Source organism: Flavobacterium sp. LC2016-12, assembly GCF_015351595.1.
Lineage (GTDB): Bacteria > Bacteroidota > Bacteroidia > Flavobacteriales > Flavobacteriaceae > Flavobacterium.
On the sequence record NZ_JADKPT010000017.1, the window covers coordinates 1 to 57671 of the forward strand.

Below are 57671 nucleotides of genomic sequence, written 5' to 3' on the forward strand. Positions count from 1 at the left end.
CTGTAGTTATAACATCCGCAGGTTTACTTCCAACAGTCAGGTTCAATACCTGATCTGCGGTACATCCGTCATTGCTGATTCTGATTCCGTTTTGCGATGCAGAATATGAAATGCCGTTTGCAGGCCATGTATAATTCTGTTCAGAACAGATTGTTTGAGTTGTGATAATATCAGCCGGTTTAGGAGCTACATTCAGATTCAAAACCTGATCCGCAGTGCATCCATCATTGCTGATTCTGAGTCCATTTTGCGATGTTGTATAAGTAACATTATCAATCCATTTATAAGATTCTCCTGCACAGATTGATTTTGTTGTTATAACATCAGCTGGTTTAGGAGTTACAGTCAGATTCAAAACCAGATCTGCGGTGCATCCGTCATTGTTGATTCTAAGTCCTGTCTGTGATGTAGTATATACAATTCCGTTTGCTGGCCATGTGTAAGTCTGTCCTGAACATATTGTTTGCGTTGTGATACTATCAGCCGGTTTAGGAGTTACAGTCAGATTCAAAACCTGATCTGCCATACATCCGTTATTGCTAATTCTAAGTCCTGTCTGTGATGTAGTGTATACAATTCCGTTTGCCGGCCATGTGTAATTCTGACCGGAACATATTGATGATGTTGTGATTATATCATTGGCCTTTGTTATCACGGTTATTTTTCCTGTCGCGACATTATTTCCACATTCACCAATTATAGGAATGCTGTAGTTAAAAGTACCTGATTGAGTTGGTATTCCACTAATTGTAATTAAATTCGATGCCCAAGTCGGGGTTACTCCAGAAGGTAAACCTGTTGGTATCCCTATGCCTGTTGAATTTGCAGTATTGTGTGTAATAGAAACTAAGTCGGTATTGATACAGGCAGTTGGTGATGACGAGGCTGGTCCAGCATTGGCGTATTCTTCTATAGTAAAAGACACAGGAAATCTTGGTGCGTTTGTTTCATCGCCAACATAATAAATAGTAGTACCTGGGGTATTTGTATTTGCTAAACCCGAGTTCGTTACTCCAACTGGATTAAAAGTTGGCCCCCAGCCAATAGGCGTACCACCAGAAGCTGATGTATACCAATAATTTAAAGGAGTCAGTAAAAACTGACCTCCCGGTGGCGGAGTAACTGTCCAGGAATAGTCTCCAGAATAAACCCCTATATCATTATAAGCCCAAAGTGTTGAAATCAGTGTGTATTTAACTCCACTTTGTAAGTAAACGGTTAATCTCGGTTCTGTAAAACGACCGTCAAAATCATCATCTCCTATTATCCATGTACCCCCCGCATTACATTTTCCAGGTACAAAATTACCAGAATAAATGTATGCCATGCCATCATAATCATTACTGTCGGTCATTTTAAGTACATAGATCCCAGATCGAGTGACAGAAAATTCAGTTGCTGTATAATTTCTTGAAGCATTTGTAGAGAAAGAACAGTTTGCGGTATTAACTAAAAAACCATTAACTAAATCATTAGGGATAAAAGCTTTAGGATCTGTTTGAGAATTCCAATGGCCAGAAAAGGCAGTTGTCGTTCTTGGGATGGAAGGCTCTATTACTAGCGAACCAGTACCTCCAGGACATATATCAACTCCTGTAATTTTAATGGAATTATATATGATAGTGGCAACAGTTGATGTTTTACCGAAAGTATCATTAAAAGTGTAATTTATTTGTACAGGTCCTTCAATTGTATTATTTAAAGGAATAAATGTGACTTTTCCTGTCACTGAATCATAGGTAAGTGTTCCTTTTCCTACAACTGTGATAGAATTTTGTATACCTATTGAATCTAAGTCCAGGTCTACTGATGTTTTATCTAAAGTCGCAGGTGCGTTTATTGTTCCATTGTCATTAGCAGTTATGTCTCCAGAAGTTGCTGGCACGCCCACAATTCCTGAAAAAGAATCGGGATTTGCAATGGGTTGATATAAAGAGGAAACATTTAAATTACGTATTTCATGAAAATTGGTATATAATCCCGTTGAAGCTGTAATGGCAAATCTTAAATTGGCTGGAGCTACTGTTGTATAAGCATAATTATCAATTATTAAACTTTTAGTATTCCCGTGAGTTAGATAAACTGACACAAAAAAACCTCCTCCAGGTCGCGGTTTTAAAAGTATATCAATTTTTCTGAAGCCTGCTTTACTAGGGTCAGTGGCTGTTCTGTCATTTCCGGCTATATCAAAATAAAAAGGTGATGATTGTGTTTTTGCACCTGTTAAATAGGGATACCCTAAAGTTCCATTACCTTTACCTCTTAAAACAATAGCACTTTCCATGCTTCCTGGGCCTCCTGTTCTGCCTTCAGCATTAGATGAAAAATTACCATATTCATCAATTCCAATACCTAAATATCCATTTGTAAAACCATTTTGTCCATTGGCTTGTGCATATCCTAAAGAACCGCCAAATTCTCCCGGTAAAGGCGTAGGTGTATTTTCATCAAATAAAATAAAAGCGATTCCATCACCGCCATTTCCGCTGTGTATATAATATTCAAATGATGCACTAATTTCTTTTGCTGAAGAAAAAGGTATTGTTGACCATAAAATTGCTTTTTGAGTTGTATTTGTATTGGTTAATCTTAGATAGCCGTTTGCATTTAAATCGTTGTACCCATCTCTTGTTCCAAAACCTCCAGTTAAAAAAGCTGAGGGGGCTCCGTCCATATGAAGTGAAGACGGAATACTGTTGTATTTAAAACTTTCAATAAAATTTTGAGCATTTATCTTTGTGAATGGAAAAAATAAAAAGGAAAGGGAAATAAGATAATAAGAAATAAATTTCTTGAAAGTAAAATTTGGCATAGACATTTAATTTATTGGCAGTGAAATTTTAATTGCAACGAAAACATATTGAGTTGATCAAAATGTTAATTTGTTTATATGATAAATCTGTGAGTGGAAAGTTTTCAATTAAGAATGATTGATTCGCAAAAGTCAGCTGTAATTCAACTTTTGGGCGGACATATAAGACGAAATGATAATAGAATAAGACAAATTTGAAGGAACCAGAAAAAGCTTTTGTTTAAAAAACAACCTCAATGTTTATTTAACAAGCATTTAGTTTTAATGGATAAAAAGCAAACTAAAAAAAATACTATCTTTACCGATTAAACGTTTATGAACTTAAGTTGCTTTTTGCAACACTACATATATAATTATGGCATGTACAAGTTGTTCAACCTCAGATGGTGGCGCACCAAAAGGTTGTAAAAATAATGGGACTTGCGGCACCGATAGCTGCAATAAATTGACGGTTTTTGATTGGCTTTCGAATATGAGCCCATCTAACGGAGAGGCAATTTTTGATTGTGTTGAGGTTCGTTTCAAAAACGGCCGCAAGGAATTTTTTAGAAATTCAGAGAAATTAATTTTAAGTATTGGTGATATTGTAGCGACTGTTGCATCGCCAGGACATGATATTGGAATTGTAACTTTGACAGGAGAATTGGTAAAAATTCAAATGAAGAAGAAGGGTGTAAACCACGAAAGCAATGAAGTTCCAAAAATTTACAGAAAAGCATCTCAAAAAGACATTGATATTTGGTCTGTAGCGCGTGATCGTGAAGAACCAATGAAAGTTCGTGCGCGTGAATTAGCAATTCAGCATAAATTGGAAATGAAAATTTCTGATATTGAATTTCAGGGAGACGGATCGAAAGCGACTTTTTATTATACCGCAAACGACAGAGTCGATTTTAGACTTTTGATTAAAGATTTTGCTAAAGAATTTAGTACAAGAGTCGAAATGAAGCAAGTTGGTTTCCGTCAGGAAGCAGCTCGTTTAGGCGGAATTGGTTCTTGCGGACGTGAACTTTGCTGTTCAACCTGGTTGACTGATTTTAGAAGTGTCAATACATCAGCAGCACGTTATCAGCAGCTTTCTTTGAATCCTCAAAAATTAGCCGGACAATGCGGAAAATTAAAGTGTTGCTTAAATTATGAGCTTGACACTTACATGGATGCATTAAAAGATTTTCCGGATTACGACACTAAATTAGTAACCGAAAAAGGAGATGCAATCTGTCAAAAACAAGATATCTTTAAAGGATTAATGTGGTTTGCTTACACCAATAATTTCGCAAACTGGCACGTTTTGAAAATTGATCAGGTAAAAGAAATTATTGCTGAAAATAAACAAAAAAACAAAGTTTCTTCATTGGAAGATTTTGCTATTGAAGTGGTTTCAGAACCTGAAAAAGACTTTAATAACGCTATGGGTCAAGAGAGTTTGACTCGTTTTGATCAGCCGAAGAAAAAGAAAAAACCAAATCGCAAACGCAAACCAAATGCTGAAGGTGAAACTGTTGCAGCTCCTACACCAAATAAACCTCAACAAGGAAATAATAATAACAATAATAATAAACCAGCTGGTGGTAATCCAAATAAATCGAATAAACCGCACAACAAGCAAAATCAGTCGAACAAGCCAAATAATTCGAATGACAATAAGCCAGCTGAGCCAAGAAAACCTATAATTATTACTAAAAATGAGAATAAAAAGTAGCGGAATTCTTCTTTTGGTAGCAATTCTTCTTTTTTCTTGTGATAAGAAAAGAGTATTTGATGAGTACAAATCTGTTGGAAGTGCCTGGCACAAAGACAGCGTTGTAACTTTTGATTTGCCCGTTTTAGATTCCACCAAAAAATACAATTTATTTGTAAATTTGAGAGACAATAACAATTATCCATTCAATAATTTGTTTTTAATTGTATCTCTTGAAATGCCAAATGGTTTTACAAAAGTTGATACGTTAGAATATCAAATGGCAAATCCTGACGGAACTTTATTAGGAAACGGTTTTACAGATATTAAAGAAAGTAAACTGTATTATAGAGAGGGCGTTAAGTTTAGAGGAAAATACAAAGTACACATCAAACAAGCGGTGAGACAATCTGGAAAAATTCCGGGCGTTCAGGAGTTAGATGGTATTACAGACGTAGGTTTTAGAATAGAACAAAAAGATTAGAAAAATAGTTATGGCTGCTAAAAAAAACAATCAATCAAATAGCGTTAAAGATATTAATTACTATAAAAAGAAGTTCTGGCGGGTTTTTGCTTACACTTTGCTTGGAATTTTAGCTTTCTTTTTATTTGCCTCGTGGGGATTATTCGGTTCAATGCCTTCTTTTGAAGATTTGGAAAATCCGGATTCTAATTTGGCCACCGAAATTATCTCGTCAGATGGGGTAGTTCTTGGTAAGTACTTTAAAACCAACAGATCTCAGCTTAAATATTCTGATTTGCCAAAAAATTTGGTAGAAGCATTAGTCGCTACTGAAGATGCACGTTTTTATGAACATTCAGGAATTGACGGGCGCGGTACTTTAAGAGCTGTTTTTACTTTAGGAACCAACGGTGGAGCGAGTACATTAACGCAGCAGTTAGCAAAACAATTGTTCCACGGAGAAGGATCCAAATTCCTTCCTTTCAGAATTGTGCAAAAAATAAAGGAATGGATTATTGCCATTCGTCTGGAAAGACAATATACTAAAAACGAAATCCTCGCAATGTATTGCAATGTTTATGATTTCGGAAATTATTCGGTTGGAGTTAGTTCTGCAGCGCAGACCTATTTTTCTAAAGAACCAAAAGATTTAACAGTGGACGAATCGGCTATTTTAGTCGGAATGTTCAAGAATTCAGGTTTGTATAATCCAGTTCGTAACCCACAAGGCGTAAAAAATCGTCGTAATGTAGTATTAGGGCAAATGGAAAAAGCCAAAATGATCACTACTGCTGAGAAGGAGAGATTACAGGCCTTACCAATTACCTTAAAATTCAAATTAGAAAGTCACCGTGAAGGAACGGCTACTTATTTCAGAGAATACCTTCGTGATTACATGAAAAAATGGGTTGCTGAAAACAAAAAGCCAGACGGATCTGATTACGACATCTATAAAGATGGATTGAAAATCTATACCACAATCGATTCGAGAATGCAGTCTTATGCTGAAGAAGCGGTTACTGAACACATGAAAAATTTACAACAACAATTTTTCATCGATCAGAAAGACAATAAAAATGCACCTTTCGTAAATATCACTCAGGCAGAAACAGATAAGCTTATGATGCAGGCGATGAAAAATTCTACGCGTTGGGCTATCATGAAAGATATGGATAAAAGCGAAGATGAAATCATCGCTTCCTTCAAGGTAAAAACACAAATGCGTATTTTCACATGGAAAGGGGAACGCGATACCATTATGACACCAACGGATTCTATTCGTTATTACAAACACTTTTTGCAATCTGGTTTAATGGCAATGGAGCCTCAAACCGGAAACATCAAAGCATGGGTTGGAGGTATTAATTATAAATACTTTCAATACGATCACGTTGGGCAGGGAGCAAGACAAGTTGGTTCTACTTTTAAACCATTTGTTTATGCAACTGCGATCGAACAATTAAATATGTCCCCTTGTGATTCAATTTTAGACGGACCATTTGTGATTCGCAAAGGGCGTCATCACGTAACAGAAGATTGGGAGCCAAGAAACTCAAACCATACCTACCGCGGGATGGTAACTTTAAAACAAGCTTTAGCCGGCTCCATCAATACCGTTTCAGCAAAATTAATTGACAGAACTGGTCCTGAAGCTGTTGTAGAATTGACACAAAAATTAGGAGTAAAAACAGAAATTCCGGTGCAGCCTTCAATTGCGTTAGGAGCTGTTGATATTACAGTTGAAGACATGGTTGCGGCTTACAGTACATTTGCAAACCAGGGAGTTTATGTAAAACCTCAGTTTTTAAGCCGAATTGAGAATAAAAGCGGAGAGGTTATTTACGAACCAATTCCGGAATCGCATGATGTTTTAAATAAAGATATTGCCTTTGCAGTAATCAAATTATTGGAGGGAGTTACTGAAACTGGTTCTGGGGCGCGTTTGCGTACAGAAGGCGGAGGAAGCGGAGACAACCGTTGGACAGGATATCCATATATGTTTAGAAACCCAATTGCGGGTAAAACAGGAACAACACAAAATCAGTCAGACGGTTGGTTTATGGGTATGGTTCCGAATTTAGTAACCGGAGTTTGGGTTGGATGTGAAGATCGTTCAGCACGTTTCAAAAGTTTAACTTATGGTCAGGGAGCTACAGCGGCATTGCCGGTTTGGGCTTATTTTATGAAACTTTGTTATAAAGATGAAGCCCTTCAGATTTCTAAATCCGAATTTGAGCGTCCGGCAAATCTTTCTATAAAAGTCGATTGTTACAGCAGACCAGCAGTTGTGAAAGATACTACTGCTACAGAACAAAATACAGACGAATTCGAATTGTAAATTCAGTCTCTTTAAATAAAAAAAATATCCTTTTGTAGCTTCTGAAATTCAGAAGAATACAAAGGGATATTTTTTTTGGATTCAGTTGACTTTATTTTTTACGAAATCGTTATAAATTAATCGAAAAATCTTATTTTTATCAAAAATATTACGGTAATAAAGACAGTTTGTTATGATAACAAAAAAAGTAAATAATGTTCAGGAGGCGATAGAAGGAATTGAAAGCAGTATGACCATCATGTTTGGAGGCTTCGGATTATGTGGAATTCCTGAAAACACAATTGCTGCCTTAGTAAATACTACTATTTCAGATTTAACTTGTATCTCTAATAACGCAGGTGTTGATGATTTTGGTTTAGGATTGCTTTTGCAAAAGAAACAGATCAAAAAAATGATTTCATCCTATGTTGGTGAAAATGCAGAGTTTGAACGCCAGATGCTTTCGGGAGAATTGGAAGTTGAATTAACGCCGCAAGGAACTTTGGCAGAGCGTTGTCGTGCGGCACAAGCCGGAATTCCAGCTTTCTTCACCCCGGCAGGTTACGGAACCGAAGTTGCAGAAGGAAAAGAAGTACGCGAATTCAACGGAAAAATGCATATCATGGAACAAGCTTTCAAAGCTGACTTTGCGATTGTAAAAGCATGGAAAGGTGATGAAGCCGGAAATCTTATTTTTAAAGGAACCGCCAGAAACTTCAATGCGTGTATGGCCGGAGCAGGAAAAATTACCATTGCTGAGGTGGAAGAATTAGTTCCCGTAGGGACTTTAGATCCAAATCAAATTCATATTCCAGGGATCATGGTACAACGTATTTTCCAGGGAGAAAAATTTGAAAAGAGAATTGAGCAGCGAACCGTTAGACAGAGAGCATAATTAGATAATTGAGATAATTAGTCAATTAGATAATGAACTAGATTGCGTAAAGAGAAGCATTATCTAATTATCAAATTTTCTAATTGGCACATTAACAAAAGGCCTTATAAAAAATAAAATAATGAATCGAATTTCTGTACTTCTAATTTCCTTTCTCTCGTTTCAGGCTTTTTCACAAACGACATTAGATCTTAGACAACAATTAAATCAGATTATTGCAACTAAGAATGCTACAGTTGGGATTTCTATTAAAAGTATTGAAGATAAAGATACTTTGAGTATTAATGGAAATTTGAAAGCACCCATGATGAGTGTTTTTAAATTCCATATTGCTTTAACTGTTTTGAACCAGGTTGATCAAGGAAAGCTTTCATTGGATCAAAAGATCTTTATTAAGAAGAAGGATTTACACGAAAATACTTGGAGTCCAATGAGGGAAGATTATCCGGAAGGAAATATAGATTTAACATTGGACAAATTGTTACGATATACGGTTTCACATAGTGACAATAACGGTTGTGACATATTGATCGATTTAGTTGGAGGTACAAAAGTCGTTCAGAAGTTTATAAACAAACAAGGAATTAAAGATTTCGTGATCAAGGTCAATGAAAAGCAAATGGAAAGCTGGAAAAACCTTTATGTAAATACAACAACTCCATTGGCAACAACGGAATTATTGGAGAAATTCTATAAAGGCGAAGTTCTAAAAGAAAATACAACCCAGTATTTATATCAGATAATGGTAGAAACTTCAAGAGGACTTACCTGGATGAAAGCCGGTCTTCCGGAAGGAACAGAACTGGCACACAGAACTGGAATTTCGGGAACAAACGATAATAATTTGAGAGTTGCAATGAATGATATCGGAATTGTAAAACTTCCAAATGGAAAACATTTTATTCTTTCAGTTTATTTAAAAGAGATTACAGAAAGCCAACAAGATACAGAGAAAATAATTGCAGACATTGCAAGAACAACCTGGGATTATTTTACAAGAAAAAATTAGATAATTAGATAATTAGATAATTAGAAAATGTGATAATTAGATAATTATTTAGATTCCGTACAGTATGGTATTATCTAATTATCTAATTTCCAATTGGCACATTTAATAAAAGACACATTGAATTTATGTTAACAAAAGAAGATATTGCAAAACGTATTGCAAAAGAAGTAAAAGACCGGTATTTCGTTAATCTTGGAATTGGAATTCCGACTTTGGTTGCGAATTATGTGCGTGAAGATATCGCGGTTGAATTTCAAAGTGAAAACGGAGTTCTTGGTATGGGACCTTTTCCGTTTGCCGGAGAAGAAGATGCTGATATTATCAACGCTGGAAAACAAACAATTACAACACTTCCGGGAGCGAGTTTCTTTGATTCGGCCTTTAGTTTCGGAATGATTCGAAGCCAAAAAGTAGATTTAACGATTTTGGGAGCTATGGAAGTTTCAGAAAACGGAGATATCGCCAACTGGAAAATTCCGGGGAAAATGGTAAAAGGAATGGGAGGAGCAATGGATTTGGTGGCTTCCGCCGAAAATATAATCGTGGCGATGATGCACGTTAATAAGGCAGGAGAATCAAAAATACTTAAAAAATGTACTTTGCCATTAACAGGTGTAGGTTGCGTTAAAAAGGTTGTGACTGAACTTGCAGTTCTCGAAGTAACAGAAAAAGGTTTTAAGCTCTTAGAAAGAGCACCAGGAGTATCTGTCGAACATATCATTGCCTCAACTGAAGCAGATTTAATTATTGAAGGTGAAATTCCGGAAATGGCAATTTAAAATTAGCCAAAACGCAAAGAAAGTATAATCAAGCAATAACCAAAAAAAACCGTCCTATTGGACGGTTTTTTTTATATGAACTTTGTGTCCTTGCGACTTTGTGGTAGTAGTTTATTGCAAATTAAAAGAAGCACCTAAGCTAAAAGTTGCCTGATTATTTAAATGACCAAAAATACCATCTCTAGCATATTTTGCAATTGGAAAACCAATTTCCGTATAGACACCAAATCCATCAGTAAAGAAATAGCGACCACCTACATGTCCTCCAAAATTATGTGTTCCTATACTTAATCCAGGATAGATATCTAATTGCTCTACTCCAATCACACTGCTTAAGTTAGCATTAATTCTTGCTTTTGCGTCAAAACGATGAGCAAAATCAGGTTTTTGTTCATAATATTGATTACCATTATACTGTCCATATCCATCTACACTCAATAGATAATTCGCAACAAAACCAAAAGAGAAATTTTCTCCTAAACCAAAATCAACAGAACCCTGAATTCCTGAACCACCATCTTGTAGATTGGCACCAACGTTAACTCTAACATCACCTTTTCCTGTAAAAGCTTGTTGCGCTTGCGTTAAACCGAATGATACTAAAAACAAAAATGTAATAACTTTTTTCATAAACTTAAATATTAATTATTTCGGATTGCAAATTTAATTTTTTATAGATTAATTCCTACCTTTTTCATTAGAATACAATTCATTTAAGGGATCACTTTGCCAGAATTCTTTAGTGTCAACATTCATAATAGTTAATGGGCCTTTAAAAGCTGCTCCTGTATCAACATTCCAGACACATGCCTTGTTAACCGGAATTGTTTGTCCAATTCGGGTTACCGGAGTGTGCCCAATAAATATTTCTTTGTAAACAGTAAAGCGTTTAGGGTAATAAGGATCTTCCGGTTTCAGGTTTGGGTCTAACGAAAGTGCCGTCTCCCAAAGGGTTCTGTCCCAATAAAATAATTTTGGGAAATATTCCCAGACAACACCATTCAAATTGGTAAAACCTGCATGAACAAATAATCGATTTTGGTCATCATGGTAATAATCCTGTAAAGATTCTAAGAAAACAATATGTTCTTTTTTTCTTTCTTCTGAGAGTTTAGCATAGCCTTCAACAGTGGCTTTACCGCCATGTTTGTACCACATTTCTTCATCAAATTCTTCATGCCTGTTCTCAAGCCAATCCAATGCCAGCTGATCATGATTTCCTCTGATGCAAATGCAGTTTTGCTTGCTTTTCAGGTCAATCAAATATTCAATAACTTCTGCTGATTGACTCCATCCATCAACATAATCGCCTAAAAAAATTAGAGTATCTTCAGTAGTAACTTCGGCTTTTTTCAACACTTGCTCAAGTGCGAGTAATCCTCCGTGTATGTCGCCTATAACAAATGTTCGCATTTTATTTTATTTCGAGTAGTATACAAAAATAAAGAAAATGATTTGTTTGCGATCATTTAGTTGTTAATCTTTAAATGAGTTTATTTTTATGATTTTTTGCATCTCATTTTCAAGCTTTCCTGTTTAAATTTGTAATATGTCTGAAACACCTACATATCGTAAAATTATTCATATTGATATGGATGCTTTTTATGCTTCTGTAGAGCAAATGGACAATCCTGGTTTAAGAGGAAAACCTGTTGCTGTAGGCGGTTCAGAGAATAGAGGAGTAGTTTCGGCGGCAAGTTATGAGGCGCGCAAATTTGGCGTTCGAAGTGCTATAAGCGGCGTTTTAGCTAAAAAATATTGTCCTGAAATAATTTTTGTACGTCCGAGATTTGATCGATACAGAGAAATTTCAAGTAAAATCCATAAAATTTTTCACGAATATACAGATTTGGTCGAGCCGCTTTCGCTAGACGAGGCTTATCTTGATGTAACTCAGAATAAAAAAGGAAACCCAAGTGCGAGTTTGTTAGCGCAGGAAATTCGGTTGAGAATTCTAAATGAAGTTGGATTAACAGCTTCGGCTGGAATTTCTGTTAATAAATTCGTAGCGAAAATTGCCAGCGATATCAACAAACCAAACGGGCAGAAAACTGTAAATCCAGAAGAGATTTTATCTTTTCTGGAAGAATTGCCTATTCGGAAGTTTTATGGCGTTGGAAAAGTAACTACCGAGAAAATGTACCAATTAGGAATTTTTACCGGAGCCGATTTAAAAACAAAGTCAGAAGATTTCCTTGAAAAACACTTCGGGAAATCAGGTGCTTTTTATTACAAAGTGGTTCGCGGAATCCATAATAGTGAAGTAAAATCATATCGGGTTACAAAATCGGTAGCCGCAGAACATACTTTTGATGTCAATTTATCTTCAGAGATTTTTATGTTGGAGCAACTGGAAAGAATTGCCACTTCACTGGAAAAACGATTAAAAAAACACAATATTTCAGGGAAAACAGTTACGCTGAAAATCAAATACAGTGATTTTACACAGCAAACACGTAGCAAAACATTACCTTATTTTATTTCTGATAAAAGTTTGATCCTTGAAACAGTTGAAGAACTATTGTATCAGGAAAAAATGAAAGATTCTGTTCGGTTGCTCGGAATCTCTTTAAACAATTTAAATACGGAAGAGAAGAAAGCAGTTGTTGTTCAGCTAAAGTTTACTTTTTGATGAACAAATTAACGTTAAAAACTTAAAAACGTATCTTTTATGATGAATTTTCTCTCTATCTTTACTATAGAAAATTTTTCTATACCGTTTCGAAAATGAAAAATACTAAAGAAGAAATCACGCATCGGAATAGTGTTCCCATTTTATCCTGGGATTTTCACTATGAATATCTAAATGAATTACGGGCAATTTTTGCTGATTTGAAAAAAGTAGATAAAATTTCAAATCGCTTTAAATGGAATGCTAAAAATCTGGAAATTAAAGACCGAATTTTAGATGAAGTGATTTTGGTTACGGATGCGAATTTAAAAATCGTTTTTGCTTCCAACGGAATAAAAAAAATGACGGGCTATACAGAAAGCGAAATCATCGGTAAATCCCCAAAGATGTTTCAGGGGCCAAAAACGTCTGAAATTGTCTTAAATGAGATAAAAATAGCTATTCAATCACAAGTTCCGTTTGAAAAAACTTTAGAGAATTATAAAAAAGATGGAGAAATCTATAAATGCAAAATAAATAGCGTACCTATTTTTAATTTAAAAGGAGAGCTTTCTCACTTTATAGCTTTTGAAAGTGTAGATAAAAGTGCTTGATACTTAACCGCAAAGAACGCTAAGGTCTACGCAAGGTTCGCAAAGTTTTTGTAAAGATGAACACGTCAGGAATATAAGCAAAACCGCCTGATTAAGGCGGTTTTTTTATCTTAGAACCTTAGCATCTTAGTGCCTCAGTACCTTAGCTTATAGATTTTCAAAGAAATCATTTCCTTTATCATCCGTAATAATAAACGCAGGGAAATCTTTAACAGTGATTTTACGAACAGCTTCCATTCCTAATTCTTCAAAGTCAACAACTTCAACTTTTAAAATATTATCCTGAGCTAAAATAGCCGCCGGACCTCCAATAGAACCCAAATAGAATCCACCATATTTGTTACAGGCATCTGTAACTTGTTTGGTACGGTTACCTTTTGCCAACATAATCATACTTCCACCATGTTTTTGGAATTCATCTACATAAACATCCATACGTCCTGCCGTTGTTGGTCCAAAACTTCCTGAAGCCATTCCTTCCGGAGTTTTTGCCGGGCCAGCGTAATAAACTGGGTGATTTTTAAAGTATTCTGGCATAGGTTGACCCGCTTCCAGCATTTCCATAATTTTTGCGTGAGCGATGTCACGGGCAACAATTACGGTTCCGCTTAGTTTTAAACGGGTTTTTATTGGGTACTGAGATAGTTTTGCCAACATATCTTTCATCGGCATATTTAAGTCAATTTCAACCGGAGCTTCTAAATGCGGAGCTGTTTCCGGTAAAAATTGTTTTGGATTTACTTCTAATTGCTCAACGTAAATTCCATCTTTTGTGATTTTTCCTTTGATATTCCTATCTGCAGAACAAGAAACTCCCAATCCAACTGGACAAGAAGCAGCGTGACGCGGCAAACGGATTACACGAACATCATGCGTGAAATATTTTCCTCCAAACTGTGCACCAATCGCGCTTTCCTGGCAAATTTGCTGTACTTTTTGTTCCCACTCATGATCACGAAAAGCCTGACCAGCCATGTTTCCTGTAGTTGGTAAATTGTCGTAATATCCAGCAGATGCCTTTTTAACGGCGCTTAAGTTCGCTTCCGCAGAAGTTCCGCCAATTACCAAAGCCAAATGGTATGGAGGACAAGCCGAAGTTCCTAAATCTTTGATTTTTGCACGAACAAAAGCGTCCATAGCTTTTTCATTCAATAAGGATTTAGTCTGCTGATATAAATACGTTTTATTAGCAGATCCGCCACCTTTTGCCATAAATAAAAATTCATATGCATTTCCTTTTTTAGCATAAATATCAATTTGCGCCGGAAGATTCGAACCTGAATTCTTCTCTTCAAACATCGAAATCGGAACAATTTGAGAATAACGTAAATTTCTTTTTTGATAGGTATTGAAGATTCCTCTGCTCAACCATTCTGCATCATCAACACCCGTAAAAATGCTTTCGCCTTTTTTGGCCATTACGATTGCAGTTCCGGTATCCTGGCAGCTTGGCAACTGACCTTCAGCCGCAACCGTAGCATTTTGAAGTAAATTGTAAGCCACAAAACGATCGTTATCTGTAGCTTCCGGATCATCCAGAATGTTTCTTAGTTTTTGCAAATGACTCGTTCTCAACATGAACGAAACATCTGTTAAAGCTTCTTCAGCTAATAATTCTAATCCTTTTGGGTCAACAGTAAGAACTTCACGTTCTCCAAATTTTTCAACTTTTACAAAATCAGAAGTAATTTTGCGATATTGTGTATCATCCTTTAAAATTGGATAAGGGTCTTGGTATATAAAATCAATCATTTCTTTGTTTTTGACAAAGTTAAAAATTATTTCTCTAAGAAAGAATTTGAATTAGGGGTGTTTTGTGTGCATTAATTTATAACGAAAAATTAAAAACGTATTACATCTAAACTGGACTGAAGTCCAGCTCTACAAAATAGATGATTCCTCTGGAATTTTTAGGAAGAGCCATCGGCTCTAAATATATTGTAGGGCTGGACTTCAGTCCAGTTTAAATTAAGATTGGTTTGCTTTAAAATTTGTAGGATAATTAGTATTTTGGTCCTAATTTTTAATTTTATAAAAACATACACAATAATGGCCAATACCTATCACCAAGTTTATATTCAGGCAGTTTTTGCAGTGAAGAATAGAGGAGCATTAATTACTGATGACTGTAAAACTCAAATATTAAGCGTAATTGGAAATTCTATAAATGAAACAGGTTGTAAAACAATAATAGTAAACGGTACGGAAGACCATGTTCATTGTCTTTTGGCCCTCAAACCAACAATTTCTATTTCGGACTTAATGAGAATAGTTAAAGGAAAATCGTCAAGATTTATCAATGACCATCAATTGACAAGAAATAAATTTGAATGGCAGGAAGGATACGGTGTTTTTTCATACAGTAAATCACACATTGATGTTGTATATAAATACATTGTCAATCAAGAAGAACACCATAAAAAACAAAATTTTAGAAATGAATATTTATCTCTTTTAGATAAATACAATGTTAAATATGACGAAAGATATGTTTTTGAAAATTTAATATAATACCATTTTAAACTGGACTGAAGTCCAGCTCTACAAAATAGATGATTCCTCTGGAATTTTTAGGAAGAGCCATCGGCTCTAAATATATTGTAGGGCTGGACTTCAGTCCAGTTATTTTATATGCGAAAAATTAAAAAAACCAGCTAGCCACAAAAATTGCTGTAATTACACAAATGACATCAACCAAAAGCATTGTTCCTAAAGCATAGCGGGTATTTTTGATATTTACAGAGCCAAAGTAAACTGCAATCACATAAAAAGTACTTTCAGCACTGCATTGAAAAATACTACTCAATCTTCCTGTTAAAGAATCAGCGCCAAAAGTATTCATCGAGTCAATCAAAAATCCTCTTGATCCTGCTGAGCTAAAAGGTCTAAGCATGGCAACTGGCAAAGCATCGGTAATTTGTTTGTTGACACCCATATTCGAGAAAACAAATGCAATTCCATCACTGATAATTTCAAATAAACCGCTGTTTCTAAATAATGAAATTGCCACTAACATCCCTAAAACATATGGGAAAATGGTAACTCCTGTTTTAACACCATTATTTGCTCCTACTACGAATGAGTCAAAAACCGTGGTGTTTGCATCGGTGAATTTCTTTTCATGTATGAAGGAGAAAATCAAAGTAGCAACAACTATAAACATTAAGATTAGTGCAGAAAGATTAGTGGTAAAGTAGTTTTTACCAATCAGGTCTAAATGGTTTACATACATTAACAAACCAATAATCGCGGCAATTAATACCATCAAACCAATAACAAGAGAAGCACTTTTGAAATTAATCTTTTGTTTGATTCCGACAATTAAAAAAGCAGCAATTGTACCAATAAACGAAGTAATAATGCACGGAAGCATAACATCTGCCGGATTACTTGCACCAGCTGCGGCGCGATAACCGATAATTGAAGTTGCAATTAAGGTTAAACCTGAAGCATGCAGACACATAAACATAATCTGCGCGTCACTTGCTTTGTCTTTGTCGGGGTTTATTTCTTGTAAACTTTCCATTGCTTTAAGACCAAACGGAGTTGCAGCCGAATCTAATCCTAAGAAATTCGCGGCAAAGTTTAACGTCATATACGAGATAGAAGGGTGGTTTTTTGGGATACTCGGAAACACTTTTACAAAAACCGGACTCAATACTTTGGCTAATTTTCCGGAAACTCCTGAAATGATTAAAAGTTCCATTAATCCACAGAAAAAGGCTAAATAAGCCATTAAGGGTAAAATTAAATCGAGTAAAGTAGTTTTACAGGTTGGTAATAAACCATCAGATTTTTGAACACCGCTGAAAATTTTTACGGTTTTGTTTTTATAAACGTAAGTGGTGTCAGCATTTAGCGTATCACGATTAATAATCATGGTTTGATCCGGCGCTTTTTTGATACTGTCCTTGATGAAAGCAGGAAGTTGTTCAGCGTATTTTTCGGAAATAAGAATTGGATCGTCTTTTTTGCCATTCAGAACATAATCAATGGTATACGTGTTGGCAGTAAATAAACTGAATATAACAAAGATAATCGACGAAATAAAAATAGTTAACCAAAATCTACTTAATACCATAGCACTGTTTTTTTTGTAAATGTAATTATTTAGCAATAAAATGCACAAAGATTTTAATTTTGAAACAGGAAGAATTTAAGGGGAATTGTAATCTTTTCGTCTGTTAGTTTGATTTACATTTGTATTTTGATCAAGAAGCTGTTACTTCTAAGAAGCTAAAGTCTTGGTAATATTGAGTTTTTATAAATATTGCACTCCTATTTCGAGATTTTCCCACCCTCACATGGTGAAATATTTATAGTAAGCGATGTTTTGATTTGTAATAGGGTTTCCGTAGTGCTTTAAAGTATTTTATTCTATAATAATTTTGGTCTCCAAATAGTTTTCAAAAGCCTTAATACCTTCAAACAGAACTGCTTTTTTATGATTTTCGGTTTCATTAAAAAATTGTGTTTCTATTTTGGCGTGGTCTTTTGCGATGGTTCTTTTCCAGGTCCCAATGACTTTACTGTTTTCTAGAATTACAGGCTTAAAAATGCCGTTGTTGGTAAATGCTTTCGATTGATGTTCTAGTAAAATGGAAGCTTCTCTGGTTTTATACGAAATCAGAATTTCATCAAATGCCGGGAGAAAATGTACGCTTTCGCGGAAGCTGTTTTCATCAGAAGTATCAGTTCTAAACCAATAAATCTGACCATTAATTTCAACAGAACTCAATTGCAACCTAATTGCGTTAATGATATTTTGACAAATTGTTGGAGGAAAACCAGACCACCACGAAAAGTCAAGAAGTGAGGCAGGGCCGTGACTTACGAAATATTTGAGGGCTAGTTTTGCAAGACCTTCTTCTTTGGTTAATTTTGTTTTTGGTTTAGAAACGCGTTCTTCAAGTAGAGCATAAGTGATTTGTTTTCCTTTCATTCTTCCGTTGCACACCAAACCATCCAACTCTGCATTCATCATTATTGCCGCACTTAAAAAATCGGCAGAAGAAGTTTTTTTAACGCCGAGTTCCTGCATGATTTCATCACGAGTCAAATGATTGTTTCCGGAAAGCAGTTTTTCGATTTTAGAATTGGTTTGATTGAGTTTTTTGACATCATAGTCATATTTTTTAGCGGCAGAAGCGGTAAATCTTTTGACCTGAGGAGCCGATAGATCCAACATCCAATAAATATCATCAGCAGAAACAAAATGCCAGGTTGGTCGAAGAATGTGAGTTCGGATAATTTGAGCAGAATTTATAGCTTCTTCAATGGCTGCCTCAGTAGCATCACATCGCGAACCAATCGCCCATTTGGCCATCGAATAGTCCTGAGCCTGCATTGCACCCAAATGCTTTACAATTTCCTGAGGAGTAATTGAACTTGTTTTGTACAATTTTTGTGAAACAAGACGATGATGTGAAATTTCCTGATAAGTCATTTTCTATACCTTTTAGCTAATAGTCGAAAACCTTTGTAACTCTGTGTCTTTGCAACTTTGAACCTTCAAAAAAATCATACGTGAATAATCTCCTCCTCAATCAATAAATCTTCACGTCTCAAACGAAGAAAAATCTGTGCAACCGCAATTGTATCCTTTTCGCAATACGTTACAATTCGGTCAATATCCTTCTCGACATAAAAAACATGGGCAACCTGACTTCCGTCTATATCGCCTTTTGGAGAAGGAACTCCCAAAATTTTAGTCAGTAATTTTAAAGAAGTGAAATGTTTGTAATCGCCAAATTTCCATAATTCTAAAGTATCTAAATGCGGAATCTCCCAAGGTTTTTTCCCGAATAAATTCAGTTTGTCCGGAATGGCAATTTGGTTTATAATCATTCTTCTGGCAATAAACGGAATATCGAATTCCTTTGCATTATGTCCGCATAAAAGATGATAAGGCTGATTAAAATGATTGTTCAGCAGATTATTAAAGTCTTTCAGAATCTTCTTTTCATCTCCAAAAAAGGAAGTAACTCTAAAATTCCGAATATCACCTTTGATTGTAAAATACCCAACCGAAATACAAACAATTTTTCCGAATTCTGCCCAAATTCCAGCGCGATCGTAAAATTCTTCCGGAGTAAAATCATCTTTGCGTTGATATTGCGTTTTATGATCCCAAAGCGCTTGCATTTCCGCGTCAAGCGAATTGAAATTCTCTTCTTCCGGAACGGTTTCTATATCGAGAAATAAGATGTTGTTGAGGTTTACTTTTTCAATCATTATTTTTGGGACTTCTTAGCTATTAGATTATAAGACTTCTTAGATTTATAAAAGTACAAAAAACGACCTTAATATAAGAATTAACTTATGTTTTTTAAAACAAACTCTGCTGTGTACTTGGGTTTTCATGCTCAAGCAACCATTTTTTTCGTGACAAACCTCCAGCGTAACCAGTTAAAGATCCGTTTGTACCAATAACACGATGACAGGGAACAACAATCCAGAGTGGATTTTTTCCATTTGCCGATGCAACTGCACGAATCGCTTTTATATCGCCCAGTTTTTTGGTTTGGTCCATGTAGCTTATGGTTTTTCCGTATGGAATTTCTAATAAAGCTTTCCACACTTTTTGCTGAAACTCGGTTCCTTTTGGATTTAGTTTGAGATCAAAATCGGTTCTTTTTCCTTCAAAATATTCTACAAGTTGTGAAGCAGCCTCTTTTAAAACCTCCGGAATTTCTGGGGAAACTTCATTTGACCCAGGATCTGAAACGGAGATTACAGCAATACCGTTTTCATCTCCAATGATTTTGGTGATTCCTAAAGGCGAGTTGATATAAGCTGTTTCCATGATTTTTACCGCAAAGGCGCTAAGGTTTTACGCAAAGTTCGCAAAGTTTTTTTGTTTCACCATATAAGTTATGTAAGTAAATTTAAGCTTCTCTGATATTGGAAGTTCATAAAAGCTTTAGGAGAAGTTTCTAAGTTTATTTAAATGAACTTATATTGCTTATATGGTTTAATATTCGTCCAATTTGAATTGGTAATTTAGAATGTTTTCAATTTTTTCACTTGAAATAATCTTTTTAATGTTCGATTTCTCCGAGCTGAATTTCGGTAAAATTAGGTTCTGTTCTTTTGCTTTTTGAGTATAATAATTTTCTCTTGATGGATGAAAAGGCGCTACGGCATTGAAAACTTCATTCCATTTTGATTGAAGAATTATTTCTTCGATGATATTGATACAATCATTTTGATGAATTAAATTAATTGGCGCATCAGGATTTTCAAGGTTTTCTTTTCCGGCAAGAAACTTTACAGGATGACGATCTTCGCCAATTAATCCTCCAAAACGCAGAATGGTAGTTTCGAAGTTTTGATTTTTCTGCAAAATGGATTCTGATAAAGCCAATTGTTTACCGCTTTCAGTTTCTGGATTTGGGATTGTTTCTTCCGTGATCAAATCGTTTTGATCTCCATAAACAGAAGTTGAACTCACAAAAAGCACTTTTTTGATAGTTGATTTCGCTATAAACGGAATCAGATTTTCGATTTTCTCTACAAAAAACTTTCTTGTAGAATCTGGAGCATCAGCATTATTTCCTCTTAATTTGGGCGGAATATCAATAATTAGAATTTCGCTTTCGGCTAAAAAATCATTTATACCTTTTGAAATACTTTCGCTTTCAAGTGTTTCTTCGACTCCGCTCAGAATGACAAGAAATGGATTTATTCCGTTGTCTTTCAAAATAGAAAGTTTATGTTCAGAAGTTGTAGATCCGTTAACCAAATTTCCTTTTTCTATTAATTTTTTTGCTAGAGGCAAACCCAGCCAGCCACAGCCTAAAATACTTATTTTCTTCATTTTCTTTAAAGGTGCAAAGGTTCGGAGTTGCAAAGGTACAAAGGTTTGTCAATGCCAAAATCTTAAAAAACTTAATAAAGCCTTTTTCTTTGCGACTCTGCGACTTTGCGAGACTAAATTAAGCGTGCAGCATTACAAATCCAGAAAAAAGCAAATTTTGTCTTTTCCTTTAGCACCAATTCGGTTGTAGAATTTTATGGCTCTTTCGTTGAATTGAGGTGTTCGCCACTGCATGTTGACGCAGTTTTTGGCTTTTCCGATTTCTTTTAATTGGTTGATTAAAACTTCTCCAATGCCATAATTTCTGGCTTCTTCTTCCAAAAACAAACAATCCATATAAATAAAATCGCCGGCACTCCAGGTGGAGTAATTGAAATTATAAGAAGCGTAACCTACAATGTCATTTTCAGTGGCAACAACCAAACAAAATAATTTCGGATTTTCACTGAATAAGGCGTCTTTTAAACCTTCTTCTTTTCCCGTCTGATCATAATCGGATTTTTCAAATTCGGTATGTTTTTGGCATAAAATGACCAATTTTGGTAAATCGGCTATTTCGCAATTTCTTATTGTATATTCCATTGCAGGTTCATTTCGGTTTGTAAAAAGGTTATAAAATGATGGAAATAGGCTGGATATTCCTGATTGTCTCTTATGGCGATAAAATGCTTTCGTTTTAAGCCATTTTTTCCAATTTTGATGGCTTTGATTGGGTTGTTCTTTAAATGTGGTAATAAAGCCCATTTTGCCATCGACATGACGCCCATATCAGCCTTTACCATTTCAAGGGATGCTTCTGTCAATGGCAATGCGGTAATCTTCTTCGGAGTTACTTTGGCTGGAGCCAAAATAAACTGATGAATCGTAACGGTTTCCATCGGAAGGGAATGAATCAAAAGATGTTCGCTGACAAAATCTTCGGCAACAACGTATTTTTTATTCGCCCAGGCATGGTTTTCAGAAACCGCCATGACAACTTCATCCTGAAAAAGTTCCAGATACTTAATGTTATTGTCATTGATCTGATCACTGATGATAGCGATATCAATTATGTTTTCTAATAATTTTTGTAACGGAATATGTGTGGCTTCGGTCACAATTTTCAAATCTACATTCGGATACAACAAATGAAATTGTTTCATTACCGACGGAAGCCAGTGATAACTTGAGAAACACTCTGTGCTAATTCGGATTTCGCCATATTCTCCAAAAACCATTTGTTTGATCTGAGTTTGGGTTTGCGAAAGTTTGTCGAGAATTTCGTTGGCCAATTCGTAGATTTTCTCTCCGGCTTTTGTCAAAACCAATTTTTTATTTGTTCTCAGGAAAATGGCAGTTCCCAATTGATATTCAGCTTCTTTAAGCTGATGACTCAAGGCCGATTGTGTCAAATGCAATTTGTCTATCGCTTTGGTAATGCTTCCTTCTTCGACAATTGCTTTTATCAATCTTAAGTGACGTATTTCCATTTTTTTGAGAATTTATACAAAGAAACAAAATTTTAGAACGGGTTTTTCATGAAAAAAAGTAATCCAAGTGATGAATTCTTTTCGTTTTTATAGTGTGTGATGTTGGTCTACTTTTGAAAAAACTAAATTATAAAAACTAAAAGAAATGGAAGCACAAATTAAACATTATGAAAACAAATTGGCCTTTGAAATGGATCCTTCCGATTTGTTTGATGCTTTGAATAAAGGTGAAAAAGTTGTTGTTGTCGACGCACGAAAAGCATTTGGATTTGAAGTGGAACATATTCCGACAGCGATTAATATTCCGCATCGCGAAATGACAACTGAAAGTATGCAACATTTAGATAAAGAACTTTTGTATGTGACGTATTGTGATGGAATTGGATGCAACGCTTCTACAAGAGGTGCATTGAATATGGCAAAGCTGGGCTTTAAAGTAAAAGAATTAATTGGTGGAATAGAGTGGTGGAAGTTTGACGGATATGCAACCGAAGGTACCAACGGGGTTAAGGCAGGATTGAAAATTGAATGCGCTTGTTAAAAAACAAAGGCCAACTTTACTACTAAAGTTGGCCTTCCTTTTATTTCATTTACTCTGGTTTAACCACCGCTGGGGCTAAACTGTCTTTTACAACCGCCAAGCTATCTTTGACCGGAGCAGTTTCGATTGCCGGCAATGGAGCAGTATATCTTTTTATTTTTTGCTGAATTAAAACGGCATCATTCAAAACAAAAGGCGTCGGCATCATCCAGTCAGCCCTTGGTTTTACTTTGAACAAAGGATTCGTCATCAAATCAAAAGAACTTTCAATCAAATCCATATCAAAAAGAGACGATTTATTGATATAGAATTCCATTACAAGTGGTTCATTGCCTACAACATAATAACATAAAATCTTCATTCCATCTCTTTCCAGACGATTTCCTTTTTGATCTGAAGTTGAAACTCCATTAGCCTTAAAATTGAAGAAAGTCATTTTAGGATGAGCGAAAATATCATAACGATTTACCTTTCGGTTCGGTGTGATTTGAATTTTCATATAGCGGTTGTTGCCCACAACACTATCTTTCAGGAATGAAATTGTTGGTTTTGGAACATCAACAACTGGAGCAATAGCGCTATAAGTAAAACCAGAATTGTATTTACTGGCAAGTGGCAATGCATTTAATCCAACTGCTTTTTGATTTTTTTCTCCTAAATACGATTTTGTCCATTCATCAAGGTTTACATCGTAAGTTGTCCAAACGGCAGAATTTGTGTTGGCATTGTAAACATAAAGCAAGCTGTTAGCTTTTGCTTTTCCGTGCTCGTAACCAGAATGGTATCCAGCGTAAATAAAAAAGCCAATAGATACAATAAAAAAGAATGCAGCCCATGCCCCTTTTCGAATAAAACCTCCGAAAATTGGAAGTAGTAATCCGAAAAGTAAAACAGTAAGAATCGCACTTCCAAAGAGAATTTTTAAACCTAAACCAATTGGAAACATTACAATAAATGGGGCAACAATTACAAGCGCCGGAAGTGTAAATATTAAATTTAAGCCTAAACTATAATGTTGTGTTATAACGAAAATCCCAAATAAGAAGATTCCAAAATAAACCGGAATAATCAGAAACCCTGCGCCAGTCAAACTATTCGCCAAAAATATATTGATAACAATCCATAGTAGCAATGGCGCTACAAAATGATTCATCGTGGTTTTAGTTTCTGAAAAATTATGATAAAAAGCAAAACAAATCGCGATGCTTAAGGTTACGAATGCTCCAATGTAAGCATGTCCATTGTACGTAAAACCGTTAAGTAAATCTGAATATTGCGGATAGATCTGTAAAACAATTTTCCATCCTAAAAACGTCACCAAACCAGCAATGATTAAAGCACCCAAAAACGGAACAAACCCTTTGAAAATTTCTCTAAAAGAGATTAATCGTTTTGCTTTTCCTATAAAAATAAAAATAATTAGCAAGCCTAAAGCTATTATTGTCATTGGAAAAACCCAGGTAAACGGATAACTTATAAAGGAGAACGGAACACTAAAATAAACATCATCTGCGGTTGAATTGGTTTCATTTAAGTTGATGTTTGAAAAATATTTTAATAATGGCATCAAATAAGTTCCCTGATGCGCTAAGGTCATTTTGTTTAAATGCTGAACATCATCTTGTTGGGTGTGATAATTATAATGCCCATCTATAAATGCAAAATTAAATCCCTGAATGTTTCCTTGTTGTCTGAAAACAGTTAAATCAGTATCGTTAGGAAGCATTTTGTAAATGCTGTACATTAATGAATTGGAAACAGGATACTTTGTTTTGGCTTTTGAAAATTCTTTTACAAGTGCTTCATTTCCTTTATTGGTTTCCATTAACATGTAACTTGGTCCTGAAGATCCTCTGGCTTCAAAATTAATAACCAAGCCTACGTCTTTTGCCCATGGATGTTTGTTTACAAACAAAGCAGCACCATTCAATCCTAATTCTTCAGCATCTGAAAAAAGAATTATAATATCGTTTTTTTGAGGTTGTTTAGAGTACATAAAGGCACGAATACCTTCAAGAATCGTTGCTACGCCTGAAGCATCATCACTTGCTCCTTTAGAAAAGGAATGCGGCGCACTGTCATAATGGGATAATAATAAAAGAGCTTTGGAGTTGTTGGTTCCCTTTAGACGGGCCAGAATATTTTTAGACTTTACTAAAAGCCCCTTATCGTTTAGTGTAAATCCTTCCTGAACAGAAGTCTCCAAACCAATTCGGTTCAATTCAAGTTTAAGGTAGTTTGCTACTAATTCGTGATTAGTTGATCCCACATAATGTGGTTTTTGAGCAATAATTTCGACTTGGTTTAATGCCCTTTCGGTCGAAAATTCAGCAAGAGCTTCCTCTTCTTTCGAACTCCATTGCGGCATCATGGTAGCGTAAATAATACCAAGAATTGCTAAGATGCAGACTACGGCAAGAATTGAGGTGGGGTTTTTTTTCATGATGAATAAGTACTAAATTTCTTTTTTAACAAGCATAAAATAATCATTGTCCAAAGATCTGTATCCCTGGTCATACAGGAAATAGTAGGTATTGCCTGTTTTGGTGTGCAAGATATTGGTAAAGAAATCAAAATCAAAACCTTTATTGATCATTTTATCCCTTGTTGCTTTTGATTTTCCTTCCGTGTTTAACTCGGCCAAAATACGGTAATTTTTTCGTAATTTGTTGTTTACATTTCGCATGAAATTAGTACTATCCTTATTTATTTTATTGTTGTAAGAATTTCTACAGCTATCAGAACAAAATTTTTTGTCTTCACGACCTACAATTTTTTCAGAACATTCGAGGCAGGTTTTCATTGTTCAATTTTTTTAATTTCATATAAATCGTGTCTTCTGTCTTTTAATATTCGAACACTTCCATGTTCGTGGAGTTGTTTTAATAGGTTCAAATCAACATCCACTATAAGTGTCATTTCAGTATTTGGAGTCGCCTCGGCCTTTATACCATTACTTGGAAAAGCAAAATCAGATGGTGTAAAAACAGATGCCTGTGCATACTGAATATCCATATTATTTACTTTTGGTAAATTACCCACACATCCGGCAATGGCAACATAACATTCGTTTTCGATTGCGCGTGCCTGCGAACAGTGTTTTACACGGGTATAGGCGTTTTGAGTATCAGTTAAAAAAGGAACAAATAAAATATTCATACCTTCATTAGCCATAATTCTCGAAAGTTCCGGGAATTCAACATCATAACAAATTAAAATTCCAATTTTACCACAATCGGTATCAAAGGTTTGGAAATGTGATCCGCCTTTCATTCCCCAATGTTGTACTTCGTTTGGAGTAACATGAATTTTGGTATACATTTCTGAAGTTCCGTCCCGCTTACATAAAAAGCCAACATTATAGAGATTATTGTTGTCTAAATAAGGCATACTTCCGGTAATGATATTAATATTGTAAGAAATAGCAAATTCCTGAAAGCGTTTTCTGATAGGATCAGAATAACGTGCCAATTCGCGAATTGCCTCGGCCTCAGATAAATGATTGTAATCGGCCATTAAAGGCGCTATGAAGAGCTCTGGAAATAAAGCAAAATCGGCACCATAACCAGAAACAACATCTATAAAAAATTCTGCCTGCTCAAAAAATTCTTCGATATTATTCAATTGACGCATTTGCCACTGAATTAATCCTAATCTGATTACACTTTTTTCCAGATTGATTAGTTTCGGGCTCTCATCATAATAGACATTATTCCATTCTAATAAAACCGCAAATTCTTTCGATTCTTCATCACCTTCCAGATAATTTTTGATGATTCGTAAAACGTGAAAATCATTGCTCAACTGAAAAGAAAGCACTGGATCGTGCAATTCTTTATGTTTGACCTTATCAATATAGTTTTTTGGAGTAAGTTTCTTGGAATGTTGCGCATAATTCGGAATTCTGCCTGCAAAAACGATAGCTTTTAAGTTTAGCTGTTCACACAGCTCTTTACGGGCATCATATAAACGTCGGCCCAAGCGCAAACCCCGATAATGTGGATGAATGAAAACGTCAATACCATACAAAATTTCACCGTTTTGATTATGGGTTGAAAAAGTATAGTCCCCAATAATTTGTTTGTAATTATGTCTTTTGTCAACGAGCTTTTCATCAACAATTAAAGACAATGCTGATCCTACAACAATTCCATCTACTAAAATTACCAATTGACCTTCTGGAAATATAGAAAGTAATTTTTCGATATCATTTTCTTGCCAATATGAATTCGCCATTTCGGGATATGATACGATCATAGAGTTTTTCAACTGTTTATAATCATCTAATTCTAAATTTCGTAATTCAACTTTATTAATTTGTGCCTGCATATAAGTAAGATTTATCTCAAATATAGTGAAATATTTCCACTTACAAACGTTTACAAATAGTTACAACCGAAAGTAAATAGTTGCTAACCGATTAATTTTTGAAAGCTGTCACATCTTTGCACTGTTGAATTTGATAAACGAATTCGATTTTATAAGAACATTTAAAAAGTATACGCCATGAATGCAATGAAAAACAGAGTACAACTAATTGGTAACGTAGGAAATGATCCTGAAATTAAAACATTAGAAAGCGGGAAAAAGTTTGCACAACTAACGATCGCAACAAACGATTATTATAAAAATGACAAAGGTGAAAAAATAGAGCAAACAGATTGGCATCGTGTTACAGCCTGGGGAAAAGTCGCTGAAATTATTGAAAGGTATGTTGTGAAAGGGAAGGAAGTTGCCATTGAAGGAAAGCTAACCCATAGAAGTTATGAAGACAAAAACGGGGAGAAGAAATATATAACCGAAGTTGTTGTAAATGAAATATTATTGTTAAGCAAGTAATACTTACTCTGTAGAGTAAACCCGACAGGTTTTTAAAACCTGTCGGGTTTATCGTTTTCAGAAGCAACTACAAAACAGAAGCCCCATTTATATCTGTCGTTAATATTTCGCTCATATAGTCAAAAAATGGTCTCATGTTTTTGAAGGTTTCCAAAGCCTGTTCCAGAAAATCCGGACTTAAAACTTCATCATCAGTAAAACGTTTCATAACTAAAAACTGTTTATAACGCAGTAAATCAATAGCTTCATGATTTACATCAAAGCCTTTTGGAGCTGTTTTTAGTTGCTCGCCCTGTAAGGTTCCGAAGGTATTGATGAACGATTTTGAATTCAATATTTTTTTCATGGATTCAGGATCATGGGCAAATTCACTTCTTATGCGTTTTAAATCTGCGCCATTTGGTCCCCAAAATCCACCAGCGAGAAAACTGTTTCCTTGTTCTAAATGAAAATAATAGCCACCACGTCTTGCTGCTGTTGCTCTTGTATAACTTCCTCCCCAAAAAGTTTTAAAAGGAGTTTTGTCTTTAGAGAAACGAATATCGCGATAGATTCGGTACACGCTTTTTTTGCCGGAAGCTGTTTCAAGAATATCAGTTTTAGCGAGTTCATGAAGCAATGCACCTGCAAAATTTTCGATATGATTTAATTCTTTTAAGTAAGCTGGTTTATTGGCATCAAACCAGGGTTTGTTGTTATTTGTTTTAAGCTGAAACAAGAAATCAAGACTGGATTTAGGTATAGTAATTTGGTTTTCCATAAATTAAAATTTGAGACTTTTTAAAATTAAAGCTGACTGCAATTTAAACAAAAAACCCACCGATTTGGTGGGTTTTGAATATATTGTTTAAGCAGTTTTTTTGAATAAATCAAACATAGGACAACGCGAACAGCGTTTCTTTTCGCTCTTTTTGTATTTTTCACAACAAGAAGATTTACAGTTTTCTAACTTCTTAATGTTCTCAAGGATAGCTTTATTCTTCTTTTTCTTTTTATCCTTTTTTTTGTCCTTGTCTTTTTCTTTCTTGCTCAATTTGCCTCTGTATTATAAAATAGAGGCAAATATAAAAGAAAATTGTTATTTTTAAGTATTCTAAATAAACTTTAACTTTTTTATTTCGGGTTGATAGCGATTGAGCTGGTAACTGTTAACTGTTGAATATCACGATCAAACAAGTAAAGTCCGCCTTTGTCATCTCCAATTAAGTTGATTTTGTCTAAGATTGATTTTGCAGTAGCCTCTTCTTCGATTTGCTCAGATACGTACCATTGTAAGAAATTATGTGTTGCATAATCTTTTTCTTCAAAAGTAATGTGAACCAATTCATTAATAGATTCTGAAACAAAAATTTCATGGCTATAAAGCGCTTCAAACATTTCTTTAAATGTAGTATAAGATGTTTTTGGTGCTTTTAGATCTGTAATTGTTGCATGTCCGCCACGCTCGTTAACATATTTAACCAGTTTTAGCATGTGCGCGCGCTCTTCGTCTGACTGTGTGTACATAAATTGAGCAATTCCCTCTAATCCGTGTACTTCAGCCCAACAAGCCATAGAAAGGTAGGTTTGCGAAGATTCTGCCTCTATGCGTATTTGCTTGTTTAAAGCTGATTCAATATTTTTCTTTAGCATAATATGTGTCTTTTTTGTAAAGTTAAAAAAAATAATCCATTCCGTTTTTTTGAAACCGTGAAACCTAAGACATTTGGATTAATTCTCAATAAATTTAAGGCGTTTTTAGAAAAGGTCTTTTGAAGGAGGATGGAGTTTTTATCTCGTTTAGAAAAGGATCATCTGCATTAAACCCATCTTTGAATTTACGCATGATATATTGTTTTGAAGCACTATCATAATAACCAAGAATATAAAAATCTTTATATTTTATACTATTATTTAGTGCTATTTTTTTATTTGTGTTTAAAAAATAATAAATATTATCCATGGCCAAAGGCTCAAGGTTTTCCTGTTTTATATAGGTGTAATTGGAATCAAAAACGCTTTCAAAATAGACAGTTTCGGTATGAATTGTACCTAAAGAATTAAAAGCTGCCGGAATAATTGCTGCTATATCAGGATCTAAATATTCAAAATTCGAAAAGGCATCCATTTCGCTTATTTTCGGAGTACCGCCAATTGTAAAATAGGTGTTTTGATTATTTTTAAAAACAGACAAACCAACATCTAAGAAAGAAAGGTGTTTTAGAAATTTTTTTGTAGTTTTCAACTCACTTGGTTTTCGGCCTTCTCTTTGAATAAATAATGGAGAGATTTTAAATTTAATAGTATCTTCTTTTGAAACTCTGGTAATATGAAGGTTTTGGCCTGTACTATAATCTTTTACATCAAAGAAAAGTTCTTCTTCATTGGCTGTAACCTGATATAGTTTATCATCCTGAAAAAAAGAATTACTTAGTTTTCTTCCTTTTTCACTAACAGATTGGGTGAAGTTTTTTTCTTTTATTTCTTCTGATTCAGTATTGAAGTCAAAAATTTGGGTTTTTTTTGGATTATAGTCCAAAGTGAAAATCATACGATTGGGTAATACATATAGTTTCGTTTTTGCCGTGCTTGTATACAACGGATTATATTCAGATTCATCCATTTTTTCAATAGGATTTTCTGTAATAATCTCAGTAAAAGTTCGCAATTTTCCGTTTTTATCCTGAAAACGATAAGTTGAAAAATCAAGTAATTTTTCCTCTACAGTTCCATTTTTAAAGGAATACAACATCAGGGCCTGATCATCAAGATCTTTAGTTAGTATGTTGAAAGAGTCATTCTGCTGAAATTGTGACACAACATATTGTCTTGATGAAGCGAATTTGAAATATAAAACTCTGGATGTTTTGTTTTCCAGAAAATATTTAACAGCTAAAATGATTTCGAAATCTGGCGTTGACCAATAAAGAGTTGGGTTTCCGTCTTCACTAAAACTGTAACCAATTAAGGATCTATTATTTATGTTTTTTAAGGGTGTAGTATATTTATCCTTCAAAAACAAGGAGCTACTGTATTGTAAAATGGAGAGGTTTTCATTGTTAGCAGCAAAAACAAATACATCATGTGTTGCTTTGTTCTCAACAGTTAACAGTTGATTGGATCTGTTTGATTCTTTTATTTCCAATGGAGTAGAGTTCAGTATTGTTTGGCTGAACAATACCGATGTAGAGAAGAGAAGAAATAAGAATATAATTTTTTTCACAATTCTTTTTAACCACAAAAAACATTCCAACTTATAAGGCGCTTATTTTGAATGATGAAAGTACAAATTATTTCTGATAGATTCTAAACTGAAAAATTGACAGAATAAAAAAGCCCTAAATTTCTTTAGGGCCTAATTTTTAAAAAATAATAGCGTTTATTTTACTTTGAAAGTAACTCTTCTAGCTAATCTTCTTGCTTCTTCTGAATCTTTTTGAATAGAAGTATCAGCGCCCTGTGCCACTACATTTAATCTTGAAGATGCAATGCCTGCTTTTTCGAAGATAGTTTTAACATTGTTTGCTCTTGTTGTCGATAATTTTTCGTTGTAAGCATCGCTTCCTACCTGATCTGCATAACCAACAAGGTCAAGTGAAGCAGATGGATTTTTTCTTAAATAATTTAATACAACATCGATTGCTGCTGTAGAATTTTCAATTGGTGTAGCCTTGTTAAAATCAAAATAAACACTGTAGTATTTGTCATTGATCATTTCTTTGACAACATCTTTATCATTTAGAACAGTAGTAGTAACTGGTTTTTCGACAATTACTTGTTTTGGAGTCTGCTTAACTAATTCTTCAAGATTTGCTACTTTGCTTTCTAATGCAGCAATATCTGTATTATCTGAAATTATTATCCAGTCCGCATGTTTTGCATTTTTTCCTAAGTAAACATTTAAACCGACTGTACCATTAAAAAGAATTCCTGAAAATCCTCTATTGCCAGGAGCAGCAGCGCCATCAAATGTAAGGTCTTGTGAAGCATTAAAAATAGCAGATAAATCGCCTGTTAATGCAATTCTGTTGGATAGTTTTATTTGTCCGGTAATACCGGTAATAAAGTTCCCCATTCTGTCTTTTACATGTAGATCTTTATTTTCTAACTGCGCAACACCAAAACCAGCATGTCCTAATAAACCAATGGTATTGGTCCAGGTTTCAAAATTCATGATTCGGCCTAAATTAGCGACTGCCTGCAAATCTGCTCTATAATATTTTGAATCAAAATCTAAAGAGTTGTTTTTATTGGTTAAGCTATTATAACCAAAATCAGCTTTTAAACCGAATTTGTTGTTAAACATATAACGAACTCCAAGATCACCAACCCATGGACTTGGCGTGCTTGTAAAATAATTATCCGTAAATGGTTTTTGAGGTTTGTTTACACCTCCGGCTAATTCCACAGACCATTTATTATACTTGGTTGTGTTATTTTCTGTTTGTGCCTTTGCATGCATTAAACTTAAAGCAAACGCCAGAGTAATTACAATTTTTTTCATTGTATTTGAGATTTTAAATTTTTCCCAAACCAACAATTATTTGTAAGAATTACTTTCTGATAAAAGTTATAATCATGATAAGATAAGGTTTATTGTAAATGAATATTAAGCGTTCATCAGGTCTTGATAAGTGTCTACGAACTGCCCAACATGTAAACCATCCATTAAACCATGATGAACATGCACCGACATAGCGATAGTTCTTTTACCTGATTCAGAAGTCATCATTTTTCCAAATGAAATTTTAGGGCAGCTATCCGGGAAGGTATAGCTTCTGGCATGAGAAAGTGATGTGAAATTGAGCCAAGGAATCGCTGAGAAGTGAATCACATTATCATCGTCAAAAGATCTTGTGAAAAGGCCTGTTGTGTTTTGAATACGCTCTATTTCTGCCAAAGCCGTTTTCTCAAAAATTTTAAAATCAGCATTGTATTCAATTAAAGAAAACCCAAAAGAACCATCTTCACGACCAATCGTTGCCGAGGCATCGACACGATCGTTAATGTAGATTTTACCTTCTGAAATGCGATATTTAAAATTCTCAATCGTATTTACAGCTACTAATGTTTTATGTAAATAATAAATGAAAAAAGAACTATTCAGACTTTTTGCCGTTTGATAGGCTTTGGTACAATCAATTTCAACGGTTGCACCAAAAAAAGGCTCTTCCATTCGGCTAAAATGCGCGAAATGTTCTTTTCTATTCCAGTTTTCTAAATCTAAAAGTGTTTTCATTATAATAAATTTGGGAGCACTTCAGATATTTTTTCGAAAGAACTAAAATGATTATGCTCTACTTTATGATTAATTTTCTCGTGTTCCCAAGTAGTATGAAACGGAATATGAACGGCGTAACCTCCAATCTCCAAAACAGGTAACACATCCGATTTTAAAGAATTTCCAATCATCAGGAATTCATTCGCCTGAATGTCTAAACGACCCAATAATTTTTCATAATCGATGGTTTGTTTGTCTGACATTACTTCGATATGGTGAAAATAATGCCCCAAACCGGAACGATGCAATTTGCTGTGCTGATCTTTTAAGTCGCCTTTTGTAGCCACAACCAATTTATATTTGCCATGTAAAGACTGCAAAGTTTCTTCGATTCCGTCCAGCAATTCAATAGGTTTCTCAAGCAATTCTTTTCCGTATTGTATGATTTTTTCAATAACTTCTATCGGAATGGTATTGTTCGAAATGTTCATCGCTGCTTCAATCATTGATAGAATATAACCTTTTATTCCGTAACCATACAAAGGCAGATTTGCAATTTCGATTTTGAATAATTCCTGCGAAATACCCTGATGCGAAAGATAATCTTCCATTAAAGCACAAAATTTATGCTCGGTTTCCTGAAAATAAGGTTCGTTTACAAATAAAGTATCATCGGCATCAAATGCGATTACTTTTAAATTGGGTATTTTGCTTTTATGTAACATAATGTTTGTTTCAAGTTTTGTTTTGTTTCAGGTTTCAGGTTTTTTGCCACAGATTAAAATGATTTTAAAGATTCTTTTAAAATCTGCGAAGATCTGCTTTAATCCGTGTCATCCGTGTGCCATTTCTTAGCCCTTAGAAAACATTCTTTTTAACGAAATAGTCTTGTCGTAAAAAGTAATTCTAATTCCGAAAAGCAAAATGATTCCACCGAAAACCATCTGTAAAGTTATTTGTTCTTCTAAAAACAACCAAGCTAATATCGAAGTTATTACAGCCTGACTTAATAAACTCAATGAAACTCTGGTCGCGCGCATGTGTTGTGTCGCATAACTGATCGACAGCCAGGCACACAATTGACAAATTACAGCTTGCAAAACCAGCACAAACCAACCGGTATTTGAGAATCCGGTAAAAGGCTGATCCAGCGAATAACAAAGAACTCCCAAATAAACACTCGAAGCCAATAAACTAATCGTCATAAACGACAAAACATCAACTTCTGACAATACATTTTTGCTGACCAAAAGATAAATAGAATATAGAATTCCGGATAAAACGGCAAACAAAAACGCCTGATTAAAATTCAATTCCATAAAAAAACTAAAACCAACCAAAGTCACCATTCCGAATAAAGAAACAATTGTGCCTATCCAGAAATTAGTTGCCGGTCTAACCTTCAAAAAGAAAAAGGAACCAATTCCGACCCAAAGAGGCGATAAATTCGTCAGCAAAGAAGCCTGAGTCGCACTTGAATCCTGAATCGCAATATTCCAAACTGCAACATCTGATGAAAATAAAATACCACAAAGCATTGCCAATAGCAAGAACTTAGTTTTTGGAAGTTTAAAGTTCTTAGTGATAATTACATAAGGTAAAAGCAAAATGACCGCAAAAAACATACGGTAAAAAGCGGAAATTAATCCCGGTGCTAATTTCAGTTTAACCAATATCGGGAAGATTGAAATACAAAGTATCCCGCAGATTAAGGCTAATCTTGGTTTGGTGAGTTTCATTGTTAGAGATATTTTTAAAAGAAAAAAGCGTGAATCAATTAATGTCTTAATCGATTCACGCCATTTTATAATATTATAAAACTTTAGTTTACCGTTTCGCCATTAGGAGCATCAGCATCTGGATTGATAAAAACCAATTTCCCTTCTGCATTTGTTGTCATTAAAATCATTCCCTGACTTTCAACACCACGTAAAGCTCTTGGAGCTAAATTAGCTAATACAGAAACACGTTTTCCGATAATTTCTTCCGGCGAAAAGCTTTCAGCAATTCCAGAAACTATTGTACGAACGTCAATTCCGGTATCTACTTTAAGAACCAAAAGTTTATTCGCTTTTGGCATTTTTTCTGCTTCAAGGATAGTTCCAACGCGAATATCCATTTTAGCGAAATCCTCAAACTGAATCAAATCTTTTTGTGGTTCCGGCTGTTTGCTTTCTGCAAGATTGGCTGTTTTTGTAGCTTCCAATTTATCTATTTGTTTTTGTATTTCTTCATCTTCTATTTTAGCAAAAAGCAATTCAGCTTCGCCAATTTTGTGTCCTGCCGGAATTAAATCTGAGTTTTCAGCAATATCATTCCAACCTAGTACTTTATCAATAATGATGTCTTTTGCATCACGATTTTTCTCTTTCAAAAACTTGCTAAATCCTTCAAAATGCTCTTTAAGATCACCTAAATTTAAGATTTTAGAAAGTTTAGCCGATGTAAAAGGTAAAAATGGTTCAGCCAAAACGCTCAAAGCTGTAGCAATTTGCAAGGCTACATACATTTGCGTTTTAACACGCTCCGGATTGTCTTTCATCACTTTCCAAGGCTCTTCGTCTGCCAAATATTTATTTCCTAGACGGGCAACATTCATTAATTCGCCTAAAGCTTCACGGAATCTGTAACGCTCCACTGAACTTGAAATCACAGCCGGATACGCTTTTAGTTCGGCTAAAGTTTGTTCGTCAACTTCTGAAAATTCATTTGGCGTCGGAATAACTCCTTCGTAATATTTGTTGGTTAAAACCACAACACGATTAATGAAATTCCCGAAAATAGCAACCAGTTCGTTGTTGTTTCTCGCCTGGAAATCTTTCCACGTAAAATCGTTATCCTTAGTTTCTGGAGCGTTCGATGTTAATGCATAACGCAAAACGTCTTGTTTCTCCGGAAATTCTTCTAAATATTCGTGCAACCAAACTGCCCAGTTTTTAGAAGTCGAAAGTTTGTTTCCTTCCAAATTCAAAAACTCATTTGCCGGCACATTGTCCGGTAAAATATAGCTTCCTTCGGCTTTAAGCATTGCAGGGAAAATGATACAGTGAAAAACGATATTGTCTTTCCCAATAAAGTGAACCAGTTTCGTTTCTTCATCTTTCCAGTATGGTTCCCAGTCTTTTCCTTCGCGCGCTGCCCATTCTTTCGTAGACGAAATATATCCGATAGGCGCATCAAACCAAACATATAATTTTTTTCCTTCGGCACCTTCAACCGGAACATCAATTCCCCAGTCAAGGTCACGCGTTACCGCACGAGGCTCTAATCCCCCGTCAACCCAAGATTTAACTTGTCCGTAAACGTTCGGTTTCCAGTCGTTTTTATGTCCAACCAAAATCCATTCTGTTAGGAAATCAGTGTATCTGTCTAAAGGTAAAAACCAGTGTTTTGTTTCTTTTAAAATAGGAGTTTCTCCGGTAATCGTTGATTTTGGATTGATCAAATCGGTTGCATTCAAAGTCGATCCGCAATTTTCGCACTGATCTCCATAAGCTCCGTCATTGCCACATTTTGGACAAGTTCCCACAACAAAACGATCCGCTAAAAACTGATCTGCTTTTGCATCATACAATTGCTCTGTTGTTTCTTCAATAAAATCGCCATTATCATACAAAGTCCTGAAGAATTCCTGAGCCGTATCATGATGAATTTTAGCCGAAGTACGAGAATAATTATCAAACGAAATTCCGAAATCAGCAAATGATTTTCTGATAATTCCATCGTATTTATCAATAACTTCTTGTGGTGTAATTCCTTCTTTTTTAGCTTTCATCGAAATTGCAACGCCATGTTCATCGCTTCCGCAAATAAACGCCACGTCTTTTCCTTGCAAACGTAAATATCTCGAATAAATATCTGCAGGCACGTAAACCCCCGCCAAATGCCCAATATGAATAGGTCCGTTGGTGTAAGGTAAGGCTGCCGTAATAGTATATCTCTTAGGATTCTGTATCATAACTCAATTTTATTGAGTGCAAAAATAAGCAATAGAATTGAGATTTTGTTATTACACTGAGATTCGCAAAGATTTTCGCAGAGATTCGCGGGATTTTTTTAATCTCGCAAAGTCGCGAAGGCGCAAAGTTTAATTTAAAGTCAACGATTAATCGCATTGTTTGTCATTTCGACGAAGGAGAAATCCTCGCAAGTAACTCCGCATCGAGAATCGAATCTTTGTCGAGCTTTTAACGAGGATTTCTCCTTCGTCGAAATGACAAGGTTCTGTAAATACAATTATTTTTTTTAGAAAAATGCTCAATTCGTCCGGCAATCGCGGTTAGTTATTCCATTTATTTGAAATAATTTTCAAACTCAACAGGCATATTGCTTATTGGTTTTATTTTGATGTCTTTATAGTAAACTTCACCAGCTTCGCTTTGCAATTGTATTTTTCCTTCGGTTAAAGGCATAAATTTTTCACCATCAAAATAACGGGAATTTTGCAAAACCATGACCACTTTGCCATTGATGATATGAAGACTTTTTCCTTCAAAACAAACCAATTCTATTTCTGTCCAACCGTTATTAGGTGTTTCAGCTCTCATTTTTCGCATGCAAAACCCGGTATTTTCAGTATGTGTCCCAAACGGAATGAATTGCTGATCCTCATCGGCAACGGCGCTCATGCTTCCTTCGGGAATATAAGCTTTGATGTCAATTGCTGAATTAGCAATGTTCCAGTAATCGCCAAAATGACCTTCCATTATTTGAAATTCCTGCGATAACATCCAGGCGCGCCAGTAATCTACGCCCGCTTCCCCCTGCGAATGATAAAGCACACCGGCATCCATGAGTTTGTCGGTTCTGGGTTCCCATTTTTTAGTTCCAAACTTAACTTTTAGTTTCAGGCGATAGTTTTTGAAATTTTCTTTGGTAAAGACACAACCATAATATTCCCCAGTAACTTTAAGAACATTTTCATTGTTTTCCTCAATCACGGTAAACATATTGTTTACATTTTTGTTGTAACCAATAGGTGGTATTTCGTTCCCATTAACATCTGTTGGGATTTTGCCGGAATAGCCATTTTGGTGTTTGTAACTTAGATACATATCCCATTTGCTGAGGTTTTTGTCAAGTAAATTTATCCAGTCCTCTTTGAAAGAGTTTGTATCATTAGTGGCTGAGGTCAAGGTAAAGAGAAAGGCAAATGCTATCAGAATAGAGTATTTTTTCATAAGTAGTTTGGTTGATTTAGATAAAAATGGAATTCTCAAATCTACAAAATAATGTCTCAATGCTATTGTGCAATTAATTCAAAATCAGATGCTATTTCTACACTTTATCTTCGTGCATAATATGTTTTCATTGTAACCATTTGTCGAACGTACTTTTAAATAGAACCAGTTTAAACTAGCATTCACAGTAAAATCTTCGGAATTTATTTCGCAATCTTTGCCTTCCAAAAAGAAACAAAGACAATTTTATGAGCAAGACTAAATTAATCATCAATAAAAACGGATCAATCAAAATCGAAGGAGATTTTGAAATCATGGACGCAGAAGGAACAGTTTACGGATTACAAGGACGTTCTGCATTAGGACTTTGCCGTTGCGGATTATCTGCAAACAAACCATTTTGCGATGGAGGACACAGAAATAATTTCGAACATGATTCAGTTGCGTTTGATTTACCACCAATGAAAACGAATTAAAAAATTTGTTTTTTTGATTTTATATAAAGCTGCATTTTTTTTAAATGCAGCTTTTTTTGGCTTATTTTAGAAATGAAAATTCAAAGAATAATAAGTTATTTCCTTAAAAAACAATTTTATATTTACAAAAATTTCTAAAAACATAGACAATGAAAAAAATTACTGGTTTATTATTGTTTTTAAGTTTTGTTTTTGCTGAGGCTCAAACAGAAAAGACGGTTTCCAGCGATTGGACTTCTTTCAATCAAACGATCGATATTCAGACTGCGGTAAAGAAAAAATTCAGAGTTATTGCTTCAGTAAGAGTAGAAACCAGTGAGCCACTTGCCTGGGCAGGAGTTTGGGCCAGAGTTGATACAAAAAGCGAGGATGAAGATGGTTTTTTTGATAATATGAGTGACAGGCCAATTAAAACAAAAGAATGGCAATCGTATACTGTTGAAGGAACAATCGATAAAAATAGCAAATCACTAAGTTTTGGAGGTTTATGTCTGTATAACGGAAAATTCTATTTTGATAAATTTGAATTGCTTATCGAAAATGATAAAGGAGTTTTTGAACCCCTGACAGTTTTAAATTCAAGTTTTGAAACTCCGGTTAAGAATGGTGATATTCCGAAATGGAGTTTAGGAACCAGAAAAAATGCAGTTGTAAGAGCCAAAGAATATAAAATCACTTCGGACAAATCTGCTGTAGACGGAAATTACGGATTGCTGCTGGAAGGAAGTGGGATAAAAGCAAAAGAAACCGGAAGACTGGGTAATGTAGATGGTGCTTCTCCAAAAATAGCCGACATGATTTCGATGCTCGAAGATCTTAAAGATCGTGTTGAAAGAACGGTTAAAAATATGACACCGTATGAAATTGATTATTTGCATGACGAAGAAGCGAATAGAATTGGAGCATTGGTAATGCATTTGGCCGCAGCCGAAAAGTACTATCAGGTTTTTACCTTCGAGAATCGAGGTTTTAATGAAGAAGAGAAGAAAAAATGGAATGCTGCTTTAAATCTGGATCAGGCAGGACGTGATGAGTTTAAAGGTCATAATATTCAGTATTATCTAGATATTTACAATGAAGTAAGAGCAACAACCATTGCTGAATTAAAGAAAAGAAACGACGCCTGGTTTGCTGAAGTTCAAAAAAGTTACGACTGGACCAATCAGTATTGCTGGTTTCATATTATGGAACATCAGTCAAGTCATTTAGGACAGATTTTGTTTTTGAAGAAACGAATTCCGCCTCAACAGAAACAAACATTGCCACAGGAAATCAAGAAATAAAAAAAAGCTGCATTATTTAATGCAGCTTTTTTTTATAAATAAAGTTCACCTTTCATCGTAATAATCGAAGAACCACCAACCAAAATATCTTCGTCACGATTCATAACTTCAATCATAGAAGCCTGTTTTAATTTTACACCTTGAAGAATTTTATATTCTTTCTCTGATTTGGTGAATTTCTTTTGTGTTAAAAACCCAATTAAAGGACCTGCGGCTGTTCCCGTTGCAGGATCTTCGTTTATTCCGATTATGGGATTGAAGAATCTCGTTTCGATTATGTGTTCCTGATTTTCATCAGCAATAGTGAAACAATAGAATCCTTCAAAATGATATTCTTTTGAAATTTCAATTAAGAGTTGATTGTCTGGTACAATACTATTGAGTACCTGACTGTTTTTTATTGGCACCATCGTATGGGCAACTTCTGTTTTTACAATTGTCGGAACAAAGGCATTTACATCTAAATCTTCTATTTTTAAACCCAATGCTACTGCAATTCTATAAGTTGGGATTTCCTGTTTAATAACCGCCGATTTTTGATGCATTTGCACCACAGGATAATTCGTAATCGGGTCAAAACTTACCGTTAAAGGAATAGGAGCGTTTTTCATCATTACAAAACGTTCGCTTTCATTCTGTTCCTCAAAAATGGGCAATCTTTTTAGCAATGCACCACAAACAGCACCCAATAAATTATGTCCGGCACCATCAATTTCAAAACCTGTTGGTGTAAAAGAACGAACGTTAAGTGCTTTTTGCTTTATAGAATAATAAACAAACGAAGTTTCAGAATAGCCAAATTCTTTTGAGATATTCTGATAGGTTTCTAATTCTAAATCACCATTTGTAAAAACAACCGACAATGGGTTTCCTTTATAACTTTTATTTGAGAATACATCTAAAACGTAGTATTGTAAGGTGGTTCTGTTTTCCATTGTTTATCTTTTTTGATGAATAAAATTATAGATAGAGGATAAAGTTACTATTTGTCGCCCAATCAAATTGATAAACATTTGTTATTTTTATAACATTCGTTTCTGCTCTTCGCTAAATTTTATTGCTTTCTCCAATCTTGAAAGTCTTGTTTTTTCTTGTTTGGCGCTCATAATTACGTGAATTATTACTTTTTTGTACGATGGCGCCTGATTGTTGAAATATTCCCACGCTATTTTATTGGCTTTAAATTGCTTTTCCAACTCAGGGTCGAGAACATACGCTTCATTTTCATGAGAGTAAATTTTAGATCTTTCATCAGATTTTAATTCGAAAGCTTTTATTCCGGCTTCTTTCATCAACCCGGCTTTTGTGAGAACTTCGACTTTTTTAATATTGATTACACTCCAAATACTGCTTTTCTTTCTCGGTGTAAATCGAATCGTATAACTTTCTTCGTCAATTGACTTACGAACGCCATCAATCCAGCCAAAACAAAGCGCCTGATCTACAGATTCTGACCAGGTCATACATGGTTTTTTTGTGCTCACTCTATAGAAACCAACGATAAGTTCGGTTTCAGTTTCGTAGTGCTTTTCTAACCATGTTCTGAATTTTTCCTGAGAGGAGAAGAAGGTTGGGTTCATTTAGTGTAAGTTCAGTTATAAATTTACAATCGCTCTAATAATCCATAAAAGTATAATAAATCCCAGAAAAGAGAATTGCACTTTATTCACTTTTTGATTGCCAAACTTTCGGACTAAAAACCGATCGATCAATATAACTAACAAAACAGGAATCAACCAAAACAGAATGTAAATTCCCATTAAGCCATCTTCTGCGGAATTGCCGTTTATCAATATTATCGCATAAATTATTCCTGCGATAATGGAGAGAATTCCTGAGACGTAGAATAGGGTTAGGTTTTTTGGGAAGTGCATTTGTGTTAGTTATTAAATGATTTTTATCTTAAAATATTCATTTACGAATGATAAAATAATTAGAAAAACCGAACAAAGTAAAAAGCTTATTAAATTAAATTTTAGACTAAAACCATGTCTCTTAGAGCTTTTATAAGCTAAAAAGAAAAGAAAGCAAGAAACTAGAATTGAAAGTGTAAGCAATCCTATGCCTAATGAAAGACCGAGTCTTCCTTCGTCATTTGGACCTAATAAATTGGCTAGACCTGCCCAAAATCGCATTGCAAACGGAAAAAGCAAAAACGGATATAATTCTTTTTTAGGGTATTTATTTAAAAGAAAATAAAAAAGGATGGCTTGTAAAATGGTAAACAAAGGTCCAGCAAGCGTTACTGCATGAGTATGCCATTTTTGAATATAATTCCCTGAAATAGGGCCAGCAGAATTTAAGCTTGCATTCATATCGTTTCCAAGAATTTCTCCCATACTCCAATGTGCTAATTCATGAAATAAGGTGCTGAAAAAGACAGCACATAAAACTATTACAACGTATTTTAAATCTATTTTATTGATGATGTTATTTTGGGTCATTTTTGGTTTTGATAAGTTTTAATTGTGGCGAATATACAATATATTCTTACATATTAATTTCTTTTGAAACCGTGAGCGTTAGGGATAGCAGCGGAAAGCCCACAGCCTGACGAAGGAAGTGCGAGGACTTGCAGCGAATAGCCCGACCGGAGGGAACGCCCAAAAAATTATTCCCCTTCATATTATTATTTCACCGAAATTTGCAAAATAAAGTACTAAACCATAGAAATCATGGCAAAAGGACCTGAAAAAAATACTAAGAATAAGGCTTTACATACCAAATTGCTCAATCGGAAGAAAGCTAAACTTCAGGAAGAAAAGAGAGAACGTGCCTTGCGTTTGAAAGCTTTAGTGGCAAAAATGAACGAAAAAAAGGACACAGACGGAGCTGAAGGCATATAAAATCAGATTGTATTTCTTTTCTGTTTTTATTTAACTGAAATTTGCAAATCAATCTCAAAACAAAAATCAAATGGAGGAATTCGGTAGAATAATAGTTTCTGAAACGGCAATGAATAGTGAAAATCTTCATGATGTGATTCATTCTAATATTTCGGTTATCAATTTAATGCGTGAGGAAGGTGTCGATGACGAATTTATTCACCCAGATGCTTTGATGAGTTATTATCTGGATTATTACTGGTCGCAATATGCCGAAGGGAATTTTGCGCAGTTTGTTTATAAATCAGGTTGGAATAAAGAACTAAACGAATTGATCGAAGAAGGCCTGACTTTGCTTGGCGCCGAAAAACACCTGGAATTATTTCAACAACAAAGCAAGAAAGTCAAATTGATGAGCAGCGTTAAGCTGAATAAATTTGTGAGTGGAAAATTCGAAGGTGTGAATCCGGTTCGCGATTCTTTGAATAATGATACTTTTTATGAACTCGAAGAAAACTTAGTTACGCTAAATGCTAATTTCCTGAAAAACCATCCTGATTTTGAAGTGCTTTCGGTAGACGATATGTTTGCTACTTTGGAGGAATATGTTGGGCATGAGATTAAGAGAGCTTAATTAATTTAACCGCAAAAAGTTTTACCACAGAGATTCACAAAGATTTTACACAGAGATACACAAAGATTTTTTAAAATAGGTTTGTGTATCTCTGTGCTGGTTTTGTGAATCTCTGTGAAATAATTCTACTCTCAATTACTTGTTTTTGAATTAATTGAATTAATTTTAGTTCTGGATAAACATTTCTTTATTTATGGAAGAACTAACGCATATCAAATCGATTATTGGGATTATTCTTGGGTTGAGTCTAACGCATCTTATAAAAGGATCGGTTATTTTTATTCAACATCCCGGACGAAAGAAAGTCTATTTTGTGCACTCGCTTTGGGTATTTTATGTTTTTTTGCTGATTATTCATTTCTGGTGGTGGGAGTTTAATCTCAAATTGATAACCGAATGGTATTTTATAGATTACTTCTTTATCATCTGTTATATTCTGATTTACTATTTGCTGTGCGCTATTTTGTATCCGGATGACTTAGTCGATTATACGGGTTATGAAGATTATTTTTATTCTCGTAAAAACTGGTTTTTTGCGATTCTGGCCATTGGTTTTATTGCAGATATGATTGATACAGCTATCAAAGGCGGCAACTACTTTTTATACAATCAAACAGAATATTATGTCAGGATCGCGACACATGTTGCACTTTGTTTAGTGGCGATAAGAATTCATAATAAAACTTTCCATACTATTTTAGCGATACTTTTTATTGTTTATGAACTTTCTTATATCCTAAGATTATTTAATGTAGAGTAAAAATGGTTTTTCGGTAATAATAATTTAAAAAATTGTATCAGGAATTGATTATATTTGTGAATATAACATTTTGAAAAATAACTAAAAACTAAAGTCATGAAAAAAACGGCTACAATTTTTTGTTTTGTTGCATTATTAACTTTAAATATCTCTTGCGGAAAAGATGATATTGAAAAAGGAATTGACTGTGTTGCTGAATCGATATATCAAAAAGTAAAACATACAGCAGATGCTACAGATTCTAAAAAGATCAATTTTTCAGTTGAATATACAGGGAGTAAAACATTAAAATCTGTAAAATGGACATTTGGTGATGGAACTCCATCTGTAGAAGGAGTAGCGGTTTCTCATACTTATAGTGCTGCAGGAACTTATTCTGTAAAAGCAGAGATCACTGTTCAGGAAGGAAAAGGTACATGTACATCATCTCCTGTAAAAAGTGTTACTGTAAATTAATACATTTATTGAGCCTGTTAAATATCAATTTTTGATTTAAAAGGCTCAATTTTTGATTTGTAATTCTGCACACTCTTAAATTTCGCTTTTAATGATTTTTAGTTATTTAAAATAGATTTAAAATGAGATATAAATACGTGCAGTTATTGCTTTTCCTTCTTGTTGAAATTGGTTTTTCTCAAAATAAAATCAATCTTTTTTCGGAAATTAATTATAGTTCTATTCCAGCTGTTTCTTTAAATGATTATAAATCGGTTCAGGAACGTAACACTAGATTTCAAAATCCCAATATTGCTTTAGGAATTGCCATTTCGGGTGGTGGTTCGAGAGCGCAATTTTTTAGTATGGGCGTTCTTTTGGGTTTAGAGGAAATTCAGGAAAACTACCAACAACGCAACTTCTTAAATGAAATCGATTATTTCTCAACCGTTTCGGGTGGCTGTTATTCAGCAGGATATTATTTAACGATTCTAAAAAATAAACTCAATCACGACAATTGCACCTTTAATGAGTTTTATTTCTCCAAAGCCGATGCATTTAAAGATTATGTAGATAAATCGGCTACGATTTTGTCACTCTTAAATAACAGTCGAAACGAAAAAGGCGATAAAATTTCGATGACTCAAAGGCTGGATTCGGAGATTCTACAATACGACAATACGGATCCTGATAATCCGAATAAGTTTTCAACTCAAATGTTGATGTCTGATTTTTTTGTTCCGAAAGAAAGTAAAAATACGCCATCTTTACCTATGATGGTAGCCAACGGAACGGCTTATAACAACGGAGAGCGTATTCCGTTTATGCCTCATATTATTCACGGTTTAAATTTAAATTCGTCTTTGGCGCCAAATAAATCTTCGATTCCATTAAATCATAATGAAGTCAATGATGGGTTTAATTTTCCCGTTACTTATGCTATTACGGCAAGCTCTGCTTTTCCGGGTGTTTTGCCAAAAGTGAAATTCGGCGTGAAAAATCAGCAAAAAATATTGTGCATTATAGATGGTGGTGCCTCAGATAATATGGGATATAAAACTCTGGTAGAATTACTAAACAATGATTCTAAGGTAGATAATAAAAACAAGCGTGCTCTTTTTATTGATTGTTTGGGTCAGGGAAAAAAAGAACCTTATATAAGTGACGAAAAGATTAAGCTGATTTCGCTTTTTGAAACCGCATCGCTATATACCGTTCAAACACGCTACATAACTTTTGACAGAGATGTCGAAAATTTGATGGAACGTTATAAAATTCCAGTTTCAAACTATCAGGTTATTGGTTTTACAACGCTTCGGGATCACTTATTAAAGATGGAGAAAGATCAGGAGTATGAAGATTTAGTAACCGAATTGAAAAATTCTGATGATGACTATTCGACCTGGCTTCGGTTTTATACTAATTTCAAGAAAGAATTGATTGATCAATTTGGAGAACTCAGTTTTACAAAAGATAAAGATGGCGAAGTGATTCTGGCTACGTTGAGCCGTGAGAAATTTAATGAATTAACAGCTAGTGAGATTCTTATTTTATATGAATTTGCCTCTCATGTTCAAACCAAACTGCGAATTGCTCCTGAGGAAAGAGAGGTCTTACTACTTTCGGGCCGACTGGCAAGCTACTTAAAAGCAAACCAGCTTAAGGAATTATTAGTGGAACATAAGTAAAACGATTTAGATAGATTCGTTAAGAAAATACTTAATATTTTGTCCCCATGTTGTGGTATTGTATATTGTTTTTACGTAAATTTATGAAATAACTTACGAATTTCTAGAAATTATGTAAATCATCGATGAATTTGTGTAACACATCGGGAAAGCTTTAAAATTAATTTAGCATTATTAATTTTAAAGAAATCAAACATGAAAACTAGAAGCTTATTACTCGCCTTAATACTTAGTATTGGATTATTTTCAACATCTTGCAGCAATGATGATAATGAAGGGGAAACACTAATTCCGTTAGAAGGAAAATGGGATCTTAGTAAAACGGGGACTGTTATTGGCGGAACCGAACAATTAATAGATGCGCCAGAAAATCAAAGTGGATGTAGCAAAGATTATTTGGAACTAAAACTGGATAATACAGCACATGTCGGAGATTACGCTACAACTGAGTGTGCATTAACAGTTCAGTCAGGGATTTACTCCAGATCACACAATAATATAACTACAGTTATAAATGGTGTAACTAAAACTCAGGATATCGTAAATCTAACACTTAAAGAATTAAAAGTGAAAGATGCGGCCGGTATTATTACGGTTTATACAAGATAAATTATTTTATCCTATTTTGCTAAATCTCTTTATAGAATATTTAGCTAACGGAAACAGCTTGGGGGCTGTTTCCGTTTTTTTTTGTTTTTATTCCGCAAAGAGACACAAAGATTCCACAATCCCGAAGCATCGGGACGCAAAGATTTGTAAAAAAGACTTTGTGTCCCTCTGTGTAATTTTTGCGTATCTCTGTGGAATAACTTTTTAGGCTAAACTTTGTCGTAATCTTAGCAAACATTTCCTTAAATTTGCTTCCTTTATATAAAAATACTAGTTATAAACACAAAGCTATGTTACAAATCGCATTTATTAGAGAGAATCAGGAGAAAGTAATCAAGGCTTTAGCAAAACGAAATATCGATGCTAAAAGCGTTGTTGAAGAAGTGGTGCAACTAGACGAAAATCGTCGCGCAACACAAGTTGAATTAGACAACACTTTAGCTGAATCTAATAAATTATCCAAAGATATAGGGGAATTGATGAAAGCAGGTGAGAAATCTAAAGCCGCAATCTTAAAAGAAAAAACAGTTTCCTTAAAAGAAAAAAGTAAAGAATTAGGTGAAAAAGCAGAAGCTTTGGCAGCCGAATTAACGAATAAATTATACACATTACCAAACCTTCCGGCAGATATTGTTCCTGAAGGAAAAACTCCGGACGACAATTTGAATGTTTTTGAGGAAGGTGATATTCCGGTTTTACACGCAGACGCACAGCCTCACTGGGAATTGGTAAAAAAATACGATATCATCGATTTTGAATTGGGTGTAAAAATTACAGGTGCTGGTTTTCCGGTTTACAAAGGAAAAGGTGCTCGTTTGCAACGTGCGTTAATCAATTATTTCTTAGATAAAAATACGGCTGCAGGATATAATGAAGTACAGGTACCGCATTTGGTAAACGAAGCTTCAGGTTACGGAACAGGACAATTACCAGACAAAGAAGGACAAATGTATCACTCAACAATTGACGATTTATATTTGATTCCAACTGCTGAGGTTCCGGTTACGAATTTATATCGTGATGTTATTTTAAACGAAAGCGAATTGCCGGTTTTAAACACGGCGTATACGCCATGTTTCCGCCGTGAAGCAGGTTCTTACGGAGCTCACGTTCGTGGATTAAACCGTTTGCACCAATTTGATAAAGTAGAAATTGTACGTATCGAACATCCGGATAATTCTTATGCCGCATTGGACGGAATGGTAGAGCATGTAAAAGATATTTTGAAAGAATTGAAATTGCCATACCGAGTTTTACGTTTGTGCGGAGGAGATATGGGTTTCACATCAGCTTTGACTTACGATTTTGAAGTGTTTTCTACAGCGCAGGATCGTTGGCTAGAAATTAGTTCAGTTTCTAACTTTGAAACTTTCCAGGCAAATCGATTGAAATTACGTTTCAAAGACAAAGATGGTAAAAACCAATTGGCACACACGCTTAATGGAAGTTCATTGGCTTTGCCAAGAGTTTTAGCCGGAATTTTAGAAAATTACCAAACGCCGGAAGGAATCGTAATTCCAGAAGTTTTACGCCCTTACTGCGGATTTGATATTATAAATTAAGTTTATAGTTCTTAAGACTAAACCTAACAGGTTTTAAAAACCTGTTAGGTTTTCTCGGTTTTAACCCGGAACTTTAAATAAAAAAAATAACCAAGAGATGAACGGAGTTTTAAATTGGAATGTGGATCCGGTTATTGTTATGATAACTGATAGTTTTCCTTTGAAATATTACGGAGCTCTTTTTGCTTCCGGACTCTTACTGGGGTATTACATTGTCAGAAATATTTATAAAAAAGAGCAGCAGCCCTTAGATAATCTGGATAGTTTATTGGTTTATGTAATTGTAGGCACAATTTTAGGAGCGCGATTGGGACATTGTTTTTTTTATGAACCTGATTATTTTTTCAAACATCCGATAGAAATACTTTTACCAATTCAGAAGATTGGTGGAGCCTATAAATTTGTTGGATTTCAGGGTTTAGCCAGCCATGGCGGTACAATTGGTGTTTTAATTGCTATAGTTTTATATTGCAGAAAATATAAAGTGAATTTTTTATGGTTGTTAGACAGAATGGCAATTGGAGTTCCGGTGACAGCTGCTTTTATCAGACTGGGTAATTTCATGAATTCTGAAATCTATGGAAAACCTACGAATGGAAATTGGGGAGTTGTTTTTCAACGTGATGATTTGATTCCGAGGCATCCAACACAATTGTACGAGGCATTTTCCTATTTGCTGATTTTTGCTCTGTTATTTTGGATGTATAAATCAGAAAAAATAAAACAAGCAAACGGTTTACTATTTGGAACTTTCTTAGCATTATTGTTTTTGGCCAGATTTTTAATTGAATTTTTCAAAGAAAATCAAGAGAGTTTTGAGAATAACATGTTGATCAACATGGGGCAAATTTTAAGTATCCCTTTTATTTTAATTGGCTTAACTTTGGTTATTTGGAAATCTAAAGAAAGAAAAGAATATACTGAAATTTGATATTTTTGAGTTCAGTTTTAAACTGCACACAAACTACAACTTAAAAAAAACTGAAATATGAAAAACATCTTTATCTATATCGTTTTGTTGTGGTCTGGTTTTGTATTTTCTCAAAACGAACAGCTGGCGCAATATTACTATGATAAAGGCGATTTCGAAAAAGCGAAGATCAGTTACGAAGAGCTTTTAAACAGCGCACCCTCCAATACGCAATATTTTTTAAGAACGGTTGATTGTTATCAGCAATTGCAGCAATTTGCTTTGGCTGAAAAAATGATTCAGGAGCGTTACAACAGATACAAACAAGGTGTTTTTTTAGTGGAATTGGGGTATAATTTCCAGCTGCAGAAAAACGATTCAAAAGCCAAAAATTATTACGATCAGGCGATAGAGAAAATCAAAACGAATGCTAATGATGTTTATGGAATCGGAAATTCTTTCGAGAAAAAAGTATTATTAGAATATGCTTTAAAGGCTTACCAAACAGCGATGCAGGTTCAGCCGAATTACAATTTCAATTTTCAAATCGGAATGTTGTACGGTCAGTTAGGAAAGACGGATCAAATGATTGATCTTTTGTTGACGGAATCCTATAACAATCCACAAAATGCCAATTTGATTCAGACACAATTATCTCGTTTCATGAACGGCGAAACCGATAATACTGCTTTTAAAGATGCCATGCGAAAAGCTTTAATCCTGAAAACACAAAAAGATCAGGATGTATTCTGGAATCACTATTTAAGTTGGTTTTATGTGCAGCAAAAGGAATTTGGGAAAGCTTTTATTCAGGAAAAGGCAATTTATAAGCGTGAACCTGAATCACTTTCGAGTATTGTCAATTTAAGTCAGTTTGCACTGAATGAAGATGACACGGAGACGGCTGCTGAAATCCTCAACTTTATTCTTCTTAATACCAAAGATTTAGATTTATTGGTACAGACCAATTACTATTTAATGGAAATTAAAATTGATAAAGCACAGGAAAAAGATTATCCAATAATTGATGCTGAGTTACAACAATTGCTTACAACCTATGAAATAACTCCTTTTACCTTATCTTTGCAATTAATTCAGGCGCATTTTAAGGCATTTAATTTAAAAAAGCCAGAAGAGGGTATCGCAATTGTCAAAAGAGCTTTAGACCTCAATTTGAATGATTATCAGGAAGCTGATGCTAAGATGGAGTTGGGAGATATTTTGCTTTTGCAGGAAAAATTCAATCAGGCGCTTATTTATTATTCGCAGATTCAATTGGATTTAAAGAATGATGTAATGTCGCATGAAGCGAGTTTAAAAGCAGCGAAAACAAGTTATTATAAATCCGATTTTGAGTGGGCTTTAAAGCAGTTTAAAGAATTAAAGTCTGCTAATACGCAGTTGATAGCAAATGATGCACTGGAATATTTTTTATTGATAAATGATAATACTGTTGCCGATTCGACACAAACGGCATTGAAGCAATTTGCAAAAGGTGATTTTTTACTTTATCAGAATAAAAAACAGGAAGCGATTACACAGTTTCAAAACATCCTGAAAATCTATAAAGGACAGGAAATCGAAGCTGTAACAATGTTGCGTTTAGGTAAAATCTATGAAAGTCTGAAGGATTATAATTCGGCTTTAAGCCAATACCAGCAGATCATTGACCATCATAGTGACGGAATTTATGTAGATGAAGCGCTGTTTTTTTCGGCAGAAATTTACAACGACGAATTAAAAGATACAGAAAAGGCAAAACCTTTGTATGAAAAGGTAATTTTTAACCATCAGGATAGTATTTACTTTGTTGATGCGAGAAAAAAATACCGCGAGTTGAGAGGAGACAAGAATTTATAATTCAGATTGTAGGCTTCAGATTTTAGATTTTTATTGGAATCTAAAATCTAAAATCTAAAATCTAAAATCAAGAAAAATGATAATTTACAACGTTACCACAAATATACACGAGAGCGTTCATGACCAATGGTTAAAATGGATGCAGGAAAAACACATACCTGAAATTCTGGCAACAGAAAAATTTTCGTCTGCAAGAATTGTGAGGGTTTTAATTGAAGAAGAAATGGGCGGAATTACGTATTCAGTTCAATATACAACAGATAGTAAGGAAACATTAGAGGAGTATTATTTGGAAGAACAGCCGAAATTTGACAGAGAAGCTTTAGAGTTATTCGCAGACAAAATGCTTTCTTTCAGAACCGAATTAGAAGTTATTTCGGAGCATTAAAAATAGATTGCTTGATTATTCGATTTTTGGATTATTCGATATTTCGAAAAAATCTGACGATCTAAGAAGTCTAAAAATCTAAGAATCTAAAAAATAAAATGGAAAAAGTAAAAGCCAAAAAACATTTAGGACAACACTTCTTAAAAGATGAAAGTATCGCCAAAGCAATTGCAGATACTTTGAGTTTAGAAGGATACGATGAGGTTCTGGAAATAGGACCAGGAATGGGTGTGTTGACTAAGTATTTGCTTGACAAACCAATTAATACGCACGTGATCGAAATTGATACCGAATCTGTGACGTATTTGGGTGAAAATTATCCGAAATTAAAAGATCAGATTATCTCTCAGGATTTTCTGAAATACAATATCAATGAGGTTTACAAAGACAAACAATTCGCTATAATCGGGAATTTCCCTTATAATATTTCGACTCAGATCGTTTTTAGAACTTTAGAGTTCAGAGACCAGATTCCTGAGTTTTCCGGAATGTTTCAAAAAGAAGTTGCAGAGCGAATCTGCGAGAAAAAAGGCTCAAAGGCTTACGGAATCTTATCCGTATTAGCACAGGCTTTCTATATTACTGAGTACTTGTTTACTGTTGACGAAAATGTTTTTATTCCTCCGCCCAAGGTGAAGTCGGGTGTGATGAAAATGACCCGAAAGGAAGATTATAGTCTTCCATGTGGTGAAAAGTTGTTCTTTACTGTGGTGAAAACTGCTTTTCAGCAAAGACGAAAAACATTACGTAACAGTTTGAAAACATTAAATTTAACTGATGATTTGCGATTAGACACTATCTTTGATAAACGTCCTGAGCAACTTAGTGTAGAAGAATTTATTGAACTGACTCAAAAAATAGAAGCCGATGGAGTTCAAAGTTAGCAAAGATTTAATCCACCAATTAGAAGAGCACATTGTTAATAAAAACGACAAGGAACTTGAAGTTTTATTAAACGATTTGCACCATGCTGATATTGCCGAAATCCTGGATGAACTGGATTTTGACGAAGCAACTTATATTTTCAGGGTTTTAGATAGTGATAAAACAGCAGAAATTCTTCTTGAATTAGAAGATGATTTGCGTGAAAACATCTTAAGCCGACTTTCGCCTAAAGAAATTGCAGAAGAGCTTGATGAGCTTGAAACCAATGACGCGGCCGATATTATCGGAGAACTTTCGCAGGAAATCAAAGCGGAAGTAATATCAGAATTAAATGACGTTGAACACGCGAAAGATATCGTCGAATTATTGCGTTACGACGAAAATTCTGCCGGTGGTTTGATGGGGAAAGAGTTAGTAAAAGTCAATGAAAATTGGAATGTACTGACTTGCGTAAAAGAAATGCGTATCCAGGCAGAAAACGTTTCCAGAGTGCATTCGATTTATGTTGTTGATGATGAAAACCGATTAAAAGGCAGATTATCATTAAAAGATTTGTTGACTACTTCAACCAAAACGCAGATTGGGGATATTTATATTAGAAAACTAAATTTTGTAAACGTCGATACCGAAGATGTTGAGGTAGCACGTATCATGCAAAAATACGATTTAGAGGCCATTCCGGTTGTGGATGAATTGGGTCGTTTGGTCGGAAGAATTACTATTGATGATATCGTAGACGTAATCAAGGATGAAGCCGATAAAGATTACCAGTTAGCGGCGGGTATTACACAGGACGTTGAATCAAACGATAGTGTTTTGGAGTTAACCAAAGCGCGTTTGCCATGGCTTTTAATTGGAATGGTAATTGAAATTGTGGCTTCTTTTGTATTGAAAGGAAATGAAGATGTCTTCAAAATCCATTCTACCTTAATCATTTTTGTGCCATTGCTTTCGGCTACTGCCGGAAATATTGGAGTTCAGGCATCAGCAATCGTTGTTCAGGGTTTAGCAAACGGAACTTTAAAAGAATTTAGTCGCGGTTATTTTACTAAGGAAATTACCGTATCGATGATTTCCGGAACTATTATTTCATTGCTTTTATTAGGATATCATTCTATTATGTATCAGCAATATTTGGTAGGATTTGCAATTTCAATTTCGATGATAGTAGTGATTTTATTCGCTGCGACTTTGGGAACTTTGGTACCGCTTTTTCTTCATAAGAATAAAATTGATCCCGCTATCGCTACAGGTCCGTTTATCACAACAACCAATGATGTTTTTGGAATTATGCTCTACTTTGGAGTAGCCAAATTGATTCTTGGGTTTTAGATTTTTGCCACAAATTAGTAGATTACAGTGATTTAAGATCCTTAAAATCTATGTAATTTGCGAATCGAAAATATGCTATTAACCAGCCAATACATAAGCAATGAAAGTACATATAATTGGAGGTGGGAATCTTGGGGTTTCTATTGCCTTGGGAATTGCCAAATTCTCCAAAAACAACCAGGTTACAGTAACAAGAAGAAACACGGCCAGTATTCAATATTTAGCTGAATACGGAATTACGGTTTCTAACGATAATAAACATAATATTCAGGAAGCTGATGTAGTGATTTTAACCATAAAACCGTATCAGGTTGATACTGTTTTTGCTGAAATTTTACCGGTAATCAAAGGAAAAACCATTGCTTCTGCAGTAAGTGGTTTGTCTTTGGATATGCTTACTTCAAAAACAAATGATGAATTTCCGGTAATTCGAATCATGCCCAATATCGCAGCGCAATTTGGAGAATCAGCGACTTGTATTTCTTTCCCTGAAAAGGACAGAGAAAAAGCATTACCAATTGTAGATCTGTTTCAGCATTTAGGAACGGCTCCCGTTATTGACGAAAAATTAATGGACGCGGCAACTGTTCTTGGAGCCTGCGGAACAGCGTACGCCTTAAGATACATTCGTGCCTCAATGCAAGCCGGAATCGAAATTGGTTTTGATTCGCAGACTGCTTTAGCAATTGCAGCACAAACCGTAAAAGGAGCTGCAAAAATGTTATTAGAGGAGAAAGTACATCCGGAACAATTAATCGACCGCGTAACGACACCTCAGGGCTGTACAATCGTTGGTTTGAATGAAATGGAACATAATGGCTTCAGTTCGTCTTTGATAAAAGGAATTAAAACTTCTTTGAAACAGATCAAGGGATAAAGTTTAAAATTTCAATCTTTTTAAATTCCAAATTCCAATTTTGTTGAGGTTTGGAATTTTTGTTTTAAGAAATAGTCGATTTTTTTGTCATTTCGACGAAGGAGAAATCACACAAGTAGCTCCGCAATCAAAATTTTCAATCTTTGGCGAACTACGTGATGATCCTTCCTCTTTCAGGATGACAAGTTTGCGAATAATTGGAATTTGGATTTTTTTAATTTGGATTTTCAGGATGAAAAAACCTCAAAATGCTCAACCTTCTCTTCAAACTCCAAAAGAAAATAATCGTCTTCAGGATAGTATTTCGCTTTTTCAAAATCTTCTCCGGCAAAATTTTTAATTACTTCTAGGTTTTCCCAATAGGTAATCAGCGTAAAGTGTCCTTCGTTGTGTTTGATGTTTCTTAAAAAGGATAATTTTATAAAACCAGCTGTTTTTGAATAATCAGGAATTGCGGTTTTCTGTAGAAACTCGGTGTAAACCTCATAATCTTCTACTTTCGTTTTTCCATGCCAGATTCTTGCAATCATAATAATTAAGTTTTAAAGTTAGTTATCATGCGATAGTGGTCCCGAGACTTCGGGATGGATTTCTTTTTTGGGATTTTTCTTCAAAACATATTTCAAATACACAAATCCGAAAATTCCGGAAAGTACAGAAGCAATCAAAATAGCAATTTTAGAAAAAACAATGGTTTCAGGATCTTTGAATGCTAAAATAGTAATGAAAATTGACATTGTAAAACCAATTCCGCCCAACATCCCGGCACCTAAAATATGTGGCCATTTTAATTTCTTCGGCAAAGCACAAAGACCTGCACTTACTCCTAAAAAAGAAAAAAGCAGAATTCCTAAAGGTTTTCCAATTACCAATCCTAAAACAATCCCAAATGTATTAGGATGATTTAATCCTTCGTGCCAATCCGATTCTATGGCAATACAGGTATTGGCAATGGCGAATAATGGCAAAATGAGGAACGCAACGGGCTGGTGTAGAAAATGTTGCAATTTATAAGAAACTGATTTTTCTCCACCATCACCAAAAGGAATTACAAAAGCTAAAATTACTCCGGTAATTGTGGCGTGAACACCGGAATTAAGCATAAAATACCACATAAAGGCACCGCCAACTAAATACGGAATAAGATTGTTGACTTTCTTTCTGTTTAAAATAAACAAAAATCCCCAGATTGCTAATGCAATACCAAGATTTATAAATGAAATTGAAGTGGTGTAAAAAATGGCAATGACAATTATTGCTCCTAAGTCATCAATAACAGCAAGTGCAGTTAAAAACACTTTTAAAGACGGAGGAACTTTATTTCCTAACAATGATAAAATTCCAATCGCAAATGCAATATCTGTCGCCATCGGAATTCCGGCTCCATTTTGTGTGGCAGTTCCATAATTTAAGGCTAAAAATATTCCGGCCGGAACGAGCATTCCTCCTAAAGCCGCCATTAAAGGCAAAGAAGCATTTTTTATACTCGATAATTCTCCATGGTAAATTTCGCGTTCTAATTCTAAACCGATCAACAAAAAGAAAATGGTCATCAATCCGTCATTAATCCAGTGTGTGATGGAATGACCGCCTAAATCTTTTTCCCAAAAAGCTACATATTCTGTCTGAAAAGAGGAATTGGCAAGGTATAGAGAAACAAGGGTTACAAAAAGCAATAACAGTCCTCCTGATTTTTCGTTTTCAAAAAAAGATTTAAAAGTTTTAGTCAATTTCATTTGTGAGAATTTTTGCTGATTTGAAGTAGAATATCGAAAGAATTCGCAGCGGAGTTATTTTCAAAGTTAAAAAAAATATAGGCAATAAAAAATTCTGGCAAAGGTTATTGACTAAGTGTACGTTTAATCATTGCTCTAAAATACTCATTCATAAAGTTTTGTAACCTGAAACCTGAAACTTGAAACTTCTAACATTTAGTAATAAATAATAAGCTGTATTTTTGTTTTTCTTTAGTATAATAAAATCATAGTTATGAGTATAAAAATTCTACATATCGACAGCAACAATCCAATTCTTTGGCAACAACTTGAAGAAGCCGGTTTTGAAAATCACGCTGATTTCAAATCTTCAAAAGAAGAAATCGAAGCTAAAATTCAGGATTATAACGGAATCGTAATCAGAAGCCGATTTAAAATTGATAAAACGTTTTTAGATAAAGGAGCCAATTTACAGTTTATTGCCAGAGTTGGCGCGGGATTAGAAAGTATCGATTGTGATTATGCAGAGGCAAAAGGAATTCACTTAATTGCGGCTCCGGAAGGTAATCGCAACGCTGTTGCAGAACATTCTCTGGGTGTAATTTTATCACTTTTCAATAATTTGAATCAGGCCGACGCCGAAATAAGAGCCGGCCATTGGAATCGTGAAAGTAATCGTGGTCATGAACTCGATGGAAAAACAGTTGGGATTATTGGTTATGGAAATATGGGAAAAGCATTTGCAAAAAAGCTCCGAGGTTTTGATGTTGAAGTTTTGTTTCATGATATTTTAGAAAACATTGGTGATGAAAATGCTAAACAAGTTGCGTTGGCTGAATTACAAAATAGAGCTGATGTTTTGAGTTTGCATCTTCCGTGGACACCAGAAACTGATAAAATGGTCAATGCCGATTTTATAAACGCATTTGCGAAGCCATTTTGGATCATTAATACTTCACGAGGTAAAAATATCGTTACAGCAGATTTAGTTGAAGCTATGAAGTCTAAAAAGATTCTGGGAGCAGGTTTGGATGTTTTGGAGTATGAGAAATTATCTTTTGAAACACTTTTTCAGGATAAAAATACTCCTGAAGCTTTTCAATATTTATTAGAAGCCAAAAATGTTTTGCTAACGCCTCATATCGCAGGTTGGACTTTTGAAAGTCACGAACGTTTGGCGCAGGTTATTGTAGATAAAATCAA

At 34.7% G+C, this 57671-nt stretch carries 56 protein-coding genes and 1 pseudogene (1 of these 57 running past the window's edge); 27 read left to right on the forward strand and 30 right to left on the reverse strand.

The genetic code is table 11. The features are described from left to right. Positions 1 to 2812 (reverse strand): annotated as a pseudogene (locus IRZ99_RS19865) (hypothetical protein); the annotation flags it as partial. 355 nt (positions 2813 to 3167) lie between these two features. Here IRZ99_RS19865 and IRZ99_RS19870 point away from each other — a divergent pair. The 6 genes from IRZ99_RS19870 to IRZ99_RS19895 all read left to right on the forward strand — a co-directional run bounded on the left by IRZ99_RS19870 (position 3168) and on the right by IRZ99_RS19895 (position 9956). After that, positions 3168 to 4514: a regulatory iron-sulfur-containing complex subunit RicT gene (locus IRZ99_RS19870; protein ID WP_194659126.1), complete on the forward strand. Its 1347-nt coding sequence runs from the start codon at positions 3168 to 3170 to the stop codon at positions 4512 to 4514. After that, positions 4498 to 4977 (forward strand): gliding motility lipoprotein GldH, encoded by a 480-nt coding sequence (locus tag IRZ99_RS19875; protein ID WP_194659128.1) that lies wholly within the window; start codon positions 4498 to 4500, stop codon positions 4975 to 4977. The genes IRZ99_RS19870 and IRZ99_RS19875 overlap by 17 nt, the downstream gene beginning before the upstream one ends. 10 nt (positions 4978 to 4987) lie before the next feature. Beyond that, positions 4988 to 7294: a penicillin-binding protein 1A gene (locus IRZ99_RS19880; protein ID WP_194659133.1), complete on the forward strand. Its 2307-nt coding sequence runs from the start codon at positions 4988 to 4990 to the stop codon at positions 7292 to 7294. A 172-nt stretch (positions 7295 to 7466) separates the two neighbouring features. Beyond that, complete coding sequence (locus IRZ99_RS19885; RefSeq protein ID WP_194659134.1) at positions 7467 to 8168, forward strand: CoA transferase subunit A; 702 nt, start codon at positions 7467 to 7469, stop codon at positions 8166 to 8168. A gap of 121 nt (positions 8169 to 8289) precedes the next feature. Further along, positions 8290 to 9177, forward strand: a complete 888-nt coding sequence (bla, locus tag IRZ99_RS19890) for a class A beta-lactamase, subclass A2 (protein ID WP_194659135.1) — start codon at positions 8290 to 8292, stop codon at positions 9175 to 9177. A gap of 125 nt (positions 9178 to 9302) precedes the next feature. Next, the gene (locus IRZ99_RS19895) at positions 9303 to 9956 is read left to right on the forward strand and encodes a CoA transferase subunit B (RefSeq protein WP_078006684.1); all 654 of its coding nucleotides are present in this window, start codon (positions 9303 to 9305) and stop codon (positions 9954 to 9956) included. Positions 9957 to 10067: 111 nt separating this feature from the next. On the opposite strand, the gene IRZ99_RS19900 is transcribed toward IRZ99_RS19895, so the two are convergent. Together IRZ99_RS19900 and IRZ99_RS19905 are read right to left on the reverse strand one after the other, a co-directional pair. Continuing rightward, positions 10068 to 10586 carry a DUF6646 family protein gene (locus tag IRZ99_RS19900; RefSeq protein WP_194659136.1) on the reverse strand — a complete coding sequence of 173 codons (519 nt, stop codon included), beginning with the start codon at positions 10584 to 10586 and terminating at the stop codon, positions 10068 to 10070. Between the two features lie 48 nt (positions 10587 to 10634). Further along, positions 10635 to 11369, reverse strand: coding sequence for a metallophosphoesterase family protein (locus tag IRZ99_RS19905; RefSeq protein ID WP_194659137.1), 735 nt, complete (start codon positions 11367 to 11369; stop codon positions 10635 to 10637). 136 nt (positions 11370 to 11505) lie between these two features. Between IRZ99_RS19905 and dinB the strand changes: the two genes are divergently transcribed. Continuing rightward, a complete protein-coding gene (gene dinB, locus IRZ99_RS19910) occupies positions 11506 to 12588 on the forward strand; it encodes a DNA polymerase IV (RefSeq protein ID WP_194659138.1) in 1083 nt (360 codons plus the stop codon). 95 nt (positions 12589 to 12683) lie between these two features. Further along, positions 12684 to 13181 (forward strand): PAS domain-containing protein, encoded by a 498-nt coding sequence (locus IRZ99_RS19915; RefSeq protein WP_194659139.1) that lies wholly within the window; start codon positions 12684 to 12686, stop codon positions 13179 to 13181. 147 nt (positions 13182 to 13328) lie between these two features. Here IRZ99_RS19915 and IRZ99_RS19920 read toward each other — a convergent pair whose 3' ends face one another. Beyond that, positions 13329 to 14933, reverse strand: a complete 1605-nt coding sequence (locus tag IRZ99_RS19920; protein WP_194659140.1) for a fumarate hydratase — start codon at positions 14931 to 14933, stop codon at positions 13329 to 13331. A gap of 297 nt (positions 14934 to 15230) precedes the next feature. Between IRZ99_RS19920 and tnpA the strand changes: the two genes are divergently transcribed. Beyond that, the gene (tnpA, locus tag IRZ99_RS19925; RefSeq protein WP_194659141.1) at positions 15231 to 15692 is read left to right on the forward strand and encodes an IS200/IS605 family transposase; all 462 of its coding nucleotides are present in this window, start codon (positions 15231 to 15233) and stop codon (positions 15690 to 15692) included. A gap of 130 nt (positions 15693 to 15822) precedes the next feature. Here tnpA and IRZ99_RS19930 read toward each other — a convergent pair whose 3' ends face one another. From IRZ99_RS19930 to IRZ99_RS19960, 7 genes are all read right to left on the reverse strand, one after another. Further along, positions 15823 to 17262, reverse strand: coding sequence for a nucleoside recognition domain-containing protein (locus IRZ99_RS19930; protein ID WP_194659142.1), 1440 nt, complete (start codon positions 17260 to 17262; stop codon positions 15823 to 15825). A 291-nt stretch (positions 17263 to 17553) separates the two neighbouring features. Then, positions 17554 to 18627: a winged helix DNA-binding domain-containing protein gene (locus IRZ99_RS19935; RefSeq protein ID WP_194659143.1), complete on the reverse strand. Its 1074-nt coding sequence runs from the start codon at positions 18625 to 18627 to the stop codon at positions 17554 to 17556. A 74-nt stretch (positions 18628 to 18701) separates the two neighbouring features. Beyond that, the gene (locus tag IRZ99_RS19940; RefSeq protein WP_194659144.1) at positions 18702 to 19415 is read right to left on the reverse strand and encodes a 3'-5' exonuclease; all 714 of its coding nucleotides are present in this window, start codon (positions 19413 to 19415) and stop codon (positions 18702 to 18704) included. 94 nt (positions 19416 to 19509) lie between these two features. Beyond that, positions 19510 to 19986 carry a methylated-DNA--[protein]-cysteine S-methyltransferase gene (locus IRZ99_RS19945; protein ID WP_194659145.1) on the reverse strand — a complete coding sequence of 159 codons (477 nt, stop codon included), beginning with the start codon at positions 19984 to 19986 and terminating at the stop codon, positions 19510 to 19512. A 168-nt stretch (positions 19987 to 20154) separates the two neighbouring features. Further along, on the reverse strand, positions 20155 to 21000 hold the full coding sequence (locus IRZ99_RS19950) for an SDR family NAD(P)-dependent oxidoreductase (protein WP_194659146.1): 846 nt from the start codon (positions 20998 to 21000) through the stop codon (positions 20155 to 20157). Between the two features lie 132 nt (positions 21001 to 21132). Next, positions 21133 to 21582 carry a GNAT family N-acetyltransferase gene (locus IRZ99_RS19955; RefSeq protein WP_194659147.1) on the reverse strand — a complete coding sequence of 150 codons (450 nt, stop codon included), beginning with the start codon at positions 21580 to 21582 and terminating at the stop codon, positions 21133 to 21135. Then, positions 21567 to 22469, reverse strand: a complete 903-nt coding sequence (locus tag IRZ99_RS19960; protein WP_194659148.1) for a LysR family transcriptional regulator — start codon at positions 22467 to 22469, stop codon at positions 21567 to 21569. Before IRZ99_RS19960 ends, IRZ99_RS19955 begins: the two co-directional genes overlap by 16 nt. A 145-nt stretch (positions 22470 to 22614) precedes the next feature. On the opposite strand from IRZ99_RS19960, the gene IRZ99_RS19965 reads away from it, so the two are divergent. After that, entirely contained in the window at positions 22615 to 23010 is a 396-nt protein-coding gene (locus IRZ99_RS19965) for a rhodanese-like domain-containing protein (protein ID WP_194659149.1), read from the forward strand. Between the two features lie 49 nt (positions 23011 to 23059). On the opposite strand, the gene IRZ99_RS19970 is transcribed toward IRZ99_RS19965, so the two are convergent. The 3 genes from IRZ99_RS19970 to IRZ99_RS19980 are packed head-to-tail and all read right to left on the reverse strand — an operon-like array spanning position 23060 to position 27339. Further along, on the reverse strand, positions 23060 to 25453 hold the full coding sequence (locus IRZ99_RS19970) for a M28 family peptidase (protein ID WP_194659150.1): 2394 nt from the start codon (positions 25451 to 25453) through the stop codon (positions 23060 to 23062). Between the two features lie 12 nt (positions 25454 to 25465). Further along, on the reverse strand, positions 25466 to 25813 hold the full coding sequence (locus IRZ99_RS19975; RefSeq protein WP_194659151.1) for a hypothetical protein: 348 nt from the start codon (positions 25811 to 25813) through the stop codon (positions 25466 to 25468). After that, entirely contained in the window at positions 25810 to 27339 is a 1530-nt protein-coding gene (locus IRZ99_RS19980; protein WP_194659152.1) for a carbon-nitrogen hydrolase family protein, read from the reverse strand. Before IRZ99_RS19980 ends, IRZ99_RS19975 begins: the two co-directional genes overlap by 4 nt. A 177-nt stretch (positions 27340 to 27516) precedes the next feature. Here IRZ99_RS19980 and IRZ99_RS19985 point away from each other — a divergent pair, with 177 nt between their 5' ends. After that, positions 27517 to 27849 (forward strand): single-stranded DNA-binding protein, encoded by a 333-nt coding sequence (locus tag IRZ99_RS19985; protein ID WP_194659153.1) that lies wholly within the window; start codon positions 27517 to 27519, stop codon positions 27847 to 27849. 67 nt (positions 27850 to 27916) lie between these two features. On the opposite strand, the gene IRZ99_RS19990 is transcribed toward IRZ99_RS19985, so the two are convergent. The 10 genes from IRZ99_RS19990 to IRZ99_RS20035 form a co-directional block, all read right to left on the reverse strand. Then, positions 27917 to 28609 carry a DUF2461 domain-containing protein gene (locus IRZ99_RS19990; RefSeq protein ID WP_194659154.1) on the reverse strand — a complete coding sequence of 231 codons (693 nt, stop codon included), beginning with the start codon at positions 28607 to 28609 and terminating at the stop codon, positions 27917 to 27919. An 87-nt stretch (positions 28610 to 28696) separates the two neighbouring features. Beyond that, entirely contained in the window at positions 28697 to 28882 is a 186-nt protein-coding gene (locus tag IRZ99_RS19995; RefSeq protein WP_026984196.1) for a hypothetical protein, read from the reverse strand. An 80-nt stretch (positions 28883 to 28962) separates the two neighbouring features. Then, positions 28963 to 29481 carry a ferritin gene (locus IRZ99_RS20000; RefSeq protein WP_056188711.1) on the reverse strand — a complete coding sequence of 173 codons (519 nt, stop codon included), beginning with the start codon at positions 29479 to 29481 and terminating at the stop codon, positions 28963 to 28965. A 94-nt stretch (positions 29482 to 29575) separates the two neighbouring features. Further along, the gene (locus tag IRZ99_RS20005; RefSeq protein ID WP_194659155.1) at positions 29576 to 30973 is read right to left on the reverse strand and encodes a hypothetical protein; all 1398 of its coding nucleotides are present in this window, start codon (positions 30971 to 30973) and stop codon (positions 29576 to 29578) included. 234 nt (positions 30974 to 31207) lie between these two features. Further along, entirely contained in the window at positions 31208 to 32332 is a 1125-nt protein-coding gene (locus tag IRZ99_RS20010) for an OmpA family protein (RefSeq protein WP_194659156.1), read from the reverse strand. A gap of 105 nt (positions 32333 to 32437) precedes the next feature. Further along, a complete protein-coding gene (locus IRZ99_RS20015) occupies positions 32438 to 33067 on the reverse strand; it encodes a chloramphenicol acetyltransferase (protein ID WP_194659157.1) in 630 nt (209 codons plus the stop codon). Then, on the reverse strand, positions 33067 to 33774 hold the full coding sequence (locus tag IRZ99_RS20020) for an HAD family hydrolase (RefSeq protein WP_194659158.1): 708 nt from the start codon (positions 33772 to 33774) through the stop codon (positions 33067 to 33069). Before IRZ99_RS20020 ends, IRZ99_RS20015 begins: the two co-directional genes overlap by 1 nt. A gap of 126 nt (positions 33775 to 33900) precedes the next feature. Continuing rightward, positions 33901 to 34788 (reverse strand): DMT family transporter, encoded by an 888-nt coding sequence (locus IRZ99_RS20025; protein ID WP_194659159.1) that lies wholly within the window; start codon positions 34786 to 34788, stop codon positions 33901 to 33903. Between the two features lie 83 nt (positions 34789 to 34871). Next, complete coding sequence (gene metG / locus IRZ99_RS20030) at positions 34872 to 37007, reverse strand: methionine--tRNA ligase (protein ID WP_194659160.1); 2136 nt, start codon at positions 37005 to 37007, stop codon at positions 34872 to 34874. A gap of 334 nt (positions 37008 to 37341) precedes the next feature. Next, positions 37342 to 38229 carry a DUF1080 domain-containing protein gene (locus tag IRZ99_RS20035; protein WP_194659161.1) on the reverse strand — a complete coding sequence of 296 codons (888 nt, stop codon included), beginning with the start codon at positions 38227 to 38229 and terminating at the stop codon, positions 37342 to 37344. Positions 38230 to 38477: 248 nt separating this feature from the next. Here IRZ99_RS20035 and IRZ99_RS20040 point away from each other — a divergent pair, with 248 nt between their 5' ends. Together IRZ99_RS20040 and IRZ99_RS20045 are read left to right on the forward strand one after the other, a co-directional pair. After that, positions 38478 to 38705, forward strand: coding sequence for a CDGSH iron-sulfur domain-containing protein (locus IRZ99_RS20040; protein ID WP_068841910.1), 228 nt, complete (start codon positions 38478 to 38480; stop codon positions 38703 to 38705). Positions 38706 to 38854: 149 nt separating this feature from the next. Beyond that, positions 38855 to 39988 carry a DinB family protein gene (locus IRZ99_RS20045; RefSeq protein ID WP_194659162.1) on the forward strand — a complete coding sequence of 378 codons (1134 nt, stop codon included), beginning with the start codon at positions 38855 to 38857 and terminating at the stop codon, positions 39986 to 39988. A 32-nt stretch (positions 39989 to 40020) separates the two neighbouring features. Here the strand turns inward: IRZ99_RS20045 and IRZ99_RS20050 are convergent, their stop codons facing one another. The 4 genes from IRZ99_RS20050 to IRZ99_RS20065 all read right to left on the reverse strand — a co-directional run bounded on the left by IRZ99_RS20050 (position 40021) and on the right by IRZ99_RS20065 (position 42432). Further along, positions 40021 to 40923, reverse strand: a complete 903-nt coding sequence (locus tag IRZ99_RS20050; RefSeq protein ID WP_194659163.1) for a PhzF family phenazine biosynthesis protein — start codon at positions 40921 to 40923, stop codon at positions 40021 to 40023. Positions 40924 to 41010: 87 nt separating this feature from the next. Then, positions 41011 to 41568, reverse strand: a complete 558-nt coding sequence (locus IRZ99_RS20055; RefSeq protein ID WP_194659164.1) for a YdeI family protein — start codon at positions 41566 to 41568, stop codon at positions 41011 to 41013. Between the two features lie 15 nt (positions 41569 to 41583). Next, positions 41584 to 41862: a hypothetical protein gene (locus tag IRZ99_RS20060; protein WP_194659165.1), complete on the reverse strand. Its 279-nt coding sequence runs from the start codon at positions 41860 to 41862 to the stop codon at positions 41584 to 41586. 12 nt (positions 41863 to 41874) lie between these two features. Continuing rightward, positions 41875 to 42432: a hypothetical protein gene (locus IRZ99_RS20065; protein WP_194659166.1), complete on the reverse strand. Its 558-nt coding sequence runs from the start codon at positions 42430 to 42432 to the stop codon at positions 41875 to 41877. 231 nt (positions 42433 to 42663) lie between these two features. Between IRZ99_RS20065 and IRZ99_RS20070 the strand changes: the two genes are divergently transcribed. From IRZ99_RS20070 to proC, 13 genes are all read left to right on the forward strand, one after another. Next, entirely contained in the window at positions 42664 to 42834 is a 171-nt protein-coding gene (locus IRZ99_RS20070) for a hypothetical protein (RefSeq protein WP_194659167.1), read from the forward strand. Positions 42835 to 42904: 70 nt separating this feature from the next. Further along, positions 42905 to 43447, forward strand: coding sequence for a hypothetical protein (locus IRZ99_RS20075; protein WP_194659168.1), 543 nt, complete (start codon positions 42905 to 42907; stop codon positions 43445 to 43447). Between the two features lie 193 nt (positions 43448 to 43640). After that, positions 43641 to 44207 carry a hypothetical protein gene (locus tag IRZ99_RS20080; protein ID WP_228519133.1) on the forward strand — a complete coding sequence of 189 codons (567 nt, stop codon included), beginning with the start codon at positions 43641 to 43643 and terminating at the stop codon, positions 44205 to 44207. Positions 44208 to 44303: 96 nt separating this feature from the next. Then, positions 44304 to 44663: a PKD domain-containing protein gene (locus IRZ99_RS20085; protein WP_194659169.1), complete on the forward strand. Its 360-nt coding sequence runs from the start codon at positions 44304 to 44306 to the stop codon at positions 44661 to 44663. Between the two features lie 122 nt (positions 44664 to 44785). Continuing rightward, positions 44786 to 46330 carry a patatin-like phospholipase family protein gene (locus IRZ99_RS20090; protein ID WP_194659170.1) on the forward strand — a complete coding sequence of 515 codons (1545 nt, stop codon included), beginning with the start codon at positions 44786 to 44788 and terminating at the stop codon, positions 46328 to 46330. 195 nt (positions 46331 to 46525) lie between these two features. Beyond that, positions 46526 to 46939: a lipocalin family protein gene (locus IRZ99_RS20095; RefSeq protein ID WP_194659171.1), complete on the forward strand. Its 414-nt coding sequence runs from the start codon at positions 46526 to 46528 to the stop codon at positions 46937 to 46939. Between the two features lie 290 nt (positions 46940 to 47229). Next, on the forward strand, positions 47230 to 48501 hold the full coding sequence (gene serS / locus IRZ99_RS20100; protein ID WP_194659172.1) for a serine--tRNA ligase: 1272 nt from the start codon (positions 47230 to 47232) through the stop codon (positions 48499 to 48501). 97 nt (positions 48502 to 48598) lie between these two features. Then, the gene (lgt, locus tag IRZ99_RS20105; protein ID WP_194659173.1) at positions 48599 to 49432 is read left to right on the forward strand and encodes a prolipoprotein diacylglyceryl transferase; all 834 of its coding nucleotides are present in this window, start codon (positions 48599 to 48601) and stop codon (positions 49430 to 49432) included. 57 nt (positions 49433 to 49489) lie between these two features. Beyond that, entirely contained in the window at positions 49490 to 51271 is a 1782-nt protein-coding gene (locus IRZ99_RS20110; protein WP_194659174.1) for a tetratricopeptide repeat protein, read from the forward strand. 76 nt (positions 51272 to 51347) lie between these two features. Then, on the forward strand, positions 51348 to 51659 hold the full coding sequence (locus tag IRZ99_RS20115; protein ID WP_194659175.1) for a DUF4286 family protein: 312 nt from the start codon (positions 51348 to 51350) through the stop codon (positions 51657 to 51659). A 98-nt stretch (positions 51660 to 51757) separates the two neighbouring features. After that, positions 51758 to 52543 (forward strand): 16S rRNA (adenine(1518)-N(6)/adenine(1519)-N(6))-dimethyltransferase RsmA, encoded by a 786-nt coding sequence (gene rsmA, locus IRZ99_RS20120; RefSeq protein ID WP_194659176.1) that lies wholly within the window; start codon positions 51758 to 51760, stop codon positions 52541 to 52543. Further along, positions 52527 to 53876: a magnesium transporter gene (gene mgtE, locus IRZ99_RS20125; RefSeq protein WP_194659177.1), complete on the forward strand. Its 1350-nt coding sequence runs from the start codon at positions 52527 to 52529 to the stop codon at positions 53874 to 53876. The genes rsmA and mgtE overlap by 17 nt, the downstream gene beginning before the upstream one ends. Before the next feature lie 100 nt (positions 53877 to 53976). Beyond that, the gene (gene proC / locus IRZ99_RS20130; protein WP_194659178.1) at positions 53977 to 54753 is read left to right on the forward strand and encodes a pyrroline-5-carboxylate reductase; all 777 of its coding nucleotides are present in this window, start codon (positions 53977 to 53979) and stop codon (positions 54751 to 54753) included. 227 nt (positions 54754 to 54980) lie between these two features. Here proC and IRZ99_RS20135 read toward each other — a convergent pair whose 3' ends face one another. Continuing rightward, positions 54981 to 55283 (reverse strand): antibiotic biosynthesis monooxygenase, encoded by a 303-nt coding sequence (locus IRZ99_RS20135; protein ID WP_228519134.1) that lies wholly within the window; start codon positions 55281 to 55283, stop codon positions 54981 to 54983. A gap of 18 nt (positions 55284 to 55301) precedes the next feature. After that, positions 55302 to 56489, reverse strand: a complete 1188-nt coding sequence (gene nhaA / locus IRZ99_RS20140; protein ID WP_194659179.1) for a Na+/H+ antiporter NhaA — start codon at positions 56487 to 56489, stop codon at positions 55302 to 55304. A gap of 253 nt (positions 56490 to 56742) precedes the next feature. Between nhaA and IRZ99_RS20145 the strand changes: the two genes are divergently transcribed. Then, positions 56743 to 57671, forward strand: partial view of a 2-hydroxyacid dehydrogenase gene (locus IRZ99_RS20145; protein ID WP_194659180.1) — the 5' portion only. Its footprint extends 16 nt past the window's final position; 929 of the gene's 945 nt are visible here — the first part of the coding sequence; the start codon lies at positions 56743 to 56745; its stop codon lies beyond the right edge, outside the window.

What these genes read in the sequence shown, in the direction of transcription:
- IRZ99_RS19870 (WP_194659126.1), top strand. Translation starts at nt 3,168, where the DNA reads ATGGCATGTACAAGTTGTTCAACCTCAGATGGTGGCGCACCAAAAGGT.
- IRZ99_RS19875 (WP_194659128.1), top strand. Translation starts at nt 4,498, where the DNA reads ATGAGAATAAAAAGTAGCGGAATTCTTCTTTTGGTAGCAATTCTTCTT.
- IRZ99_RS19880 (WP_194659133.1), top strand. Translation starts at nt 4,988, where the DNA reads ATGGCTGCTAAAAAAAACAATCAATCAAATAGCGTTAAAGATATTAAT.
- IRZ99_RS19885 (WP_194659134.1), top strand. Translation starts at nt 7,467, where the DNA reads ATGATAACAAAAAAAGTAAATAATGTTCAGGAGGCGATAGAAGGAATT.
- bla (WP_194659135.1), top strand. Translation starts at nt 8,290, where the DNA reads ATGAATCGAATTTCTGTACTTCTAATTTCCTTTCTCTCGTTTCAGGCT.
- IRZ99_RS19895 (WP_078006684.1), top strand. Translation starts at nt 9,303, where the DNA reads ATGTTAACAAAAGAAGATATTGCAAAACGTATTGCAAAAGAAGTAAAA.
- IRZ99_RS19900 (WP_194659136.1), bottom strand. Translation starts at nt 10,586, where the DNA reads ATGAAAAAAGTTATTACATTTTTGTTTTTAGTATCATTCGGTTTAACG.
- IRZ99_RS19905 (WP_194659137.1), bottom strand. Translation starts at nt 11,369, where the DNA reads ATGCGAACATTTGTTATAGGCGACATACACGGAGGATTACTCGCACTT.
- dinB (WP_194659138.1), top strand. Translation starts at nt 11,506, where the DNA reads ATGTCTGAAACACCTACATATCGTAAAATTATTCATATTGATATGGAT.
- IRZ99_RS19915 (WP_194659139.1), top strand. Translation starts at nt 12,684, where the DNA reads ATGAAAAATACTAAAGAAGAAATCACGCATCGGAATAGTGTTCCCATT.
- IRZ99_RS19920 (WP_194659140.1), bottom strand. Translation starts at nt 14,933, where the DNA reads ATGATTGATTTTATATACCAAGACCCTTATCCAATTTTAAAGGATGAT.
- tnpA (WP_194659141.1), top strand. Translation starts at nt 15,231, where the DNA reads ATGGCCAATACCTATCACCAAGTTTATATTCAGGCAGTTTTTGCAGTG.
- IRZ99_RS19930 (WP_194659142.1), bottom strand. Translation starts at nt 17,262, where the DNA reads ATGGTATTAAGTAGATTTTGGTTAACTATTTTTATTTCGTCGATTATC.
- IRZ99_RS19935 (WP_194659143.1), bottom strand. Translation starts at nt 18,627, where the DNA reads ATGACTTATCAGGAAATTTCACATCATCGTCTTGTTTCACAAAAATTG.
- IRZ99_RS19940 (WP_194659144.1), bottom strand. Translation starts at nt 19,415, where the DNA reads ATGATTGAAAAAGTAAACCTCAACAACATCTTATTTCTCGATATAGAA.
- IRZ99_RS19945 (WP_194659145.1), bottom strand. Translation starts at nt 19,986, where the DNA reads ATGGAAACAGCTTATATCAACTCGCCTTTAGGAATCACCAAAATCATT.
- IRZ99_RS19950 (WP_194659146.1), bottom strand. Translation starts at nt 21,000, where the DNA reads ATGAAGAAAATAAGTATTTTAGGCTGTGGCTGGCTGGGTTTGCCTCTA.
- IRZ99_RS19955 (WP_194659147.1), bottom strand. Translation starts at nt 21,582, where the DNA reads ATGGAATATACAATAAGAAATTGCGAAATAGCCGATTTACCAAAATTG.
- IRZ99_RS19960 (WP_194659148.1), bottom strand. Translation starts at nt 22,469, where the DNA reads ATGGAAATACGTCACTTAAGATTGATAAAAGCAATTGTCGAAGAAGGA.
- IRZ99_RS19965 (WP_194659149.1), top strand. Translation starts at nt 22,615, where the DNA reads ATGGAAGCACAAATTAAACATTATGAAAACAAATTGGCCTTTGAAATG.
- IRZ99_RS19970 (WP_194659150.1), bottom strand. Translation starts at nt 25,453, where the DNA reads ATGAAAAAAAACCCCACCTCAATTCTTGCCGTAGTCTGCATCTTAGCA.
- IRZ99_RS19975 (WP_194659151.1), bottom strand. Translation starts at nt 25,813, where the DNA reads ATGAAAACCTGCCTCGAATGTTCTGAAAAAATTGTAGGTCGTGAAGAC.
- IRZ99_RS19980 (WP_194659152.1), bottom strand. Translation starts at nt 27,339, where the DNA reads ATGCAGGCACAAATTAATAAAGTTGAATTACGAAATTTAGAATTAGAT.
- IRZ99_RS19985 (WP_194659153.1), top strand. Translation starts at nt 27,517, where the DNA reads ATGAATGCAATGAAAAACAGAGTACAACTAATTGGTAACGTAGGAAAT.
- IRZ99_RS19990 (WP_194659154.1), bottom strand. Translation starts at nt 28,609, where the DNA reads ATGGAAAACCAAATTACTATACCTAAATCCAGTCTTGATTTCTTGTTT.
- IRZ99_RS20000 (WP_056188711.1), bottom strand. Translation starts at nt 29,481, where the DNA reads ATGCTAAAGAAAAATATTGAATCAGCTTTAAACAAGCAAATACGCATA.
- IRZ99_RS20010 (WP_194659156.1), bottom strand. Translation starts at nt 32,332, where the DNA reads ATGAAAAAAATTGTAATTACTCTGGCGTTTGCTTTAAGTTTAATGCAT.
- IRZ99_RS20015 (WP_194659157.1), bottom strand. Translation starts at nt 33,067, where the DNA reads ATGAAAACACTTTTAGATTTAGAAAACTGGAATAGAAAAGAACATTTC.
- IRZ99_RS20020 (WP_194659158.1), bottom strand. Translation starts at nt 33,774, where the DNA reads ATGTTACATAAAAGCAAAATACCCAATTTAAAAGTAATCGCATTTGAT.
- IRZ99_RS20025 (WP_194659159.1), bottom strand. Translation starts at nt 34,788, where the DNA reads ATGAAACTCACCAAACCAAGATTAGCCTTAATCTGCGGGATACTTTGT.
- metG (WP_194659160.1), bottom strand. Translation starts at nt 37,007, where the DNA reads ATGATACAGAATCCTAAGAGATATACTATTACGGCAGCCTTACCTTAC.
- IRZ99_RS20035 (WP_194659161.1), bottom strand. Translation starts at nt 38,229, where the DNA reads ATGAAAAAATACTCTATTCTGATAGCATTTGCCTTTCTCTTTACCTTG.
- IRZ99_RS20040 (WP_068841910.1), top strand. Translation starts at nt 38,478, where the DNA reads ATGAGCAAGACTAAATTAATCATCAATAAAAACGGATCAATCAAAATC.
- IRZ99_RS20045 (WP_194659162.1), top strand. Translation starts at nt 38,855, where the DNA reads ATGAAAAAAATTACTGGTTTATTATTGTTTTTAAGTTTTGTTTTTGCT.
- IRZ99_RS20050 (WP_194659163.1), bottom strand. Translation starts at nt 40,923, where the DNA reads ATGGAAAACAGAACCACCTTACAATACTACGTTTTAGATGTATTCTCA.
- IRZ99_RS20055 (WP_194659164.1), bottom strand. Translation starts at nt 41,568, where the DNA reads ATGAACCCAACCTTCTTCTCCTCTCAGGAAAAATTCAGAACATGGTTA.
- IRZ99_RS20060 (WP_194659165.1), bottom strand. Translation starts at nt 41,862, where the DNA reads ATGCACTTCCCAAAAAACCTAACCCTATTCTACGTCTCAGGAATTCTC.
- IRZ99_RS20065 (WP_194659166.1), bottom strand. Translation starts at nt 42,432, where the DNA reads ATGACCCAAAATAACATCATCAATAAAATAGATTTAAAATACGTTGTA.
- IRZ99_RS20070 (WP_194659167.1), top strand. Translation starts at nt 42,664, where the DNA reads ATGGCAAAAGGACCTGAAAAAAATACTAAGAATAAGGCTTTACATACC.
- IRZ99_RS20075 (WP_194659168.1), top strand. Translation starts at nt 42,905, where the DNA reads ATGGAGGAATTCGGTAGAATAATAGTTTCTGAAACGGCAATGAATAGT.
- IRZ99_RS20080 (WP_228519133.1), top strand. Translation starts at nt 43,641, where the DNA reads ATGGAAGAACTAACGCATATCAAATCGATTATTGGGATTATTCTTGGG.
- IRZ99_RS20085 (WP_194659169.1), top strand. Translation starts at nt 44,304, where the DNA reads ATGAAAAAAACGGCTACAATTTTTTGTTTTGTTGCATTATTAACTTTA.
- IRZ99_RS20090 (WP_194659170.1), top strand. Translation starts at nt 44,786, where the DNA reads ATGAGATATAAATACGTGCAGTTATTGCTTTTCCTTCTTGTTGAAATT.
- IRZ99_RS20095 (WP_194659171.1), top strand. Translation starts at nt 46,526, where the DNA reads ATGAAAACTAGAAGCTTATTACTCGCCTTAATACTTAGTATTGGATTA.
- serS (WP_194659172.1), top strand. Translation starts at nt 47,230, where the DNA reads ATGTTACAAATCGCATTTATTAGAGAGAATCAGGAGAAAGTAATCAAG.
- lgt (WP_194659173.1), top strand. Translation starts at nt 48,599, where the DNA reads ATGAACGGAGTTTTAAATTGGAATGTGGATCCGGTTATTGTTATGATA.
- IRZ99_RS20110 (WP_194659174.1), top strand. Translation starts at nt 49,490, where the DNA reads ATGAAAAACATCTTTATCTATATCGTTTTGTTGTGGTCTGGTTTTGTA.
- IRZ99_RS20115 (WP_194659175.1), top strand. Translation starts at nt 51,348, where the DNA reads ATGATAATTTACAACGTTACCACAAATATACACGAGAGCGTTCATGAC.
- rsmA (WP_194659176.1), top strand. Translation starts at nt 51,758, where the DNA reads ATGGAAAAAGTAAAAGCCAAAAAACATTTAGGACAACACTTCTTAAAA.
- mgtE (WP_194659177.1), top strand. Translation starts at nt 52,527, where the DNA reads ATGGAGTTCAAAGTTAGCAAAGATTTAATCCACCAATTAGAAGAGCAC.
- proC (WP_194659178.1), top strand. Translation starts at nt 53,977, where the DNA reads ATGAAAGTACATATAATTGGAGGTGGGAATCTTGGGGTTTCTATTGCC.
- IRZ99_RS20135 (WP_228519134.1), bottom strand. Translation starts at nt 55,283, where the DNA reads ATGATTGCAAGAATCTGGCATGGAAAAACGAAAGTAGAAGATTATGAG.
- nhaA (WP_194659179.1), bottom strand. Translation starts at nt 56,489, where the DNA reads ATGAAATTGACTAAAACTTTTAAATCTTTTTTTGAAAACGAAAAATCA.